This is a genomic window from Micromonospora sp. NPDC005367, from assembly GCF_040606825.1.
In the GTDB taxonomy this organism is placed as follows: domain Bacteria; phylum Actinomycetota; class Actinomycetes; order Mycobacteriales; family Micromonosporaceae; genus Micromonospora.
The window spans coordinates 1-57,671 of sequence record NZ_JBEXFP010000004.1 but is presented as its reverse complement, the minus strand read 5'-3'; the positions used below and the strand labels follow the sequence as shown (position 1 = coordinate 57,671).

Annotated in this window: 34 protein-coding genes and 2 pseudogenes (1 of these 36 running past the window's edge); 18 read left to right on the top strand and 18 right to left on the bottom strand. The window is 68.4% G+C overall.

Annotated elements, in window-relative coordinates; translation table 11 throughout:
- The 6 genes from ABZS42_RS04205 to ABZS42_RS04180 form a co-directional block, all read right to left on the bottom strand.
- On the bottom strand, window positions 1–725 hold the 5' portion of the coding sequence (locus ABZS42_RS04205; protein WP_355142421.1) for a hypothetical protein. Its footprint begins 439 nt before the window's first position; only the first 725 of its 1,164 coding nucleotides appear in the window; its start codon is at window positions 723–725; the stop codon falls past the left edge of the window.
- 120 nt (window positions 726–845) lie between these two features.
- Window positions 846–1,556: an AAC(3) family N-acetyltransferase gene (locus tag ABZS42_RS04200; protein ID WP_355142682.1), complete on the bottom strand. Its 711-nt coding sequence runs from the start codon at window positions 1,554–1,556 to the stop codon at window positions 846–848.
- 83 nt (window positions 1,557–1,639) lie between these two features.
- Window positions 1,640–3,994 (bottom strand): FxsB family cyclophane-forming radical SAM/SPASM peptide maturase, encoded by a 2,355-nt coding sequence (locus ABZS42_RS04195; protein WP_355142419.1) that lies wholly within the window; start codon window positions 3,992–3,994, stop codon window positions 1,640–1,642.
- A 15-nt stretch (window positions 3,995–4,009) separates the two neighbouring features.
- On the bottom strand, window positions 4,010–4,186 hold the full coding sequence (locus tag ABZS42_RS04190) for a hypothetical protein (protein ID WP_355142417.1): 177 nt from the start codon (window positions 4,184–4,186) through the stop codon (window positions 4,010–4,012).
- A 238-nt stretch (window positions 4,187–4,424) separates the two neighbouring features.
- Window positions 4,425–7,847 (bottom strand): tetratricopeptide repeat protein, encoded by a 3,423-nt coding sequence (locus ABZS42_RS04185; protein ID WP_355142415.1) that lies wholly within the window; start codon window positions 7,845–7,847, stop codon window positions 4,425–4,427.
- Window positions 7,848–7,863: 16 nt separating this feature from the next.
- Window positions 7,864–8,160: a CU044_2847 family protein gene (locus ABZS42_RS04180; protein ID WP_355142413.1), complete on the bottom strand. Its 297-nt coding sequence runs from the start codon at window positions 8,158–8,160 to the stop codon at window positions 7,864–7,866.
- Between the two features lie 172 nt (window positions 8,161–8,332).
- Between ABZS42_RS04180 and ABZS42_RS04175 the strand changes: the two genes are divergently transcribed.
- Window positions 8,333–8,938, top strand: coding sequence for a YdeI/OmpD-associated family protein (locus tag ABZS42_RS04175; RefSeq protein WP_355142411.1), 606 nt, complete (start codon window positions 8,333–8,335; stop codon window positions 8,936–8,938).
- Between the two features lie 477 nt (window positions 8,939–9,415).
- Here ABZS42_RS04175 and ABZS42_RS04170 read toward each other — a convergent pair whose 3' ends face one another.
- The 4 genes and pseudogenes from ABZS42_RS04170 to ABZS42_RS04155 all read right to left on the bottom strand — a co-directional run.
- Entirely contained in the window at window positions 9,416–9,784 is a 369-nt protein-coding gene (locus ABZS42_RS04170; protein ID WP_355142409.1) for a hypothetical protein, read from the bottom strand.
- Complete coding sequence (locus tag ABZS42_RS04165; protein ID WP_355142407.1) at window positions 9,781–10,464, bottom strand: MFS transporter; 684 nt, start codon at window positions 10,462–10,464, stop codon at window positions 9,781–9,783. The genes ABZS42_RS04170 and ABZS42_RS04165 overlap by 4 nt, the downstream gene beginning before the upstream one ends.
- A 212-nt stretch (window positions 10,465–10,676) precedes the next feature.
- Window positions 10,677–10,880: a DALR anticodon-binding domain-containing protein gene (locus ABZS42_RS04160; RefSeq protein ID WP_355142405.1), complete on the bottom strand. Its 204-nt coding sequence runs from the start codon at window positions 10,878–10,880 to the stop codon at window positions 10,677–10,679.
- Window positions 10,881–10,971: 91 nt separating this feature from the next.
- A pseudogene (locus tag ABZS42_RS04155) lies at window positions 10,972–11,226 on the bottom strand (arginine--tRNA ligase); the annotation flags it as partial.
- 1,364 nt (window positions 11,227–12,590) lie between these two features.
- Between ABZS42_RS04155 and ABZS42_RS04150 the strand changes: the two are divergent.
- From ABZS42_RS04150 to ABZS42_RS04110, 9 genes are all read left to right on the top strand, one after another.
- Window positions 12,591–12,893: a DUF4193 domain-containing protein gene (locus ABZS42_RS04150; RefSeq protein WP_355142403.1), complete on the top strand. Its 303-nt coding sequence runs from the start codon at window positions 12,591–12,593 to the stop codon at window positions 12,891–12,893.
- Between the two features lie 766 nt (window positions 12,894–13,659).
- The gene (locus ABZS42_RS04145) at window positions 13,660–15,087 is read left to right on the top strand and encodes a DEAD/DEAH box helicase (protein WP_355142401.1); all 1,428 of its coding nucleotides are present in this window, start codon (window positions 13,660–13,662) and stop codon (window positions 15,085–15,087) included.
- A 181-nt stretch (window positions 15,088–15,268) separates the two neighbouring features.
- Complete coding sequence (locus tag ABZS42_RS04140) at window positions 15,269–15,472, top strand: cold-shock protein (RefSeq protein WP_189047677.1); 204 nt, start codon at window positions 15,269–15,271, stop codon at window positions 15,470–15,472.
- Between the two features lie 74 nt (window positions 15,473–15,546).
- Complete coding sequence (locus tag ABZS42_RS04135) at window positions 15,547–16,332, top strand: 50S ribosomal protein L11 methyltransferase (protein ID WP_355142399.1); 786 nt, start codon at window positions 15,547–15,549, stop codon at window positions 16,330–16,332.
- A gap of 183 nt (window positions 16,333–16,515) precedes the next feature.
- On the top strand, window positions 16,516–17,229 hold the full coding sequence (locus tag ABZS42_RS04130) for a transposase family protein (protein ID WP_355142397.1): 714 nt from the start codon (window positions 16,516–16,518) through the stop codon (window positions 17,227–17,229).
- Window positions 17,230–17,879: 650 nt separating this feature from the next.
- Window positions 17,880–20,765, top strand: a complete 2,886-nt coding sequence (locus ABZS42_RS04125) for an AAA family ATPase (protein ID WP_355142395.1) — start codon at window positions 17,880–17,882, stop codon at window positions 20,763–20,765.
- A 374-nt stretch (window positions 20,766–21,139) separates the two neighbouring features.
- Window positions 21,140–24,778 (top strand): S8 family serine peptidase, encoded by a 3,639-nt coding sequence (locus tag ABZS42_RS04120; RefSeq protein ID WP_355142393.1) that lies wholly within the window; start codon window positions 21,140–21,142, stop codon window positions 24,776–24,778.
- 272 nt (window positions 24,779–25,050) lie between these two features.
- Window positions 25,051–25,626 carry a hypothetical protein gene (locus ABZS42_RS04115; protein ID WP_355142391.1) on the top strand — a complete coding sequence of 192 codons (576 nt, stop codon included), beginning with the start codon at window positions 25,051–25,053 and terminating at the stop codon, window positions 25,624–25,626.
- Window positions 25,580–26,080 carry a hypothetical protein gene (locus tag ABZS42_RS04110; RefSeq protein WP_355142389.1) on the top strand — a complete coding sequence of 167 codons (501 nt, stop codon included), beginning with the start codon at window positions 25,580–25,582 and terminating at the stop codon, window positions 26,078–26,080. The genes ABZS42_RS04115 and ABZS42_RS04110 overlap by 47 nt, the downstream gene beginning before the upstream one ends.
- Before the next feature lie 236 nt (window positions 26,081–26,316).
- Here ABZS42_RS04110 and ABZS42_RS04105 read toward each other — a convergent pair whose 3' ends face one another.
- The gene (locus ABZS42_RS04105) at window positions 26,317–27,330 is read right to left on the bottom strand and encodes an NAD(P)-dependent alcohol dehydrogenase (protein ID WP_355142387.1); all 1,014 of its coding nucleotides are present in this window, start codon (window positions 27,328–27,330) and stop codon (window positions 26,317–26,319) included.
- Window positions 27,331–27,589: 259 nt separating this feature from the next.
- Here ABZS42_RS04105 and ABZS42_RS04100 point away from each other — a divergent pair, with 259 nt between their 5' ends.
- Window positions 27,590–27,940 (top strand): helix-turn-helix transcriptional regulator, encoded by a 351-nt coding sequence (locus ABZS42_RS04100; RefSeq protein WP_355142385.1) that lies wholly within the window; start codon window positions 27,590–27,592, stop codon window positions 27,938–27,940.
- Between the two features lie 100 nt (window positions 27,941–28,040).
- Here the strand turns inward: ABZS42_RS04100 and ABZS42_RS04095 are convergent, their stop codons facing one another.
- The 4 genes from ABZS42_RS04095 to ABZS42_RS04080 form a co-directional block, all read right to left on the bottom strand.
- Complete coding sequence (locus tag ABZS42_RS04095; RefSeq protein WP_355142383.1) at window positions 28,041–28,895, bottom strand: NAD(P)H-binding protein; 855 nt, start codon at window positions 28,893–28,895, stop codon at window positions 28,041–28,043.
- Between the two features lie 134 nt (window positions 28,896–29,029).
- A complete protein-coding gene (locus tag ABZS42_RS04090; RefSeq protein WP_355142381.1) occupies window positions 29,030–30,544 on the bottom strand; it encodes a GMC family oxidoreductase N-terminal domain-containing protein in 1,515 nt (504 codons plus the stop codon).
- A gap of 245 nt (window positions 30,545–30,789) precedes the next feature.
- Window positions 30,790–30,954 (bottom strand): hypothetical protein, encoded by a 165-nt coding sequence (locus tag ABZS42_RS04085; protein WP_355142379.1) that lies wholly within the window; start codon window positions 30,952–30,954, stop codon window positions 30,790–30,792.
- Window positions 30,955–31,167: 213 nt separating this feature from the next.
- A complete protein-coding gene (locus ABZS42_RS04080; protein ID WP_355142377.1) occupies window positions 31,168–33,339 on the bottom strand; it encodes a UvrD-helicase domain-containing protein in 2,172 nt (723 codons plus the stop codon).
- Between the two features lie 519 nt (window positions 33,340–33,858).
- Here ABZS42_RS04080 and ABZS42_RS04075 point away from each other — a divergent pair.
- The 5 genes from ABZS42_RS04075 to ABZS42_RS04055 all read left to right on the top strand — a co-directional run bounded on the left by ABZS42_RS04075 (window position 33,859) and on the right by ABZS42_RS04055 (window position 44,718).
- Window positions 33,859–35,706: a glycoside hydrolase family 15 protein gene (locus ABZS42_RS04075; RefSeq protein WP_355142375.1), complete on the top strand. Its 1,848-nt coding sequence runs from the start codon at window positions 33,859–33,861 to the stop codon at window positions 35,704–35,706.
- Window positions 35,707–35,789: 83 nt separating this feature from the next.
- Window positions 35,790–36,497 carry a VOC family protein gene (locus tag ABZS42_RS04070; RefSeq protein WP_355142374.1) on the top strand — a complete coding sequence of 236 codons (708 nt, stop codon included), beginning with the start codon at window positions 35,790–35,792 and terminating at the stop codon, window positions 36,495–36,497.
- A 768-nt stretch (window positions 36,498–37,265) separates the two neighbouring features.
- Complete coding sequence (locus ABZS42_RS04065) at window positions 37,266–39,977, top strand: arabinofuranosidase catalytic domain-containing protein (protein ID WP_355142372.1); 2,712 nt, start codon at window positions 37,266–37,268, stop codon at window positions 39,975–39,977.
- Window positions 39,978–40,138: 161 nt separating this feature from the next.
- Window positions 40,139–42,874 (top strand): beta-L-arabinofuranosidase domain-containing protein, encoded by a 2,736-nt coding sequence (locus tag ABZS42_RS04060; protein WP_355142370.1) that lies wholly within the window; start codon window positions 40,139–40,141, stop codon window positions 42,872–42,874.
- Between the two features lie 281 nt (window positions 42,875–43,155).
- Window positions 43,156–44,718 (top strand): family 43 glycosylhydrolase, encoded by a 1,563-nt coding sequence (locus ABZS42_RS04055; RefSeq protein WP_355142368.1) that lies wholly within the window; start codon window positions 43,156–43,158, stop codon window positions 44,716–44,718.
- A 190-nt stretch (window positions 44,719–44,908) separates the two neighbouring features.
- Here ABZS42_RS04055 and ABZS42_RS04050 read toward each other — a convergent pair whose 3' ends face one another.
- Window positions 44,909–45,898: a LacI family DNA-binding transcriptional regulator gene (locus tag ABZS42_RS04050; protein ID WP_355142366.1), complete on the bottom strand. Its 990-nt coding sequence runs from the start codon at window positions 45,896–45,898 to the stop codon at window positions 44,909–44,911.
- A 627-nt stretch (window positions 45,899–46,525) separates the two neighbouring features.
- On the opposite strand from ABZS42_RS04050, the gene ABZS42_RS04045 reads away from it, so the two are divergent.
- Both ABZS42_RS04045 and ABZS42_RS04040 read left to right on the top strand, forming a co-directional pair.
- Window positions 46,526–49,984, top strand: a complete 3,459-nt coding sequence (locus ABZS42_RS04045; protein WP_355142364.1) for an alpha-glucuronidase family glycosyl hydrolase — start codon at window positions 46,526–46,528, stop codon at window positions 49,982–49,984.
- A 150-nt stretch (window positions 49,985–50,134) separates the two neighbouring features.
- Window positions 50,135–50,330, top strand: a pseudogene (locus tag ABZS42_RS04040) (hypothetical protein).
- Between the two features lie 358 nt (window positions 50,331–50,688).
- Here the strand turns inward: ABZS42_RS04040 and ABZS42_RS04035 are convergent.
- Both ABZS42_RS04035 and ABZS42_RS04030 read right to left on the bottom strand, forming a co-directional pair.
- On the bottom strand, window positions 50,689–53,664 hold the full coding sequence (locus ABZS42_RS04035; protein WP_355142362.1) for an immunoglobulin-like domain-containing protein: 2,976 nt from the start codon (window positions 53,662–53,664) through the stop codon (window positions 50,689–50,691).
- A 648-nt stretch (window positions 53,665–54,312) separates the two neighbouring features.
- Window positions 54,313–57,378 carry a S8 family peptidase gene (locus ABZS42_RS04030; protein ID WP_355142360.1) on the bottom strand — a complete coding sequence of 1,022 codons (3,066 nt, stop codon included), beginning with the start codon at window positions 57,376–57,378 and terminating at the stop codon, window positions 54,313–54,315.
- Between the last annotated feature and the right edge of the window lie 293 nt (window positions 57,379–57,671).

Sequence of the window (57,671 nt, the reverse complement as noted above, 5' to 3'; positions counted from 1 at the left end):
CGCAGCAGCCCTTCGACGGCGGGGTCCGCTGCGGGTCGTTGCCGGTTCGCCGTTCGGTCATCGTCGCTGTCGCCGGGGACGCCGAGCGTGGCGATCACGAAGGCCGGCTTCGCCTTGCGGGGCGGTGTGCCGGGCCAGTGGGCACTCGCCGGAGCCTGCCTGCCCTCCGCCACGTCGATGATCCACTCGCTGAGGAACGCCAGGACCCGGTCGTAGGCATCGCGGTCCGCGTGGCGGCGGCTCAGGGCGACCAGCCCGGTCTCGGCGTACTGCGGCACCTGCGGCAGCGGAGTCAGGGCGGTGTCCAGGGTCGCCCAGGACGCGGCAGCCGGCGGCACCTCCCACAGCACCGGCAGCAGGCGTTGCTGTGGTGGGCGGCCGTGCAGTGTGGACGGTTGGCGGTAGAAGGCGGCCCGTTCGGCGGCGGCTTGCTCGTCAGCGTCGTAACATGCCGACCGCAGCGCCACGAACACGGCGGTGGAGGCGAGTGCGCGGCTGACACGGTCGGGTTCGATCGGCGGGTCCACGCACGGGCGGAACAGCCCGACCGACCAGTCGACCTTCTGCCTCGACCGGCTGCTGACCGCGTGGGACAGGTCGCGGAACACCACCCGCACGTAGTAGTCGGCCTCGATGTGCGGGTCCACGGGCTGCGGATGCGCGTGGCTGAGGAAGAAGTAGAACGTCTCCTGCCCGCCGGTCGGTGAGGGCTGCTCCGGCCTCATTGCGGCCTGCCCCCGATGAAGCCCGACGAGCCGATCCGCACCGCCACGCCCCCAACCGTCCTGTGCGTTGCGCGGCCATCACAATACGTGAAAGCGTGGGTACATACCAGGAGCGGTCGATCACCTGTTACGGGCCATCCAGCCGACGGCGAAGTCGACCGCCCGGCGCATCGGAATGCTGAGGGTGTGCGCACGTCCGACCTTGCCTCGGGTCACCACGACGCCGGGCGAAGTCTCCATCGCCCGCCCGAGGAGCTCGAAGTCGCTGTCGTCCAGGTCGAGACCGGTGAAGTCGCACCGCACACGCTGGTCGCCGTCGCGAAGGAAACACAAGTATTCGCGTGTCCGCCGCCGCGGCAGTCGGTACTCCGCGAGGTGGAAGGCGGTGCAGGCGCCGTAGCCCACGCCCAACAGCAAGATGGTCGCGTCCGCCTCGTACAACGCGCCCAGAGGTGACCGCTCGCCGAGGTGACACTCCAGGTCGTGAACGCGCATCAACTCCGCCGCGCCGTGCCCCAGCGCGGCGAACGAGGCCTGCGGATGTGTGCTGCGCACAGCCTCCGGATCCCGGCGGACGTGCTCGGCGAACACGCCCACACCGAACGACGGCGTCGTGGCCGGGTCGAACCCCTCGATCCGAGCGATGTGACCGGCCACTTCGGCGGGCGTCATTCCTCGGGTCGCCGCCCGGAAGGCGGGGCTGGAGGTGGAGTTGTTCGGAGTCTGTGCGGACACCACGACCGCCGCCCGCCCGATCACCCGGCGCAGCGCCGCCAGCACCGTGGCCACGCCGCCGTCCACCGGACCCACCGCGCGCATCGACGCGTGCACCAGGACGGTACGGCCCGCGGTAACTCCCGCCGCAGCGAACTGTTCGCTCAGTGACGCGACCGTGCCCCTCGCCGTCGTCGCCGTCAACTCGTCAACGCCTCGGCGATGCGACCGACGAACCGTTCACCCGCGGGGGTCAGCGCGCCTGATCCGCGCAGCGCGTCGGCCGCTTCCTCCGTCCACTCCCGGTACTGCCGGTGGCGCTCGTACGCGACGCTGCCGGCACCGTCACGGCGTGCCCGCTGTCGCCAGATGTTCGTGATGGCGAGATGGGCGTACGTGCCCTGCAGCACCCCCTCGATCGGGCGTGGATCGTCGCGCCAGCCGACCTTCACTCGCCCGCTGTGTCCGGGGTCGAACAGGTCGCAGAGGTCGAGCAGGGCGCCCAGCAAACTGTGCTGGAATTCGTGCACGATCATGACCGCGGTCGCGGGGCCGTCCGCACGGGCGAGACCGATCGACGCGAACGCCTGCCGCGCCGTCGAGCTGCGCAAGGTGCCGGTCGGGTCGTCGAGCAGCGGTACCACCGCCCGCAACCCGGCGCCGACGACGGACGCCTGGTGGGGGACGTCGGCCTCGATGGCCGCCCAGGCGCCCGCCAGCGCCTCACCCCACGCGGCGAGCTGCGGTGGGTGCACCCGCTCGGCCGCCTTCCAGTCGTGGCAGTCACGGTAGGGATCGAGATCCTCGAACAGGATCGAGGAGCCGCCGAACGGCAGACGTGTGCTGGCCTGCCAGCGGGCGCCGGTCACGTGCGGCTCGCCCGCGCCCGGCGCGTCCGGGAAGGTGATCCGCGCCCGCTCACCGCCGTGACGGACGGTCCAATTCTGCGGTGTCACGGTCAGCGTCGCGACGCCGGTGGTGGGGGTCGGCAGCACGACCGCGCCGACCGAGGGCAGGTGGATCACGCCGGCCCGCATGGGAACGTCGAGTTCCACGCAGGCACCTGCCCGTACGGCGGCGGCCGCGGCGACGGAGGCGATGTAGGCGCCGGTTCCGCCGTCGACACCGTCGGGTCGTGGCTGCGCCTCGGCCGCCCAGGCGCGGACGTACGGGTGGGCGAGCGTCTCCTCGACCGCGCCGGGTGCCTCCTGGTCCAGCCGGGTCAGCACGTCCCAGCCGGCTCGGGTGGTCGCAGATCCGGGGTCCGCCACCCTCACCAGCAGCGCCCGCGTGATCGCCAGGTGCAAACCGTTGAGGAACCGGAGGTCGTCCTCGTCGGGGCGCCCGGAGCCGATGCGGTCCAGCAGACCGTCGGGCAGGTCCGCGCCTTCACGGTCGACCTCTGTTGGGGTGGGGGCCGATGCGGCTCCCGTCCGCGCGTTCATCGACACGATCAACTCCTTGAGGTCGGCGCAGTACACCGACGGGTTGTCGAAGCCGGTGCCTTCGCGGTATCGGTGCGCGAACAGCCCTCCACCGCACTGGCGTACGACCGGGCAGGCACGGCACGTCGCCGGGAGCCCGTCCAGGCCGGTCTGCCGGCGGGCGACGCCAGGTAGCGCCGACACCTCGTCCACTGCGTGGGTGAACACGCTCATCCCGGTCGCGGGTGCACCCGGGTAGGTGATCTTCAGCGAGTCGACCTGTTCCCAGGTGCCGTCGGTCTCGATGGTGGCGAGGTCCGCCGGGTCGAGGCCGACCCACTCGTTGCAGCTGTGGCCACCCGCCCCGGTGGACAGCAGCGACGTGAACAACCGGATCGGCATCGGTCGACCGTCGGCGGTCCAGCGGTCGTAGACGGCCAGGAGCCACTGGGCGTAGGGCGTGGCCTGGCCGGGCGGTCGTTGCGGCGGGATCGCCCAGGTGGCGTGTGGCAGCAGCAGGTCGACCAGCGGCGGTTCCTCGGCCCGCAACGCCTCGTACACGGCGATCGGGTCGTTGGCGATGTCGACCGTGCAGAGGATGCCCGCGAACTGCCGTCGGTACGTAGGCCGGCGCAGCAACCCGATACCGCGCAGGACCTGCGGATGGCTGCTGCCCCCGTGCGGGAACCGGCGGTGGCGGTCGTTGGCCGGGCGGTCACCATCCAGTGAGACGCCGACGCGAACGTCGTACTCGGCGAAGAGGTCGCAGTACTCCTCGGACAGTCGCACGCCGTTGGACTGCATCCGCAGGTCGAGCCGGCTGACGGGTTCGATCCGTCGCCGCAGTACATGAAGGATCTCCCGCATGCGGCGCGGACCGAGCAGCAGTGGTTCGCCGCCGTGCAACACGACGGTGACCACGGGCAGCCGGTGCGCCGCCGCGTGATCGGCGATCCGTTCGGCGGCCGCCGACGCGGTATCGAGGTCCATGTACCGGGGGCGGTCCCGCCAGCTCTGGTCAGCGTGCTCGTAGATGTAGCAGTGGTCGCACGCGAGATCGCAGCGGCTGTGGACCTTCAGCACGTACTGGCTGATGGGCCAGGTCGCCGGCGGCGATCCGGGGACGGTCACGACGGTCGACGCATGTCAGGCGACGGATCCGAACCGAGCGACCTCAACGGCACCCGTGGCGTTGTCGCGGTGACGCATGACCTTCCTGACGAGGTCCGTCGCCTGGTCGACAGGAATCTCGTGCAATGGTGTGCGCCGCACCTCACCGAGCGACTCGGTCATGGTCGCCCGCTGCTGCTCAAAAGTCTTCACGAGCTCGCTCTTTTCTGCTTTTCTACGACGAATGCCCAGGTCGGTCGGCGACGATCCGGCGCAGGGCACCCCGGTAACCGGGAGCTGGCACTGTGTGGGATGGTGTGGAGGTCACAGCCCGCAGCCACATCGATGGACGGCCGAGACTCCGTACCTCAGGATGACCCCGAGGCATTGACGCCAACACTATCCATTCGGTCGAAAGTTCGCATCACCACACGCGGCTGACCGATAATGGCTACCACTCCTCATCGCGCGGGCTCGACGACCGTAGACGGTCCAGCAGGTTCCGCGCGGATCTGCTGAGCGAGCCGGAGCCCTCGAACGGCTCAAGCGCCTCCCGCGCCTCCGCCGTCGCCCGTTCGCCGCCGACCTGATCGGCGACCCGGCTGTACCACTGCAACGACCTGGCCAACTCCTCGGCGAGCTCCACGCTCCCCTGGTCGCTGACCCACAGGCCGCGACGGAAGTGCACCGCCGCACTGAACAGCGTCTCCGCGTCGACTGCGATCGCACCCGGAGCGGCGTCGAGCGCCGCCACGCCCAGACGTTCGTAGAAAGTCGCCAAGGCACGCGCGAACGACAGGTTGTCGGGCTCACCGGCGATCAGCCGTTCGGCCCGGCTGCGGCCGAGCCGGTAGAACTGCTCCGCCTCCGGGTTTCTCCCACGCCGGAGCGCGAGATCACCCAACCAGAGGTAGAAGAAGAGACCATCACGGGCGAAACTCACATCACGCGGCTCCGCCGCGAGCAGATCCTCGGCAACCGCCAACCCCAGTTGGTAGAGCCGTTCGGCCTCGTCCAGCGGCCCCTCGCGGGCCGCCAGCTCACCGAGCCCACCGTAGGAGACCACCAGGTCGTGGGCGAACAGGGTATTGCGCGGTTGCGACGCATGCAGCCGCTGCCGGATCTCCAAAGCCCGCTCGTAGTGGCGCTGTGCCTCACTGAACCAGCCCGCTTCGAAAGCGAGCTCACCCAGGCGGTGATACGAATTCGACAGGTCGCGAGCGTACGTCGTGTTCTCCGAATCGTCGCGCCACAGGCGCTCGCGGATGCGGTGCCCCTGCTCGTACAGCCGCCGCGCCTCACTGGGTCGTCCCGCCTCCATCGCGAGATCACCCAGCACGTCATAGGAGATCGACAGGTCACGGGCGTACGTAGGGTTCGCCGGGTCCTCCGCGCACAGGCGCACACGGATCCCCAAAACCTCCCGGTACCGGCGCTCCGCCCGCCAACTGTCACCCGCTTCACGGGTGAGTTCGGCAAGAGCGTCCAAAGAGACCGCGTAGTCACGGGCGACTTCGCCGTGGTCGGGGTGCCGGCTCACCAGCCGTTCACGAATCGCCAACCCCTTCTCGTACAGCGCGCGGGCCCGCTCGGCCTGCCCGAGCCGGAACGCCAGTTGGCCCAGCTTGTTGTAGGAGATGGACAGTTCACGCGCGAGGCCGTCGTCGTCCGGGTGCGCCCGCGACAACCGCTTACGAATAGCCAGACCCCGGCCGTAAAGCCGCTCGGCGCGCTCACTCTGACCGGAGTTCCGCGCCAGATCGCCGATCCTGTTGTAGGACACGGACAGCTCGAGCAACTCGGCATCGCCGGCCGGGGCCGCGCGGGCGAGTTCCTCCATCCGCGCCTCGACAGCACCGTCGAGCAGCCGTTGCAAGCCGATCGCCAGATCCAACCTTCCCGGCCGGCCGGTGGTGCCCTCGGCGCGGGTCTCGGCCCGCCCGACCAGTTGCCGGTGCCGATCGAACAACGCGGCCGCGACGCAGCCCACGACTGCTGTGTTGGTGACGACCAGCCGGGCCAACAGGTCCAGGCTCCGTGCCACCTGGGCCCCGTCGTCGAGCCCGAGCACCGCCCCGAGCAACTCCCTGCCGCCGTCGCGTTGACTCTCGAGCACTTCGGCCACCAGCGCCTCTCCCAGCAGATCGGGCCGTACCGGATTGATGTGCAAGGCGCCGGCGTAGAGCTCGGACAGCCAGGCCACCGTCTGGCCGCGCAACGCGGCCCGCGCGTCCCCACGCAGCTCCGGAAGCACCCGCAGCAGCGCATCGGCCTGCTCGTCGGTCTCCGCACCGGCGAGCGTGGCCACGGCCACCGCCGCCCGCCGCGTCCCCTCGGACAGCGCGGCCGGCGCACGGCCATTCCAGTGCCGCGCCTCGTGATCGAGCGCGCGATCCACCGGCGGCCGGTCCGTCACGGTGGGACCACCCGACAGCGCGCGGTCGAACGCCTCGAGCAACACCTCCAGCGGAACCTCGTACCGCTTGCTGGCGAGGTCCGGCACCGGCACCGGCGGCGTCAGTTCCTCGCCCAGCCAGGCACGTCGGAACGCCCGGAAAGCCGCCTCGTAGAGTTCGCGACGCTCAGGCACCGAGATGCGGCGGATGGCAACCGCGTCACCGCTGCTGTTGAGGACCTTCCGCAGCGCCGGCCCCGCCCCCTTGCCGATCTCACGCAGGACGTCGCCGCCGCCCAGTGGATACGCGGCAGCCGTACGCGTCAGGAACACCACCCGCACCGGCGCGAGCGGCGTGGCGTGGGCGCGAAGCTTGTCGAGCAGCGAGCGGAGCGTGTCGACCGCGATCGCCTCGACATAGTCGATGACGATGAGCCGGGGCAGCGGCAGGGCCGCGACGTCCCGCACGGCGGCCGGCAGCGCGGTCAACTCGGTCCACCGCACGACGAGCCAGTCCCGCTGCGACATCACCCGGCACAGTTCGATCGCGTGGCGTGTCTTCCCGGCACCGCCGACGCCGGCGAAACGCCACACCTCCATCGCGGTGGGCTGCTCGCACCAGCGCACCGCCCGCTGCAGGTCCTCGTCGCGCAGCCGGTAGGGCACGACGCGCGAGTCAGCCAGCAGCATCTCCGCCGGCAACGAGCCGTGCGCCCGCTGAAACCCGTCCCAGTCCGGCCACAGTTCCTCGGGAACAGTGACCGGAACCACCGCGTGCCAGGTGCTGCGGTCGGCCAGCACCGCTTCGGTCCCCTGCCGGACCAGGCTGCGCCCGTGATGGATCAACTCATCGGGGACGCCCGGCATCTCGCCGAGCAGCGCGGAGATCGGCGCCGCCCAGCCGCCCAGGTCGCTGGAGCGGTCCCGCGTCCCGGTCATCACACCCACCACGGCACGACGGGTCGGGCACACCAACGGCGCACCGGACAGGCCCGGAGCCGCCTGGCCGAGCTTGAGCCGGAGGAACCCGTCACCGTCGACGCCTTCGAAGGTGAACCGGGCCGGCGCGCCGTACGACGGCCCGCGCAGCTCGCGAGGCGGAAAGCCGTAGGCGTGACAGTCGTCGCCGAGGGGCTCGCCGTTCGCCGCCCACACGCAGGGATGACGACTCACCCACGGCTCGCTGTCGTGCAGTCGCAGCAGCGCCAGGTCCGGAAAGGGCCACAGCGCAGTGCCGTCCGGCACATCGGAGGACGCCACCACATCGGCACGCACCGCGACCTCGCCCACATCGCCGGCCGCAGGTGTCACGACCACCTTGTGGAAGTCCCCCCGGGCACGGTCGAACAGGACGTGGGCGGCGGTGACCACCCAACCGGGCGCGATGAAGAAGCCGCTACCGAGCAGGCCGCCGGCGAGGGCGTCCACGCGCACCACGTGCCGACGCAGTTGCAGGGAACTGACGGCCGCGCCGCTCATCGGGGGTCCGCTCCGATCACGAACCGTCTCTCCACACCAGGGTGATCTTGAAGGTCGCGGATCCGTCTCCCGACACGATCAGGCCGGTGAGCGGCCCCGCCTTGGCGGTCAGCGACAGCCCGAACTCCACGGTCGCCTCCGCCGGCTTGACCTGCTGCCAGACCTGTGTCAGCTCAACAGCGACCGCCTGCACCGTCTCGCGCACCCCGTCGAAGGAGAGCAAAGCCCCCGCGCCGACGGTCTCCGGGCCACCTTCCTCCGTCACTTCCACGAAGAACTCCACGTCACCGGCCTGCACCGGCTCCACGCGCATCTTCCGAGGGTGATCCGGCTGCATGACGTCCCCCGATCGACGAAATCGGCTCACGTTGGGTGGTCGCATGCGCAAAGGTGTCACAGGCAGGCAAGAGTCCGGATCAGACGCTCACGCCACCCGGGCCGAGGGTCTGACACCAGTCCCCGGGCAGCAGTACTAGCCTGCCGTCATGGCGAACGCCGAACTGGACGAGTTGATCGTCGCGGACGCCGACGCGCTGCGCGCGTGGTTGTCAGCCAACCACGCCACGTCGCCCGGCGTCTGGCTCGCCCTCAGCAGGAAAGGTGGCACAGCCACCACGCTGACCTGGCAGCAGGCGGTCGACGAGGCCCTGTGCTTCGGCTGGATCGACGGGCAGGCCCGGAAACGGGATCAGGAAACCTCCTGGATCCGGTTCACCCCGCGCAGGCCCCGCAGCTCCTGGTCACAACGCAACGTCGCCCACGTGGCCCGGCTGGAGGCGGAAGGGCGAATGCTACCCCCGGGCCGCGCAGCGACAGAAGCCGCGAAAGCCGACGGGCGGTGGGCGGCGGCCTACGCACCGCCGTCGGAAGCCGAGGTACCGGCCGACCTGCTCGCGGCCATCGCCGCCGACCCCGCCGCCCAGGCCATGTTCGACGTACTCACCAAGACAAACCGGTTCGCCCTCATCTACCGCCTCAATGCGGTGAAGCGCGCGCAGACCCGGGAGCGGAAGATCGGCGAGTTCGTCGCCATGCTGGCCCGCCACGAGACGATCCACCCGCAGAAGGCCAGGCCGTCGAACCCGCAGTAATGAGCAGAGCGGCTCCGGGCGCGTCGCTCTCGCCGGCAGCGGACCGCGCACTCCCCCATGCAAAGATCCGCGCCGCAGTGAGCGGCCGACCGCCACGCTCAAGACCCGGAAAGTCCTGGCCAAGCTGCGCTGATCCCCACCCGAGCCACCTCGGGTGAGCGGTTCCCCAGCCCCGCCCCTTGTCCGTCAAACAGCCCATCCGTTGCACCCGTACGTCCTTGATGTCGCGGTAGCGGATGCGCTTCGGGCTCCCCGTCTGGAAGTGGTAGCGACGCAGCGTGACGCGCTCCGCGTCGAGCACGACCCTGCCGTCGTCGTACAGGGCTGCAGGAACCATCCCTCGACGGAAAGCGCTAGCGGACCGGGCGTCAATCCGCCAACCACGGTGATCATGTACGCGATCCTCGTACCGCCCTGCGTCCAGCCCATCCGCCGATGCAGGTCGAGAACGGCTCACTGACGGAGCGTTCGCGTGGGTCATCGAATCGCCTGGCTGACCCGGGGTCCGACGAATCGCCGGAGGGGCAAGGCGATGAGCAGTGCGACCGTAACCATGAGGCCGCTGACCCACACCGGGCCGAGGTGGCCGGCATTGAGCCCGACGGTCGCGGCTGCCGCGACGGGGCCGCCGGCGGCACCGATGTTGAGCGCCGCGGTCGCGTACGACCCGCCCATGGTGGGCGCCCCGGCCGCCTCGTAGAGCACCCTGGCGATCAGGGTGCTGCCCAACGCGAAGGAAAGGGTGCCCTGCACGAACACGAGGAGCAGGAGCGCCGCCGGTTGGGCAGCCAGGATCGCCAGCGCGACCCAGCCGAGCAACAGCAACGGGCCACCAACTGCGATCACGATGCCGGGACGCCGATCGGAGAGCCGTCCTGCGAGCGTGACGCCGACGAAGGAGCCGGCACCAAAGAGCACCAGCACGACCGAGACCCACAGATCGCCCAGGCGGCGGTGTCGGTCACGATCGGTGCCAGGAAGGTGAACGTGGCAAAGGTGGCGGCGTTGACCAGGGCACCGAGCAGCATGACCAGGACCAGTCCGGGCATAGCGAGCTGGGCGATCTCGTCCCGGAGAGACGAGTCGACCGGAGTGTCCTGGGGGGTCTTGCCGACTCGCGCAGGGATGCCCTTCACGACGCCGAAGGCAGCGGGAAGGCAGAGTAGCGCGATCGCCCAGAACGTTGCCCGCCAGCTGAGCACCGTGCCGAGTACCGCACCGCCGGGAACTCCGACGATGGTGGCTACCGTCATACCCGAGAGCAGCACCGCCAGCGCGCGCCCTTTCTGGTCAGGTGCGACCAGCGTCGCCGCCGTACTCAGTGCCACAGCCAGGAAGCCCGCGTTGGCTCCGGCGGCGACCACCCGGGTGACCAGCAGAACCGCGAAGCTCGTCGTGACGGCACCCACGACGTGAGCCATGGCGAAAACCAGCACGAAGCCCAGCAGACCGGCCCGGGCAGGCCACCGGCGCGCAAGCGCCGCCATCACCGCGGCCAGCGCCCAAGGGTGCGCGCAAACGCCCATGCAGCGGAGGCTGCTGGGAAGCGGACTACGAACTCAGCGGTTCAGGGGGCTGACGGCGGGACCGAAAGCCCCCACCTTGGATGCCTCAGGGCTCGACATGGCGCAAACCCTACTCACACCCCACCGGTCATGACGCGAGTGGTCCGCGCCCCGCAACGATCAGGTAGCGGCCGCACTCCTGGCCGCAGTCGAACCGGTGATCACGTACCGGATCACATCCGTTCCGGGGTGCGGATGCCGAGCAGGTAGAGGCCTTGCCGGAGCACCCGGGCGGTCAGGTCGCAGAGCACCAGCCGGCTCTCCCGGATCGGTCCGTCAGCGCGCAGCACAGGACACCGCTCGTAGAACGTGCTGAACGTCGCGCCCAGTCGGTACAGGTACCCGGCGAGGTGGTGGAACTCAAGGTTCACCGCCACCTCGTCGACCACCCTGCCGAAGCCGATCAGCTCGAAGGCGAGCGCCCGCGGGCTGGTGGCCAGCGCGGAGCACCAGCCCGGCCAGGGTCTCGTCGGCGACGGTCAGGTTGAGGAAGCCCGGCCCGGAGATCTCCACCACGCTGCACAGGTCGGCCAGTTCGGCGTACCGCAGCACCTCGGCGGCGATGGCGCGCGGCGGCCGGCCGAGCCGCCGGGCCAGTGCCAGCGCCGCGTCGGACTGGAAATCAGCCCGCTGTGAGCGCCGCACAACCGGGTCCACCGGCTCGTCCGCCACTTTCGCGAACGCCGGTGCCAGCCGGTCGGTAAGGAGTTTCTCCAGATCCATGGGTACGCCGATCTCGCTCGGATCCGCAGCGCGGATCACCGGATGAGGCTGCGGGCGGACCGAGGACGATCGACGATGACCGGCGGCTCGATCCGCCGGTCGCAGAGAAGTTCGCTCAGCGCAGGCGGTCGTCGGACCGCCGACGTCGCAGCGCGCCGAACAGGACGTCGTGGGACGCCGCCGGGAACACGCGCGGGCTGATCATGCCGGCAGCCTAACGGGGCGGGCCGGCGGCGGCGCAACAGATTTTCCCGAGCGGATGAAGGCCCGTCTCAGGTTGTGCACGTGGCTCGCCACTCGGCCAGCAGCTTCACCACGTCTGGGTGCCGATCTTCTGGTGTCGGCCGGGTGGCGTGGTTCGCGAGCCGCTTTTGGGCCGGGGAGCCTCGCCAGCCTTGTGGGGAGTTGAGCAGGTGCACCATGGTGCGACCGAGCGTGTACACCATGGTCCGCTGGTCGATGACCGCACCTCGGACGAACTCTTCCGGGGCCATGTAGCGGCGGGATCCGGGCAGGCGGTCGGCGTCGAGGGTGAAGGGACCGCCTCGGCCGAATTCCGGGATCGTGTCCGTTCGTTGCCGGTGCTGACGTCGACGTGCCCGAGGAGGCCGTGGGCCGCGGTGACGGCCGGACGCGGGATCCCGGCGGCGGCCGAGGCGACGCGCAACATGAGAAATGTGCCACTGCGTCCCGCTCCCGGGTCGGCACCGTGGATCACGCTGCCCTGGTCGACCTGCCGATTCCCGGGTCTCGCTGCACCCCGAGGTGGGCTCCGCGTCGGAGCTCCTCGTCCTGGCCCTGGTGCGGCCTTCATAGTTGAATACGCCTCCTCGGCTAGGATCGCGGCGTCACGCAGTTCGCCGAACTTCCGGCGGGGTTCTGCGTCCGCCTGTTGGCAACGGTCCGCAGGAAGCCCCACGAATCCAGGGAGATTCCGATGCCGGAACCTGAGCCCGTTCAAGATGCCCACGCTGAGGAAGCCGATCCGCCAACCACGACCGAGACTGAGACCGACGAGCCCGCCGCTTACGCAAATCGGGCTGCCCGCCGCGGGAAGGGCAAGGTCGCCTCGCCGCAACCGCACGGAAAGGGTCAGCGTCTCAGCGGCCGGGGTTCGGTCCAGGGCCCACGCCAGTGGGGCAACCGCCGAAGCGGCTGATCCGTCGTCGGCACCCAGTTCCAGGGGTCCGAGGCGATGGCAGCGCGCAGCACACGCCCCCGTACCTCGGCCGTCTCACGCTGCCTTCGGCGCCCCTCACATCCAGAAGTGAGCGCTACCGTTGCACCGCTCACTTGAGCGCCACGACATGGGCCGCGGTTTACCGTCGCGACGCCCATCGACCAGAGCCGGAAAGGCCATCACCATGAGCAAACCCATTGATTACGACGCACCGCGCCGACCTGCGGTCGACGTTGAAGACGACAGTCTGGAGGAACTCAAGGCGCGAAGCTCGGCACCGCAGTCGGCAACAGTCGACCTCGACGAGGCCGACGCTGCCGAGAACTTCGAGCTGCCCGGCGCGGACCTGTCCGGCGAAGAGCTGACGGTGACGGTCGTGCCGATGCAGGCGGACGAGTTCCGATGCACGCGCTGCTACCTGGTGCACCACCGCAGCCAGCTCGCCGCAGAGCCAGACGGCCGGAAGATCTGCCGGGAGTGCTCCTGACATCCACCGCCACGCCGAGGTTTCCCGGCGCTCCGCACGACCACCCAGCCATCCGGCGGCGAGGATCTCCGCACCCGCCCGGCTCGGGCACAGGGCGCGGCCTCAGCCGACCTGCGACGCCGCCGCTCTGCGCCGCGACCTCCCGGCGCCGGCCACCGACGCGGACATGGTCCACCGCCAGCGCCCGATCGTTGTGCGGTCGTGGAAGGTGCTGACCCACCCAATCGGGAGCCGGTAGCGCAACGCGTCGAACCGGAACGCCCGGTGACCCTCACCGACCGGGCTGCGGCGCTTCGTGACGCCTAACGCGTCGACGGCTTCCGGTCGGCGTCACCCTCGACACGGAACGGGGTGCGCAGGCGGGTCATCGCGGCCGAACTCACATCGGCGACCGGTATGTGGTCCAAAGTCGCATTCGCTCCCGGCGCTTCACGGAACAAATTCGAGTCATACACGGTTTCATCAGTCAAGAGCTGCTCCAGGTTTTCGCGCCAACGCGCGTCCCACCCGCTCGCACGTGCAAGCCGGGTGCCGAAAATGAGCGGGCCGGCTCCGGCCACCCGCCGGGGCGTCGGATCCGTTTCGCGGGCCCGTGCAAACCCTAACTCAAAAGAGCCGTCGTGTACGGCACGGCCGAGGTGCGGGTAGATTGATCAACGAGTCCGTCGGTTTCCGACCACGGCCTGCACCTGATGTCGACCACCACGCGCCGCGACCAATCGGTCAGCACCGTGCAGGGCGACCCCTTCCACGTTCGGAGACTCCCATGGCGGCACGCCGCCCCAGCAAGACACCCCTTGAAACACCCACCTCCTTCGCCGACCTCGGCGTGCCCGGTCGCCTGGTCGCCGCGCTCGAGCAGGCGGGCATCACCACGCCGTTCCCGATCCAGGCCGCCACCCTCCCGGACTCACTCGCCGGACGCGACGTGCTGGGCCGGGGCAGGACCGGATCGGGCAAGACGTACGCCTTCGCGCTCCCGGTGCTCGCCCGGCTCTCGGCCGCCGCGTCTCCGCGGCTGCCCGGCCGCCCGCGCGCGCTCATCCTGGCGCCCACCCGCGAGCTGGCGACCCAGATCGAAGCGACGATCGCACCGCTGGCCACCGCGCTGTCACTACGAACCCTGACCATCTTCGGTGGGGTGAGCGCCCGGCCGCAGGTCGGCGCACTGCGGGCCGGGGTCGACATCCTCATCGCCTGTCCCGGCCGGCTCGCCGACCACGTGTCGAGCGGACACGCGATCCTCGACGCCGTCGAGGTCACCGTGCTCGACGAGGCGGACCACATGGCCGACCTGGGCTTCCTGCCGGTCGTACGGCGGTTGCTCGACAAGACACCGCCCCGCTCGCAGCGGCTGCTGTTCTCGGCGACGCTCGACGCGGGCGTCGACGTCCTCGTGCGGCGGTATCTCTCCAATCCGGTCACCCACAGCGTCGACTCGGCGAAATCCCCGGTCGCCGCGATGACCCACCACGTGCTGCGGGTGCGCCACGACGACCGGCTTCCCGTCCTGATCGATTTGACGGCCGCCCCGGGACGCACCCTCGTATTCACCCGCACGAAGCGGGGCGCCAAGAAACTGACCAGCCAACTGGTCGCCTCGGGCGTACCCGCCGTGGAGTTGCACGGCAACCTCGCGCAGAACGCCCGTACCCGCAATCTGGCGGCGTTCTCGGCCGGCGACGCCCGCGCGCTTGTCGCGACCGACATCGCCGCGCGCGGTATCCACATCGACGACGTGACTCTCGTGATCCACGCCGACCCGCCCGCCGAGCACAAGGCGTACCTGCACCGCTCGGGGCGGACCGCACGTGCCGGAGCGAGCGGCACCGTCGTCACCCTGATGACCGATGACCAGGTCACCGACGTACGGAACCTCACCCGCCAGGCGGGCATCAACCCGACGATCACCGCGCTCAGGCCCGGCGACTCGCTGCTCACCGAACTCGCCCCGGGCGAGCGTCGCTTCGTGACGCCTCCTACAGCGACGACAGCGCCATCTCATGGGCGAGGCCACAGCGCAACGCGGCGCACTAATCCCCGCACCGCGGCAGGCGGATCGACCGCCGGCGCAACGCGCGGAAGGGCTTCGGAGAGCCGTCGGGCGGGTGCCGCGGAAACCACGTCCACGCCACGGGGCGCGGCGGCATTCTCTGCCGGCACACGGGTCGGTGGCCGACGCGGTCAGCGCTGACCGCGAAGACACCGCGCGCCCGTGCTAACCTCAGCGGGTTGCAACCTTCGGTTTGTCGCATACTTTGCCAGCGCCTGGTGGGTATCTAACCCGCCAGGCGCTTTTGGTTCTGCCGGTTCTTCCGAACCAGCGGCGGCGGCAACAGGACCGCGGGTGCTCCATTCACTACTGAGGAGAAGACATGGCATTCGGCACAGTCAAGTGGTTCAACGCGGACAAGGGCTTCGGTTTCATCTCGCAGGACGGCGGCGGCGCCGACGTCTTCGCGCACTTCTCGGCCATCTCGTCGAGCGGGTTCCGCAGTCTGGAAGAGAACCAGCGGGTCGAGTTCGACGTCGAGCAGGGCCAGAAGGGCCTTCAGGCCGCCAACATCCGGCTGGTCTGATGTTGGCTCCGCCGAGCCGTGGCGACGCGGTCTCGGCCGTCGCCACGGCGGTGGCTGAGACCACGGGACGGCGAATGCCGGCTCGTACCGGCCTTGCGGTCCCTCCCGGCCTCGAACCGCTGCTGTCGCAGGCGTTGTCCAGCCCCGAGAGCGCGGCGGCGTCCGGGAGCATCGACCGGCTCCGGCTGGCCCCGGTGCCGCTGGTGCCGGAGGTACGACTGGTCATGGCCGAGGACGCGATCCTCATCTGGGCACGGCTCGAAGCCGCGGCGGGGCGCGTCCTCCCACCACCGTTCTGGGCGTCGGCCTGGGCCGGCGGGCAAGGTCTCGCGCGTTACATCCTCGATCACCCTGACACCGTGGCCGGTTGCCGTGTCCTCGACGTCGCATCCGGCTCCGGGCTGGTCGCCATCGCCGCGGCGATCGCCGGTGCGGCCGACGTCACCGCGAACGACATCGATCCCTACTCGATCGCGGCGATCAACGCCAACGCTCACGCCAACGACGTCGAGCTGACCCTGTCCTCGACCGACCTGCTCGACAGCAACGTCGACGGCGTGGATGTGGTGTTGGCCGGTGACGCGCTCTACCACCCGTCGGTGGCGGCTCGAATGCTGCCGTTCCTCGCCCGCGTCGCGACGGAGGGCACTCGGGTCCTCGTCGGCGATCCGGACCGGGGCCACCTGGCCCATGACTGGATGGAGCGGCTGGCGACGTACGAGGTGCCGGTCAGCGGCGCTCCGGAAGACGCACAGCTCCAACTGACGAGCGTGCTCGAGCCGCGACGCGACAAGATGGACAACCGGCAGGGCCGGGCCACCCGCGGCTTCGGGCAGTTGATTCATCCAGCACGTCGTTAGTGTTGCGCCCATCATGGCCCGCCTCGACCAGGCACGACACCCAGGGCCCGGCAAAGTCGTGAGGCACGTCCGGCTTGAGGTGGTTGGTGTAGACGCGCCCTGGGTGCGGGTAGCGGGGCGGGCACGGCCTTTCCAGAAGATCATCAAGGTTCTCTAGGCCTGTTGATCTATCTGAAGTGAGCCATGCCCGCGCTGCCATCATCGCTGATCTCATCGTTGTCGACCGCACCGCCCGGGTCATCTGCCGTGGCCTCGGCTGCCGGCCTGCTCGCCGCGTTGGGTTCCCTGCCCGATCCGCGTGCCCGACGTGGGGTCCGACATCCTCTGGTAACCGTGGTCGCGGCGACGGTGTGCGCGGTCGTCGCCGGTCACCACTCGTACGCGGCGATCGGTGAGTGGGTCGCTGATCTACCTGCTGACACCGCTGCTGTGCTCGGGATCGACCCTGGCCGGCGGCCGTCAGAGACCATGATCCGCAGGCTGTTACAGGCCCTGGACGCCGACCGGTTGGCCATGGTGATCGGAGCCTGGCTCGCCACACAGCTACCCGCCCCGCCAGCGGAAACATGCGGGACGATCGCCGTGGACGGCAAGACGCCACGCGGCTCCCGGACCGGCGACACTGTCGCCCGGCACGTCCTCGCCGTCGCCGACCAGGCCCCTGGTGTGGTGCTGGCCAGCACCGATGTCGACGGAAGACCAAACGAGATGACCCGTTTCGCGCCCCTGCTCGACCAGCTCGGCGACCTTGGCGAGGTCGGGCGCGCAGTCCCCGGCGCAGACCGCAGCACCTGCCGCGGCCACTGCCGCCGCGAGATCCGTACCCCGAAAATCCTGTCCGTCTCCACCGGGATCGACCTCCCGAACGCCGCCCAAGCCATCCAGATCCGACGCTGACTCGACCAGCCGAACGCTTCACGACCGAGACCGTCTACGCAATCACCGACCTGCTCGTTCACCAAGCCAAACCGGCGCAACTCGGCGCGTGGATCCGCTGTCACTGGTCAATCGAGAACACAGTCCACCGGATACGAGACGTCACCTGCAACGAAGACCGATCCCATATCCGCGACGGCACCGGACCTCAGGTCATGGCCACCCTACGCAACGCCGCCATCGGCGCACTACGCCTGACCTGGGGGTTACCAACATCGCCGCCGCCAATCGCCACCACGCCTGCGACAGCAATCGGCCACTCGCCCTACTCGGCATCACCTGAGGACTTTGACGGGGAACTGCCCTCGAGCCGCGGTCATGAACACCGCGACCAACTCCGAGGTCAGCCACAAGAGACTGCTATCTGGGTGAGAAAGATGATCTAGCAGGACTGGGAAAGATCAGCTGGCGGCGTCAGGTTCTGCAAGAATTGACCTTGTAGTTGTGGTGAGCATGCCGGGCGGCTAAGGCGATCGGGTCCGCGAACGGGCCTGGCGGAGGTAAGCATGGTGACTCGGGCCAGACGACAAGGGGGCGCTCGGGAACGCGCCAACCCGACGCCGCAGGCCGAGTCCGGGCGCCAGCATCGATCCGACTCTAGGTCCGCGTTCGTGGGCCGTGACGACGCCCTGTCCGCCGTCGTCGACGCCCTGCAGCACCCGTCGCTGGTGTTTGTCGAGGGTGAGGCCGGGATCGGCAAGACTCGTCTGGTCCGCGAGTCGCTGGCAGCCGTGACGGATCGCCGCGTCTTGGTGGCGGCGTGTGCGCCGTGGCGGGACCCGTTTCCGCTTGGACCGGTGGTGGTCGGGCTGCGCCGGTTGTGGCTGCAGGTCGGTGCGGTGGAGGTGAGCCCGCTGGGTGGGGCGTTGCGGCCGCTGTTCCCCGAATGGGTCGACCACCTCCCGCCGGCGCCGGAGCCGTTGGAGGATCCGAAGGAGACCCGGCACCGGCTGTTGTGCGCTCTGACAGAGCTGGTGGAGCGTCTCGAGGTCGACGTGCTTGTCGTCGAGGACGCGCACTGGGCCGACTCGGCCACGTTGGAGTGGCTGTTGATGCTGGCCGCCACCGACCGGGGATCGGATGCTTCGGCGATCGTGGTGACCTACCGGCCCACGGATGTCCCGGAAGGCTCCCTGCTCTTGCGGTTGACCGCGCGCACCCCAGCCGGCATGGACCATTCGCGGGTAGCGTTGGAGCCGCTTAGCGTGTCCGCGACGCGGGAGCTGGTCGCTTCGATAGTCCACACCGGCGAGGTTTCGGAGTCGTTCGCCGAGTTCCTGCACGAGCGCACCGACGGGGTGCCACTGGCGGTCGAGGAGTGTCTGCGGCTGTTACGCGACCGAAAGGACATCGTGCGCACCGGCGGACAGTGGTCGCGGCGAACGCTAGCAAACCTGAAGGTGCCGCCGACGGTGCGGGACTCCGTCCTTGAGCGGGTGGAACGCCTGCACCCGGATACGCGCTCGGTGTTGCAGGCGGCAGCGGTGCTGAATGCTCCGTCGGACGACCGGCTGATCACGGCGGTAGCCGGTTTGGATGAGCACGCCGGGCCGCTCGCCGTGACAGCCGCGTTGGCTTCGGGGCTCCTGCAGGAGACGGCACCGGGACGGTTGGTGTTCCGGCATGTGCTGGATGAGCAGGCGGTGGCGGAGTCGATCCAGCCATCGGACGGACGTCGGTTGCATGCCAGGGCTGCTCACGAGTTGCGGCAGGTAATGCCGACCAACGTCGTCCGGCTGTCCCGCCACTATCGCGAGGCCGGCGACACTCCCCAGTGGTGCCACTACGCCGAAGCCGCCGCCGACCTGGCATGGGAGTCCGGCGACGATCGCACCACGGTCGCGACTCTCCTCGAGCTGCTCACAACCGTGGACCATCCCCCGGACCGGCGAGCCCGATTGGCGCGCAGCCTTGGCGAGTCGGTCGTCTTGGGCACCAGCCTGATCTGGAACCGGACGCGTGAGGTGCAGTATGCACTGCGTGATGTCGTTGCCAGTGAAGGTCTGACACGGGCTGACCGGGGCGAGTGTCGGTTGCTGCTCGGATGGCTGCTTCTGCGGCTGGAGGATGTCGAGGCCGGTTACGAGGAGATCGAGGCCGCGCTGCCCGACCTGGCTGGTCGACCGGCGATGGCTGCTTGGGCGATGTTGTGCCTGTCGGCGCCGTGGACAAGAGCGTGGCCAGCTTCCTGGCATCGGCAATGGCTGGAACGCGCCGCGGCGCTGTTGCCGGGAGTCGAGCCGGAGGAGCGCCAGCCGTTGTTTCTGCGCTACGCACACGCCTTGTTGTTCCTAGGTGACGAGCACGGCTGGCGGGTCGCTGATCAGGTGGCTGTGACCGACCTGCCAGCACAGGAACGGCAGGTGGTCGCGATTCACGCATTCAATGTCGCCCAGTTCGCGGCCTGGTGGGGCCGCTACGGCGAGGCACGCCAGCGGCTCAGCGTGGCGACCGACCTGGCCGCTGGCGTGCCGCGGCTTGTGGACGTGGCTCGGGTCGCTTCTGCCCATCTTGACTGGTACATCGGTGCCTGGGACGGCCTCGCCGAGACCGTCGGCGAGCTGGCGATGGCAGACGAGGTGCATCGCGGCACCCAATTGGAAGCCCGTCTCATCCAAGGGTTGTTGGAGCTGGCCCAGGGAGCACGCGGATCGGCGGAACGGCATCTGCACGAGCTGCAGGCTGAGCTAAATCGGCAGGGCCGCGTGGAGCCGTGCCTGTTCCCCTCTGCCGCGCTGGGTCGTGCGAGTCTGGCCGATGGGGACGCGGAGCAGGCGCTGCGGGTGACTGAGTGCGACATCACCACCATTACAGAAAAGGGCATCTGGTGGTGCGCGACCGAGGTTGTACCGGTGCGGCTTGCGGCGCTGCTGGCTGCGGGAAGAGTTCCCGACGCCGAGCGACTGGCGGATCAGTTCGCTGCCGGGTTGGGCGACCAGAATGCTCCTGCCTCCCGGACCGCACTGTGCGTGTGTCGGGCCGTCCTGGCCGAGGCACGCGGGGAAGCGGCCGAAGCGGCCCGGCGGTTTGCCGAGGCGGCCGAGGCGTGGGCGGCGCTTCCGCGTCCGTATGACGAGCTTTTGGCGCTCGAATGCCGGGGGCGGTGTCTGCTCGTCGTTGGCCTTGAGGACGAGGCTCTGGATCTGCTGTCTGGTGTCGAGCAACGCTTCCGGGATCTGGGAGCGAAGTGGGACGCCGATCGGGTCGCCCAGCTCCTTCGCCATCACGGGGTTGAGGTCGCTCGGGTCTGGCGAGGTGGCCGGCGCGGTTACGGCGATCAACTGTCGCCCCGCGAACTCGAGGTCGTCGAACTCGTCGCCCGCGGGCTGAGCAACCCCCAGGCCGCTGAGGCGCTGTTCTTGTCACCAAAGACCGTCGAGCGTCATGTTCGTGCCGCGATGCGGAAGCTTAGCGTGTCGTCGCGCACGGCCTTGGCCATGACGGCCAAGGACGCCGGGCTGCTCAGCTCAGAATCTGGAGCAGTCGCTGATCGGTAGGGCGCACCACCCGACCTCGACGTTTAATGAGTGAGTCGCCTACTCGCATCAGTGGGTGCCACGGCGGATCGTTAACAAACGTGGACAGCAAGGCGAACGCTCCGACGCCACCGCGGACCCACTTCGAACAGACCGTGTCTGACGATCGTGGACCATCGCCGCGGGAATCGCAGCGTCTTGATCCCTTCGACCCGGCCCAGCCAGACCCCGATGACGAGCTGCCGCCGGACGAGGATCTCGAACCCTTGTAGGCCCGTGTCCAGCTCCGGCGATACCGAAGGCCGCCCGTACCCGAAATGAGGAGACCCACCATGCTCCGACAGACAGTTCCCCGAAACGGCGGCCGATCCCGCCGCGGGCGAATCCTGGCTCTGTTGACAGCCCCGCTCCTGGCCCTGCCGCTTCTCGTCAGCCCGCCAGGCTCGGCCGGAGCGGCCGCGCCAGCGGCCACCGAATCTCGCCGGCCGGTCAGGCAAGCGACGTTGTTGGACCCGACCTCGTCGGCGCACATGGGCGGCAAGGGTGTCGAGGTCACGCTCATCACTGGCGACACGGTCGTCTGGGAGAAGAGCGGCGCCGATCCAGTCGTCGACATCAAGTCGATCGCGCCCCGCGAGGACGGCCACAAGGTGCAGTTCTTCACGCAAGGGACAGTGAACGACTTCTACGTCTACCCCAGCGATGTCGTGGCGTCCCCCGGTTCGGGTGTTCTGGATCGAGAGTTGTTCAACATCCCGGCTCTGATCCGTGATGGTCTGAGCGACCGCTCCAGCGACACCTTGCCCGTGATCGTGACCTTCAACGAACGGTCGACCAGGTCGCTAAAAGTCAAGGCCGAGTACGCCCAGCTGGCCAAGGACGCGGACTCCCTGCCCGCGACCACACACCCAGTACCAGTACGAACGCTGCACGGTGCCGGTGTGCAAGTCGACCGAGACAAAGCGAACCGCTTCTGGGAAGCCCTCGACGACGAGGGTGTCGAGCAGGTCATGCTCGACCAGCCCGTGCAGACCGATCTGGACGAAAGCGTGTCGCAGATCGGCGCACCGGAGGTCTGGAACGCCGGATACACCGGCGAAGGTGTCACGGTCGCAGTCCTCGACACCGGCATCGACACAGGCCACCCGGATCTGGCCGGAAAGGTGACCGCCGAGAAGAACTTCACTGACTCCGACTCGGCCACCGACCGGTTCGGCCACGGCACCCACGTTGCCTCCACCATCGCCGGTGCTGGCAGCCAGTACAGAGGTGTTGCCCCAGACGCGGACCTCATGAATGGAAAGGTACTCGGAGACAACGGTAGCGGCTTACAATCGTGGATTATCGCCGGCATGGAGTGGGCCGCCAGCAATGAGGCCGACGTGGTGAATCTGTCACTCGGCGTCTGTTGTGGTTCCGACGGCACCGATCCCATGGCGCAGGCAGTCAACCAACTGACCGCGCAGTACAACACTCTGTTCGTGATCGCCGCCGGCAACAGCGGCGAGTTGGGGCTTGGCACCCCCGGCACTGCGGACGCGGCGCTCACCGTGGGAGCGGTCGACAAGGCCGATCAACTCGCCGAGTTCTCCTCCCGAGGGCCACGGCTCAACGACTTCGCCGTCAAACCCAACCTGACGGCTCCGGGCGTCGGCATCATCGCTGCCCGAGCAGCCGGCACCACCTTGGGCAGCCCCGTCAATGACCTCTACACAGCGGTTAGTGGCACCTCGATGGCGACACCCCACGTCGCCGGCGCCGCCGCCCTCCTGTCCCAGGCGCGGCCCGGCCTCGACGCGGGCGCCCTCAAGGACGCACTGGCTTCCACCTCCGTCGCCGGCGACTTCAGCTGGCGGGAACAGGGCACCGGCCGAGTCGATGTGGTCCGCGCTGTTGAACAAGGCGTGTACGCGTCAGCCGCCCTCGACTTCGGTAGCCTCGATGAGGTCGGAACTCCGATCTCGCGGGAGTTGACTTACACCAACCACACCGACTCCCCGGTGACCCTAAGCCTGAACTCCGAGCTCGAGGACGGACACGGCGACCCGATCGCTGACCTGACCCTGTCGACTGACACGGTTACCGTGCCCGCCAACGGCCGAGCCACCGTTGCGGCAAGCGTCGACCCGGCCGACTACGACGTGCTCGGCGGGTTCGGCGGCACGATCACCGCCGCCGGTTCGGACATCCGACTGAGCACTGCGGTCGGCTTCGGCCAGGCCAATGCGCAGGACGTCACGATCAAGGTGCTCGACTCTGCCGGCAACCCGTACGACCCCGACGCAGTGGTGCTCATTCAAGACACTTACGACTCCGAGAACCCACTCGGGCAGCCCGTCTACTTCCTTCCCACCGAGAACGGGATAGCCACCGCCAAGGTCCCCGCCGGTAGCTACACGCTAATGACCAACGTGGCCGAGGCCGATTCTGCGACTGGGGACGTTGTCCGCTATAGCCTCATCATGACGCCTGATGTCGCCATCGAGGAGGACGCAGCCTTCGCGTTGGACGCCGCGACAACAGTGCCCGTGGAACAGCCGACCGTCCCACGCGACGTTGCGGTGCGCAGCCACGTTGGCAACCTGAAGCGCGAAACCCCGGCCATCGCCGGTGGGGGGTTCAACTGGACCTGGCAGGATTTCACAGCCTCGCAGAATCCGCTGACTGTCTCCGTCTCCCCATCCCCGCCCCCACAGCTGGGCATCGTCACACTGTCCGACTATTGGCTGCTCGCCCAACCCAAGCCACTCAAGGCAATGTCCGCCTTCCCGGGCGTCTACAGCGACGCACCGGCATATAGCTACCACCTCGCGTTCGGCTACCCCAACGGCATCCCGGACCGGATGGAACACACCGTGAAGCGGCGCGACCTGGTCGAGGTACCCACCCGTTACCACGCAGAAGACCCGGCTGCGGTCGTCAAGCTCAGCGAGCTCGCCGTTCCGTCTCATTTTGACCAGTACCTCTACCCCTTCCCCCACCTAGCCATCCGGCCCGGCGAGGTCGCCCAGTACTATCTCGCCGACGGACGGTGGTTCTGGCTACGTGACGTTCAGATGTTCACGCACCCCGAGCAACCGAACGATGCGTCCATCACGATGAACTCGACAGATCGATTCTTGGACCTCCAGGCCGGCGCCCGCCGCGCAGCGGAGGACTGGTTCGAAGCGCCCCTGCATGTCGGCACTGTCGAGACTCGTGACGAGTTCCTGGACTATTACCAGGGCAACCCGTTTTACGAGAGCCGGTCTGCCACGTTGGCACGCGGTGGACCGGACGGCAACGAGTTCGTCCCCGCCAACGAGCTCGTGGACAACGCTTCCGGCCACTCCACAAGTAACAGCCGTGGCGGTGTCTGGGCTGGGGACGCATGGGCAACGTGGCGGATGTGGAACGCCGTAACCGGCGCCGAACTCGAGCCGGACGACAAGTACGGCGCCTCGCAGCCGGTCTTTCACCTCTCCGCCGAGCCCGCCATATACCGGCTCCGGCAGGTCGAGAACTACCCCGACTTCGCTAGCGGGTTGTTCGACACCAGGCCGAGGGCAACCACCGAGTGGACGTTCGACTCACGCCCGTCGAAAGCCCAGGTTCCCGCCGGGTACGACTGCTCACGGCTCGGCGGCGGCAACCCGCTTCTCGATCCGTTCGTCGATCCTGATGCCGATCTGACCTGCCAGTTCCAGCCGCTGATCCAGTTGCGCTACGAGCTCGGGCTGGACCTGCGCAACAAAGCTAACGCAGGACGGATGCACCGGTTCAACATCGAGGCCGGCGCACACTCGGGCGCGATCGACCGGGCCCCGGTGACTGATCTGACCGTCGAGTACTCCACCGACGGCGGCCAAACCTGGCGCGATGGCCGAGTCGTCGGCAAGCCCGAGACCCGAGACAGCTACCAGAGATTCGAAGTGACCCTGAAGCACCCACCGCTCCAACGCACCAACGGATCAGTCTGGCTACGAGTCACCGCTGAAGACGCGAACGGCGGCACCGTGGAACAGACCATCGAACGCGCCTACCTCCTCAAATAGCACCCCTCGAAGTCGGGTGGCCGGCCCGCGGATCCTTTCCCGCCTCCACGGCCGGCCATCCGTCTTCTCCAGATCCCGCTCACAGGCTCGTCCGTCGCAACCGAGTCGAATCCGCCCGTCGCCTGTACGGTGCCAGAACTAGCGCACACGGTGTGAGCTGCGGCGTCGCTCACTGCCGCCCGATCACAGGTGATCTCACAGGCACGGCCGGAAAACGTCGCTGGATTCACATTGTCTTCGAGCGGCGGTATCGCTGCGCTAGCTTGAGTGCAATGTCGACTCGTGGCGTGCATCTCGTCGGTAGCGTTCCGCTTGGCGATGCGGAAGAAGTCTTCCGTGCCGCTACCGCCGAGTTCGGAAGTCACCTCCGGCGTATCCCCGACGGCGAGACCGGTGTCCGGGCCACATGGCTGGCCTGGCAGGGGCAGGTGTTCGAGAATACTCCCGGCTTGATCAGCGACGAGGTGGAGCAGGCCAGGTACACCCAGATCTCCGTCCCGAAGTACCGGCTGAGAGACGAGGTCGACCTGGCTGACCTGCACTTCGGGGCGCTCGGTTACGCGGACGCCGCGCTTGCCTCCTGGGCTGTCTTTCAGCGCCTGCAGGCCGCCGGTGTGCTGCCTGACATCCGTTTCCAGGTCAGCCTCCCGACACCGTTGGCTCCGGTCCGGTTCCACGTCCGTTCGAATGCCCAGGCGGTTGCAATCGAGCCGGCATACGAAACCGCCCTGCTCCGCGAACTGAAACTGATAACGGACGCCATTCCGCACGACCGGCTCTCCATCCCAGTGGGACACCGCGGTGGAGTTCGGCATGATGGAGGGCGTCTTCCCCAGCTGGATCGCTGATCTGGAGCAAGGCATCTTCGACAGGCTCATCCGCCTGGGCAACGCGGTTCCTGCCGACGTCGAGGTCGGCTACCACCTCTGTTACGGCAGCGGCAAGAACCGCCATTTCATCGAGCCGCAGGACGCGGGGCGGCTCGTCACTGTCGCGAACACGCTGACCGACAAACTCGCCCGCCCGATCACTTGGATCCACCTGCCCGTGCCGATCGACCGGACGGATCCGGCCTACTTCGCGCCACTGCGTGGCTTGCGGCTGTCCGCCGACACGGAGCTCTACTTGGGGCTCATCCACCTGACCGACGGCGTCGAAGGGGCGCGGCGGCGTATTGGCGCCGCGCGAGCCGCCGTCGACACGTTCGGTGTGGCGACGGAATGCGGTTTCGGTCGGCGCGCACCGGAGACCATACCGGCGCTGCTCGCCCTGCACGCGGCCGTCGCCCGGCTCACGAGCTGAGGCGGGTCGACACTGAGGGCCGGGTGACGGTCCGCGCTTCCAGGCGCGCGTTCAGCGTGCAGCGGACCCGTCACCAGCCCGGCGGTGGCGTCGTCGGGTGCGCCCGGCCGGGCTGGGCTGGCCGCCACCGGTGTGAAACCGAAGCGGTGAGGCCGGCCCAGCCGCGGACGCGGTGCGCGGACGCCAGGTAGCGCAGGTTGCGATGGGGATCGGTTCGCTTCCCGAGGTGCCCCGACTTACGCGACCTTGATGACGATCTTCCCGAAGGCGCCCTCGTCGAGGCGGGCGTAGGCCGCGCGAGCGTCGTCCAGCGCGAATACGGAGTCGATGACGGGCCGGATCTCGTGCTCGTTGATGAACGTGACCAGGCGCTCGAACGCCCGGACGTGGCCGACGGCGATTCCCTGCACGCGTGCCTGGCGCCAGATGACGCTCATCAGGTCGACTGCGGACACTTGACCCGCGAGGAATCCGACGACCGCGACCATGCCGGAGCCCTTTACGGCTCGTACCGAATCGGTGAGTCCGTCACCTCCGGCGACATCGATGACCATGTCGACCCCTTCGCCGCCGGTGAGCTCGAGTGCGGCGGTGGCCCAGTCCGGTGTGGTGCGGTAGTTGATGGTGTCGGTCGCGCCCAGGTCGCGGATGCGGGCGAGTTTGTCGTCGCTGCTGGAGGTGGCGATGACTCGGGCGCCGAGTGCCGACGCGATCTGCGTCGCGAAGATGGAGACCCCGCCGGTGCCCTGAACGAGCACGGTGTCGCCCGCGCCGATGTTGCCGTATTCGCGCATCGCGAACCAGGGGGTGAGGGCGGCGATCGGGAGGGTGGCGGCTTCCTCGTCCGACAGGTGGGCCGGCGTTGCGATGGCGCCGGCCGCGCTGATCACGGCGTACTCGGCGAGGCCGCCGTTCAGCGGCCCGCCGGTCTGGCGGTCGGTGTACGTCTCACGCCACGGGCCGTCGAGCCAGTCCATATAGAAGTGTGAGGTCACGCGGTCGCCGACGGCGAACGTCGTGACTCCCTCACCCAGTGCCGTAACGGATCCGGCGAAGTCCGCGACCGGGATGAGCCCCTTGGGCATCTTGTCGGGGGCGTAGATGCCGTCGACGATCGCCTTGTCTCGGTAGTTGAGCGAGGCGGCCGCCACCTTGACCAGGATCTCGCCCGGGCCGGGGAAAGGGACGGGGACGTCGTCGTAGAGGTGAAGGTTCTCGGTGCCGAAGTCGTCGAGTTTCCAAGCGCGCATAGCCGTTCCTTTGGTCTCGTTCGTCGATGTCATGCCGGTCGGCGGGTGCCGGCTCCTGAACGACAAGCGTATCTCGATACGAGTCAAACTTCATGCACATCAAACTTAATGGAAGTCACTGTTCGAACCGGAACCCCGGGGCGCACGGGCCGAGGTGGCCGCCTCCGGCATCACCCGCGGCCTGGCCGGCCTCACAGCGGCACAACTTCGATGGGCGTCGTATTATCGGGGAGTCCGTCACACCCAACGAGGAGTCGCCGTGCCCCGTCCCCGTGCCGCCGGCCGGACCATCGCGCATCCCAACCTGTCAGCGGTCTCCCTGCAACAGGTCCTGGACGCCCTCGTGGACCCGGTCCGGCGTGCCGTGGTGACCCAACTGGGCCGGGCGGGCGAGGAGATCAGCTGCGGCTCGTTCGACGTACCCGTGTCGGTCTCGACGTTGACGCACCATTTCAACGTGCTGCGTGAGGCCGGTGTGATCCGGCAGTACTACGTGGGGACGACCAAGATGAATGCGCTGCGCAGCGAGGAGATGCAGGAGCGGTTCCCCGGCCTGCTGTCGGCCGTCCTGGCCGCCTCCGGCTCGGACGCGCAGCCAACCGAGGCGTGAGCCGGCCGAGCACCGGGCCCTCGCTCTTTACGGCAGTCGGCCGGAAGACGGTCGTCCGACAAGACCCCGGCTCAGCGGAACGCGGGTGGCGGTCGGTACCCTAGCCGATCCAGCGGCCCTCGGCGGCGGTCCGGGCGACGTACTCCTCGAACGCCGTGGGTGGCCGGCCGAGGACCCGTTCCACCCCGTCGGTCAACGCCGCCGAACCGTCCAGGCCGTCGCGGACGGCCACCCGGAGTGCCTGGTTCCTCTGCGCCAGGTGAGGTGGCATGCCCGCGTCGAGCAACCGCTGGAGGTACGCCTCGGGCGTGAGGTCGACGTAGCGGATCGTGCGCCCGGTGGCCTTGCCGATGAGGTCCACCGCCTCCGCGAAACCGATCGCCCGGGGACCGGTCAGTTCGTAGATCTGGCCGTTGTGGCCGTCCCCGGTCAGCGCCGCCACCGCGACTTCCGAGATGTCCTCCGCGTCGACGAAGGACGCCAGCCCGTCGCCGCAGGGCAGGTGAAGCGCCCCGTCGAGAACGCTTCGCAACCAGATGCCTTCGCCGAAGTTCTGCGCGAACCAGGTCGGCCGTAGGAAGGTCCACTCGGCGACCGACCTGCGCACAGCCGCCTCCACGACCTTGAAGGGGTGATCGTCGTCTGCCACCCGCAGGCCGATGCCCGACAACATCACCATCCGTCGCACGCCAGCGGCCGCCGCCGCGGAGACGAACCCCTGGATGCTCGACAGGCCGTTCGGAGTGAGCACCGGGTTGGGTGCCACGAGGTAGACGGCGGTGACGCCGTCGAGCGCGGGTGCCCAGGTCGCCGGGTCGAGGAGGTCGAAGTGAACATCGCCGTCGGCGCGGGCTGCCGACCGAACCGGCCGGCCGGCGTCTCTCAGCCGCCGGACGATGCCGCGGCCGGTCTTGCCGGTACCACCCACGACGAGGATCTCGCCAGGTCCGTTCATCACGTAAACAACCCCTCTGTCGGTCCGTCCGGCGCGTACGTCAAGAGCGCCCCGACCTTCCGGCGGCCTCGGATGTGGGGCCGCCGGAAGGTCGAGACATCAGGTGGCGGATCCGGGTGCTTCCGGCCCGGTCGCTACCGGTCGATGAGCGCCGACGCGCGCTCGGCGATCGCCAGGACGGTCGCGTTCGGGTTCGCGCCGACGATTTCTGGCATCACCGAGGCGTCCACCACCCGAAGTGCGTCCACGCCGTGCACCCGCAGGTCGGCGTCGACGACGGCCATCGGGTCGGTGCCGATCCGGCACGTACCCGACGCGTGGAAGTAAGGCCCGGTGACCTGCCGGACGTACGCCTCGAGCTCGGCCTCGTCCTGCACCGCCGCGCCGGGCAGCGCCTCCTGGACCCGCCAACCGGCGAGCGCCTGCGCCTCGCCGACCTCGCGTGCCATACGCAGCGCGGTGACCATCCGGGCCAGGTCGCGTTCGTCGCCGAGGAAGTTCGGGTCGATCCGCGGGGCGGTGGTGGGCTCGCTGCCGGCCAGGCGGACGCTGCCGCGGCTGTACGGCAGCATGAGGCTGAACCCGATCGTGTAACCGTTCGCGGGGCCGGCCAGCCCCGGCGGGTGGTAGGCGATGTCGAGGAAGAGCAGCTGGATGTCCGGAGCCGGGAGATCGGGCCGGCTGCGGACCATCGCCACGAGGTCGCTGTGCTGGTTGACGGTGGGCGGGACGGGCTTGGTCGCCGCGTAGGTGATTCCGGCCAGCGGGTGGTCCTGCAGGTTGGCGCCCACGCCGGGCAGGTCGGCCACCACGTCGATCCCGAACTCGCGCAGGTGCTCGGCCGGACCGATCCCGGAGAGCATGAGCAGGTGCGGCGAGCCGACGGCGCCGGCGCCGGCGCTGAGGATGACCTCCCGATCGGCCGTCGCCGAGCGCAGCTGCCCGTCGACGGAGTACTCGACGCCGGTGCAGCGGCCCGCGGACAGGGTCAGCCGGCGGACCATCACGTCGGGGATCACGGTCAGGTTCGGCCGACCGAGAACCGGGCGGAGGTACCCGTCGGCGGCGGACTGCCGTACGCCGTCAACGATGTTCGTGTCCAGCCATGCCACGCCCTCCTGCTCCTTGCCGCTGAGGTCGGCGGAGAGGTGGTGCCCGGCCTCGAGGGCGGCGTCGAGATAGGCGACGGCCAACGGGTGCCCGTCGGTGGCCGGGGAGACCACCATCGGCCCTTCGGTGCCCCGATAGCCGGAGTCGCGCCCCGGCGCCCGCTCTGAGCGTTTGAAGAACGGAAGCAGATCGTCGTAGCCCCAGCCGTCCGCCCCGTTTCGAGCCCACGCGTCGTAGCCGCTGGCGTGCCCCCGCATGAAGGCCATGGCGTTGATGCTGCTGCTGCCGCCGAAGACCTTTCCCCGTGGGTAGGGATGAACGACACCGTCGTTGCCGTTCTGCGGCACGGTGGCGAATCCCCAGTCGGCAGTGCTGCCGATCAGAGCCGGCCAGGCCGGTGGTACGGCCACCAATTCCGGTCCCTCGGCGGCGCCGGCCTCGATGAGAAGCACCCGGTTCTGCGAATTCTCCGACAGCCGTGCGGCGAGCACGGAGCCGGCACTTCCGGCTCCGACGATCACGTAGTCAAATGACTGCATCTACTTCAAGTCTCACTTTCAAGGGCTTACAGCTCGTCGCCGCGTCAGGAGGAGCGTTGTGGACCGTCGCCGAACGCCGTACGGCCAGCCGGCATCGTGTGGTTTGAGCGGGCGTGGCACCCGTCGTCCGGCGAGAACTGCCCGCCGTGACCTTCCCGCTGGGGTGGGCTTCCGAGCACGAGCCGCGTCGCCCTGTCGGCCGGCTGCTACCGCTGCCCATGCGGCAAGCCGACGACGTCAGTTCGTCATTCGGTGATGATCGGGGTGGGCCGCCGGGTCATGCGGGTTTCCGGGAAACGGTTGCCGCAAGGCGCGTCGGCGGATCGGGTGGACGGGCGGATGGCGCCGCCGTCGGCGTGCACCACCTGACCATTGATCCGGCGGATCGCTGCCCGCTGCGCCGTGCTCATGTCGAGCCTCCGTTGACCCGCGTTCGTTCGGTTGTCGGCTCGAGTCTGCCCCGCATCGGCATTGCATCCAACGAATCATTTTGATTGGCAGCATCTCTTCTGTTGATCCAGCGAATCATCTGGACAACCGGAAGCGCTCCGTGAACTGATCTAGATCTCGCTGCTTGAGCGGATTCGCCTACGCCGCCCCATCCCCCATGGGTGTGGCGACTGCTACGTGAGCACCAGCTGTCCGAGTTCCTGCGTGCATCGGGTGAGCGCGACGTAGAGGCCGTTCCAGCCGCGCGGTTCAGCGGCGATGCCCCGGGGGTCGATGAGCAGCGTGGCATCCCATTCCAGTCCCTTGGACTGGGTCGCGGTGAGCACCGGCACATCGCCCGGCACATGCCGGAGTTCGGCGATGCGGTCGGCGGGGGCGATGACGCCGACGGTACCGCCGTACCACCGTTGCTGCAGTTGTCGCACAGCCTGGGCGGCGGCGCCGGCAAGCTCGGCGGGCGCGATCGTGAGCACCCAAGGGGCGATTCCGGAGGAACGTACCGCCCGTGGCGGCGCGTTGTGGCTGCCGGCTTTCTTCAGGACGGGTCCGGTGAGGTCCATGACCTCAACCGGGGTCCGGTAGCAGATGGTCAGTTCCGCAGCGGTCCAGCGGTCTCCGAAAGCAGCCTGCACCGCCTGCGCCCAGCTGGTGTGCCGGTGTGCTGCCTCGGCCTGATCGATGTCGCCGACCGCGGTGATGGAGCGACTGGGACAACGCCGTAGGACCATCTGCCACTGCATCTCGGACAGCTCCTGTGCCTCGTCGACGACGACGTGTCCGTACGCCCAGTCGCGCTGCCGACGCGCGTGGTCGGCGACGAAATCGCCCGGTGGTTGCGGGGCTTCGACCTCGCCCAGCAGGTCGGCGACCGCGTCGAGCAGGGGGATGTCGCTCGATGCCCACGGTGCGGGCTCGGCCGAGACGGCGGTGATCTCCTCCGTGGACAACTGCGGAGCGAACCGGCCCAGCTGGGTGCGGTCGGTCAGGAGATCACGCAGCAGGGCCTCGGCGTCGAGGGTGGGCCACCATGCCTCGATGAACCGGGCGATGGCGGCGTTCTCCGCGATACGGCCACGAAGATCCTCTACTTCTTCCTCGGAGAGCAGTCCGTCGACGTCACTGCCGGTGGGCCGGCCGCCGAAGTGGTGGTCCTGCTGCATGCTCTTGTCGACACGGGCGAGGATGTCCTCGAAGCCCTCCTCCATCTCGTTCATCAGCGCCTCGCGCTGCTCGACGACGACTTCGGCAAGGATGTGGTGCAGCTGCTCGGCGAACGCCTGGCGGGCCCGGTGGTGCGGGCGGCCCTGCACCGCCGAGGCGAGCGCCTGTGCCACCGTCGCGGCTGGGATGACGTAGAACTCGCCCTCCCAGCGCAGCTTCAACTCACGGGGCCGGGGCAGCAGCGACGTGATGTAGTTCTCGAGCGCGGGTTGCCAGAGGGCACGACCCTTGATTTCGGCGAGAAGCCGGCTCTCGTCGCGGCCCACGCGGATTCCGGGCAGCAGGGTGTCGCAGGTCGCCGAGACGACGGCCGTCTCACCGAGCGCGGGCAGCACCTGGGCGATGTACTGGAGGAACCGCGGCGAGGGGCCGAGGACCAGGACCGCTTGCTCGGCCATCTTCGGGTGGGCGAACAGCAGGTAGGCGACGCGGTGCAGGGCGACCACGGTCTTGCCGGTGCCGGGACCACCCTGAACGATCAGCGGGCCGCTCGCCTCCGCCCGGATGATGTCGTCCTGTTCGCGTTGCAGCGTGGAGATCGCCGTCGACATGCGTCCGGTGCGCCGCTGGTCCAAGGCGGCCAGCAGAGCGCCCTCACCGACGAGTTCCGCCGTCATGGTCCCGTCCAGTGGCTCGTCGTCCACGCCGACAACGACCGGTCCCGCCGTGCGTATGTGACGACGCCGTGCCTGACCTTGTGGGTCGACAGCCGTCGCGGTGTAGAAAGGCCGAGCTGCGGGAGCGCGCCAGTCCATCAGGAGCGGCTCACCGTCCTCGCCATCGTCGCGCAGACCGACCCGGCCGATGTGTCGCACGAGGCCGTCAAGGCCGTCGAGGCGGCCGAAGACCAGCCCGTCCCCTGCTCGCCGTAGCTCCTCGTACTGCTGGCGGAGCATGCGCCGCCGCGCGCGTTCCAAGGCGTCCAGGGCAGCTGACGAAAGCTCGGCCTGCAGGTGGTCGGCGAGCCGGTCGCGCCGGGCCATGGCCGAGTCGAGAAACTCCTGCTCCTCGGCGACCGCGGAGCGACGGGCGACGCCCTCGGCGGTGGAGGCCGGCGGTTCGCCGTTTGTTGCTGTTTTGCCGACGCCAACGGTGCCGTTGTCCAGAGCAGAGTTCCGGCGCATCCGCAAATCCTTTTATTGGTGCTTTTCCTCGGCCCGGCCGGCCGCAGGTATTCGGCGGCAAGCATAGGGCCGGTTTCTCTCCGTCGGGCGGCAAACCTGCCGGCGGAGATGGGAGTCTCAACAGCTTGCAGTCCGTGGACCGTTTGTGGCCTCGCCCAATCTTGATTCGCCTATTGACAGTTCGGTCCTTGTCTGGCCTGGATGCAGACGGTGGCGCTGCTCGCGGGCGACACTCGATCATCGGGCGAATGTCGGCCAGGCCGGGACCACTGATGGTTCGACCAAGCGATCTCGTACCCGTGACGGAGCCGCAAGCGGCGTGCGGAGCGCAACCAGGTTGCGGCGCCTACCAGGTCGAACACCGTGACGCCCACCAACGCGTCCACAACCTCACCATCGAGGCCGACCGCGGGCACATCATCGAGCGCGCGGGAGGGTGGCTGACCACGAATCGCGCCGAACTCGACAATTCGTCGCCTAGGTTACTGCGCAGAAGACTGTCGAGACCGGGGGGGCGACGTGGAGAGCTATCCGGCGATCGAAGATCACGGGCTCATCGGCGACCTGCAGACTGCCGCGCTGGTGACGTGCGACGGAACGGTCGACTGGTTCTGCGCGCCGCGCTTCGACTCGCCGAGCATCTTCGCCGCGCTGCTGGACCGCGAGCGGGGCGGCTACTTCCGCGTCGCCCCGCACGACGTCCGGTACGTCACCAAACAGCTCTACCTGCCCGGCACGCCGATCCTGATCACCCGGTTCATCAGCGCGGACGGCGTCGCCGAGGTGGTGGACTTCATGCCGGTCACCGGCGAGCGCGCCACCGACTCGCACCGCCTCGTCCGCATGGTCAACATGGTGCGGGGCAGCATGCGCTTCCGGGTGGAGTGCCGACCCCGGTTCGACTACGCCCGGGAGAGCCACGAACTGGAGCGCCACCCCAACGGTTACCTGTTCCGCAGCCCGTCGGCGACACTCACCTTCAATCCGGTCGACCCTGTGCAGCAGCTGTGGGCCCAGACCGGGGAGGTCCGCCTCGAGGACGGCGACCTGATCGCGTACGGCACCCTCAACGAGGGTGACACCGGTGGGGTGATCCTGGAGACGGGCAGCACCGAACCCCGGTTCTTCCCGTCGGACGAGGTCCAGGGCATGCTCGAGTGGACCCGGGACTACTGGCGACGCTGGGTCGAACGCTCCCGCTACACTGGCCGGTGGCGGGAGATGGTCGAGCGCTCGGCCATCACGCTGAAGCTCATGACGTACGCGCCGACCGGCGCGATGATCGCCGCGCCCACCGCCGCGCTGCCCGAGCTGGTCGGCGGCACCCGCAACTGGGACTACCGCTACACCTGGGTACGCGACACGTCGTTCTCCGTGCACGCGCTGCTCGGCCTCGGCTTCACCGAGGAGGTCAGCCGGTACATGAACTGGCTGGACGAGCGGATCCGCGAGGCGGGTGACCACCAGATCCCTCTGCGGATCATGTATCGGGTGGATGGCTCCTCGGACCTGCACGAGGAGGTGCTCGACCATCTGGAGGGGTACCGGGGGTCGAGCCCGGTGCGGATCGGCAACGGCGCTGCCGACCAGCTCCAGCTCGACATCCACGGCGAGGCCCTGTATGCCATGCATCTCGCCGACGAGCAGGGCATCCGCGTCTCGCACCAGGTGTGGAAGAGCACCGTCCGGCTCGTCGACTGGCTCTGCGAACACTGGGACCAGGCCGACGCCGGCATCTGGGAGAGCCGCCACCACCCCCGCAACTACACCTTCGGCCGGGTGATGTCCTGGGTCGCGATGGACCGGGCCGTCCGCCTCGCCAACCGCACCGGTCGCCCCGGCGACATCAAATGCTGGACCGAACAACGCAACCGGATCTACAACCAGGTCATGGCCCGCGGATACCACCGGGAACGCGGCAGCTTCGTGCAGGCGTACGACGAGAACATGCTGGATGCAGCGCTGCTCGCCATGCCGTCGGTGGGCTTCGTGACGCCGAGCGACCCTCTCTGGCAGTCCACGCTCGACGCCATCGAGCACGAACTGGTCTCCGACAGCCTGGTCCACCGGTACGACCCGATCAACTCCCCCGACGGCCTGCCCGGTCACGAGGGCACCTTCAACATGTGCACGTTCTGGTACGTCGAGGCGCTGGCCCGCGCCGGCCGCCTGGACGACGCGCGGCTCACCTTGGAGAAGATGTTCACCTTCAGCAACCACCTCGGCCTGTACGCCGAGGAGATCGCCGCGACCGGTGAGCAGATCGGCAACTACCCGCAGGCGTTCAGCCACCTCTCCCTGATCAACTCAGCGCTGACACTGAACGATCTGCTCGACAGCGAGGCCGACGCCCGGCGCCGCCAGTAGCGCGCCTCAACCGCCCCGGTCTGCAACAGCGAGACAGGCGTAATCACCTTGCCGCCCAGCCGGCCGCTGCCTACCGTGCGGTCATGAACGCTCGACAGCTGACGGTCACCTTCGATGCGCAGGACGGGGCCCGCCTGGCGCGGTTCTGGGCCGAAATGCTCGGCCGGGAGGTCATCGAGGACACCGGTGGCGCGTTCCTGCCTGGCGGGGACACCCAGCTCGGCCTCCGGTTCGCCCCGAACGTCGCGCAGCAGGAGGGGCCGAACCGCAGCATGCACCTGCACCTGACCAGCCCCCGCCCGGACGACCAGGAACGCACGGTGGCGACGGCGTTGAGGCTCGGTGCCAACCATCTCGACGTAGGACAGCGTCCCGAGGAGGGACACATCGTCCTGGCCGATCCCGAGGGCAACGCGTTCTGCGTGATCGAATCGGGTAACAACTTCCTCGCCGGGTGCGGCCCGCTCGGGGAACTCGCCTGCGACGGCAACCGCGAGGTCGGCCTCTTCTGGAGCGAGGCGCTGGGCTGGCCGCTGGTGTGGGACCAGGATGAGGAGACGGCGATCCAGTCACCGCACGGCGGCACGAAGGTCGCCTGGGGAGGCCCGCCCGTGTCCCCGAAGAAGGTGCGGAACCGGCAGCGCCTCGAACTCACCCCGGCCGGTGGTGACCAGCAGGCTGAGGTCGACAGGCTGGTCTCCCTCGGAGCCACTCGCCTCGATCTCGGTGCGGACGGCATAGTCGTGCTCGCCGATCCCGACGGCAACGAGTTCTGGGTGAGAGGAAGCTGACCGCACCACTGGCGTGGGCGACCGTACGCCACGGGGCGAGCCGGTGACCATTCCGGCATGGGTCCGCTCCGCACGCTGGTGACAGGCGCCGGCGACGCGCATCGGACAACGACCCGAGCCCACCCGGCACCGCGGTTTCCCTCGTCGCGCCCGGCACCACGATCGGGTGCTCCCCTGGTCCCCCGTCCCGGGCGTGCCGTCGGCGAGCCGGCAGCACAGGAACACGATGCGCTCGGACCGGCGACCGGCAGATCGCGCACGCCTCGCCCGGCGGTTCGGACAGTGCGACGTCCGTGGGGCTCCCCCACCGTCGATCACCGCCTTCCCAACCCCGAGCACGATCGGGTGCGCCCCGCGGGGGCCCGACGCTCCGATGGGAGCGTGACCATAGCATCGGGTGGTGACGTCGATTGACACCAATGTGCCGACGATGTTTCAATGAATTGACCGTCGAGTGTTAACGCTAACATTGTCGTCACAACCCGCTAATCATGTCGAACACCTGCCCACCGAGGGGCTGCTTCGCCATGCCCGCATAGGCGAGCGCCAGCACCACCACACCTCGTAGTTAGCGGTAACAGTATTACCGCGGATTGGCGCAGAACAGCGCGCTTCCCACCCGATGTGCGATTCCGCCAGCAGTAACAGAAATCTCCATCACTGTGACCGCCCATCGGACGGTCCGAAGAACACCGCCACCGGCGTCGCCAGCGGGCACCGAAAACACCCGCCCCACCTTCAGGACTCGCGAAGAGGAGCTGTTGCGACATGGTCAGAGCACCCAACCGTCCCGCACGTACGCGAACCTTCGCCGCTCGTACCGCCGTGGCGCTCGCCCTGGTCGGCGCGACGCTGACGATGGCGCCGGCGGCGCAGGCCACGAAGCCGGCCGCGCCGCCCAGGGCGGAGGGACCCTGTGACATCTACGCCGCGGGGGGCACCCCCTGCGTCGCCGCGCACAGCTCGACCCGCGCCCTGTACTCGTCCTACGACGGCCCGCTCTACCAGGTCCGGCGTACCTCCGACAACGCCGTCAAGGACATCGGCGTGGTCGCCCCCGTCGCGCTGCCCTTCGCCGACGCCGGCGGGTACGCGGACGCCGCCGCCCAGGACGGATTCTGCGAGAACACGCTCTGCCTGATCACCGTCATCTACGACCAGTCCGGCAACGGCAACCACCTCTACCAGGCACCGCCGGGCACCTTCCGCGGGCCCGATGTCGGCGGCTACAACACTCTCTCGATCGCCGACACGGCGCCGATCACGATCGGCGGGCACAAGGCGTACGGCGTCTACATCATCCCGGGCATGGGTTACCGCAACAACGACGCCTCGCACCTCGCGAAGGAGGACGAGCCGGAGGGGATCTACACGGTCTTCGACGGCACCCACTACGACAGCGGCTGCTGCTACAACTACGGCAACACCTCGACCAACAGCCGCGCGGTGGGCACCGGCACCATGGAGACCGTCTATTTCGGCACCGCCACCGCCTGGGGCCGCGGCACCGGCCCCGGCCCGTGGATCATGTCCGACATGGAAGCCGGCCTGTTCTCCGGATACAACGCCCGGCAGAACGACGCCACCCCGACCATCGACTCCTGGCGCTTCGTGACGGGCGTGGTCAACGGCGGTGGCGGCAACCAGTGGGACCTGCGCGGCGGCAACGCGCAGCAGGGCCCGCTGACGACCTACTACAGCGGGATCCGCCCCGGCTCCCTCACCAACAGCAACTACTTCCCAATGCACCGGCGGGGCGCCATCCAGCTCGGCAACGGCGGCGACAACGGCAACGGTTCCGCCGGCACCTTCTACGAGGGTGTGATGACGACCGGGTACCCGACCGACGCCACCATCGACGCCGTCCAGGCCAACGTCGTGGCCGCGAAGTACGACGTGCAGCGGCTCAGCCTGTCGCGGGCCACCACGTTCACCCCGGGCTCGGCGCAGGAGGTCACCCAGACGTTCACGAACACCACGGGCGCCAGGGCAGTGGGCGTCAAGCTGAGCCTCTCCACGCCGGCCGGGTGGACCGCCGTGGTCAAGGGCACCGACGACACCTCAGCGACCTTCAGCCCGGTCGCGCCCGGCGCGAGCGTCAGCGCGACCTTCACCGTCACCGCGACGGGGACCAGCGCCGGCTACCTGACCGGCCGCGCCCAGTGGACGAACCCGACCCGCGGCGGCCGGCAGTCGACGGTCACCAACCAGGCGGTGCGCAGCGCCCTCCCGGTCCGGATCAACGAGGTCCGCTTCCGCACCAGCAGCAACGCGACCGACCAGTTCGTCGAGCTCTACAACGCCTCCGCCGACGAGGTCGACCTCTCCAACTGGACCCTGACCAACAACCCGAGCGGCTCGGCCGCCGTCACGCTGGCCACGGTCCCGGCCGGGACGAAGCTGGCGAGCGGTGACTACTACCTGCTCGGCCTCTCCGGCTCGGGGCTGGTGGCTCCCGCCGGCGCCGGCGCGACCAGCGTCAACGTCCGGAGCACCACCGGCCTCGCCGTCGGCCAGCAGATCCAGGTCGGCACCGGCTCCACCCGGGAGACCCGTACGGTCGTCGGCGTCGGCTCGGCCGCCACCGCCGCGACCACCCTGTTCGTGCCGGTGACCCACGGCCCGATCACGATCCCCGCCGGATCCACCACCATCCCGGTCACCAGCGCGGCCGGATTCACCGTCGGCCAGCAGATCGGCATCGACGCGGGCGCCGGCTACGAGCAGGCGACCGTCACCTCGGTCGGCAAGGCGGCCACCCAGACGACCCTGTCGGCGCCGGCGGCTGCGGGCGCGACCAACCTCAAGGTCGCGGCCAACGCCAACCTGACCGTCGGTGACACCCTGACGGTGGACGCCGGGGAGTACAAGGAGACCGTCACGGTCACGGCGATCGGCACCACCGGCGCCAACGGCACCGGCGTGGACCTGACCGCGCCGCTGCGGTTCGCCCACCGGTCCGCCGTCGACCTGGCCGGGCCCGGTACGGGCGTCAGCTTCTGGCCGCCGACCGCCCGGCCGCACCGCAGTGGTGTGTCGGTGCAGGCGCTCGGCGCCGGCATCACTCTCGACCAGCCCCTCGCCAACGACCACCCGACCGGCGCACCCGTGGTCGATCCGCAGATCACCACGGCCGGCTACCAGGGGTCGCCGACACCCGACCAGTGGTTCGGCGGCAGCCTCTCGGCCAGCGCGGGTTCGATCGCGCTGCACGACGCCACCGGCTCGGTGGTCGTCGACGCCATCGTCTACGGCTCTCAGCAGAGCAGCTCGAGCGGTAACGGCACCATCACCAGCCCCGAGCTCGCCGTGCTCGAGGCTGACCAGGCCGGCGGCGGCTGCATCGCGGTGGTGGCCGGCGCGGCCGCCAACCCAGGTCGCAGCAACGCCCGCTGGCCCGACGGCAGCGACACCGACAGCCTCTGCCGTGACTTCGTCACGACCACGGTCCCCACGCCCGGCGCGGCGAACACCAGATAACGCCGCAAGCGCCGGCAGCTTCCGGTGTCCGCCCGGGACGGCGGGCACCGGAAGTCTCAGGCCCGTGCGGTGCCGCACCGCGTGCGTACGCCCGGCGACCGGTCCCGCCCGACCGATGGGCCGGTCGCCACCCGCCCTCTCCCCCACCCCCAGGAGGCATCGTGTCATCTGGATCGCTCAGTCGACGGCGGCTGCTGCAAGCCGCCGGTATCGCCGCCGCCTCGGCCACCGGAACCTTCGCCCTGGGCACTGCGGCGATCGCGGCCGTACGACCGGCCCGGCCGGACATCGGGGCCGGCGCCGTCCCGTTCGACCTCACCCAGGTACAGCTGACCCCGGGTCGCTGGCTCGACAACCAGACCCGCACCGTGAACTACCTGCGCTTCGTCGACGTCGACCGGCTGCTCTACAACTTCCGTGCCAATCACGGCCTGCCCACCGGCGGCGCCGCGCCGAACGGTGGCTGGGACAGCCCGACGTTCCCGTTCCGCACCCACATGCAGGGGCACCTCCTGACCGCCTGGGCCCAGGCGTGGGCGGTGCTCGGCGACACCACCTGCCGGGACAAGGCCGACCAGATGGTCGCCGAGCTGGCAAAGTGCCAGGCCAACAACGCCGCCGTCGGATTCAACCCGGGATATCTGTCCGGCTTCCCGGAGTCGGACTTCGCCGCCCTGGAGGCACGGACGCTGCGCAACGGCAACGTGCCGTACTACTGCATCCACAAGACCCTGGTGGGTCTGCTCGACGTCTGGGTGCACCTGGAAAGCGCGCAGGCCCGCGACGTGCTCCTGGCGCTGGCCGGCTGGGTCGACGAACGCACCGGCCGACTCACCGCCACCCAGATGCAGGCCATGTTGGGCACCGAGTTCGGCGGCATGAGCGCCGTCCTGGCCGACCTCTACCAGCAGACCGGCGACGACCGCTGGCTCGCCGTCGCCCAGCGCTTCGACCACGCCGCCGTTCTGAACCCGCTCGCCGCCAACCAGGACCAGCTCAACGGGCTGCACGCCAACACCCAGGTGCCGAAGTGGATCGGCGCAGCCCGGGAGTTCAAGGCCACCGGAATCACCCGCTACCGCGACATCGCCGGCAACGCCTGGGACATCACGCTCGGCGCCCACACGTACGCCATCGGGGGCAACAGCCAGGCCGAGCATTTCCGGGCCCCGAACGCCATCGCCGGATACCTGCGACAGGACACCTGCGAGGCATGCAACACCTACAACATGCTCAAGCTGACGCGGGAACTGTGGCTGCTGGACCCGGACCGGGTCGCCTACTTCGACTACTACGAGCGGGCCCTGCTCAACCATCTCATCGGTCAGCAGAACCCGGCCGACGAGCACGGGCACATCACGTACTTCACGCCGCTGAACCCCGGTGGCCGCCGGGGTGTGGGACCGGCCTGGGGCGGTGGCACCTGGAGCACCGACTACGACTCCTTCTGGTGCTGCCAGGGCACCGGCATCGAGACCAACACCAAGCTGGCCGACTCCATCTACTTCCACAGCGGCAGCACCCTGACGGTGAACCTGTTCATGCCGTCGCGGCTGGTCTGGTCGCAGCGCGGCATCGTGGTGGAACAGCGCACCTCCTATCCCGTCAGCGACACCACCACCCTCACCGTCCGCGGCAACGTCAGGAAGTCGTGGACGATGCGCATCCGGATCCCGGCCTGGACCAGTGGGGCCAGCATCCAGGTCAACGGTGCGACGCAGGACATCGCCACCGCGCCCGGGACGTACGCCAGCCTCACCCGGTCCTGGTCGCCGGGGGACGTCGTCACGGTCCGCCTGCCGATGCGGGTCGTGTTGGAGGCCACCAACGACAACGCCGACATCGCCGCGATCACGTACGGCCCGGTGGTCCTCTCGGGCAACTACGGTGACGCGACCCTGAGTGGCCTGCCGTCGCTCGACCCCGCCTCGATCACCCGCGCCGGCTCCAGCGCGCTCGCCTTCACCGCCACCGCGAACGGGAGCACCGTCGACCTCGGGCCGTTCTACGACGCCCACGGGCACAACTACACCGTCTACTGGGCCACCGGTCCGGGTGGGGAGAGCCCGCCGAGCTTCCGCCTGGTCAACGCGGCCACCGGCCTGGTCCTGGGCATCCGGGACATGTCACTGGCCGACGGCGGGCTGGCGCTGCAGTGGGGTGACACCGGGACCGCCGACCACGACTGGCAGCTCGTGGTCGACGGAAACGCCCTCCGGCTGCGCAACGTCAACAGCGGCAAGGTCCTCGGCGTGGAGAACATGTCCACCGCCGACAACGCCCGTGTCCTGCAGTGGAGTGACAACGGCACCGCCGACCACCTGTGGACCGTGGTCGACGTCGGCGACGGGTCCCACAAGTTGCGCAACGTGCACACCGGCAAGCTGCTCGCCATTCTCGACGGGTCGACGGCCTGGGGCGCGCAGGCGGTGCAGGACAACGACAACGGCACGCCAGACAACCAGTGGCGGTTCGTGCCCAACGGTGTCTGCCGCATCCAGAACCGGGCCAGTGGGCTGGTGCTCGGCGTGACGGACATGTCGACCGCCGACGGCGCGCCGGTCATCCAGCGGGGTGACACGGGAACCGCCGACCACCGCTGGACCGCCGTCGTCGACACCGGCGGCTACCTGCGGCTGCGCAACGCGCACAGCGGGAAGGTCCTCGCGGTCGACGGGGACGCCGGCAGTGCCGGGGCCTCCGTCGTGCAGTGGGCCGACAACGGCGCGGGCGACCACCGGTGGCGGCTGCGCTACGGCACCGACGGTTACTTCCGGATCCAGTGCGCGGTCGGCGGCCGGGTCCTCGGCGTCACGGAGGCGTCCACGGCCACCGGAGCGCAGGTCGTGCTCGAGGACGACAAGGGCGCCGACGACCACCTCTGGCGCTTCGTCTGATCTGGCCGACACAAGGGCGCACCAAGTGTCGGCGGCAAGGAAGTTGTCCCTGTTCGGAGTTCCGGCAACCCAGGAAGGTTAGGAGCCCAATGGCTATCGAGAGAACCGCCGGAGTGAGTCGACGAGGCGCAGCGGCCATCGGCCTCGCTCTCGCGGTAGGAGTAGGGATAGGCCAACTGACACCGATCGGACCGGCTGCGGCGGAGAAGCCCGCGCCGCCGGCAGCGCCGGGTGGCGGACCCCAGACCCCGTCCGCCAAGGTGCCGCTGGCCGGTGTCGACATGTCACAGACGTACACGAACCCGGTCAATCTGCCGGGGATGGCGGTCCGCAACATCGTGGGGACGATGCCGCCGACCGATGCGAATGTCGCGAACACATCGCAGATTCCGGCCAGCTTGAACCAGGAGACGTGGACGGCGGCGTCCGGGCGGACTCTCGCGAGCCGATCCACCGCCGGATTCAGCAGGATCTCGGAGAACTCGGCCCGCACCGGGGCCGACTGGTCCGCGCTGAACGTCGACGGGACCATCTACCTCTACGCGTCCGGCGCCATGCAGAACGCGCCGAACAACAACCGCACCGTCTGGTCGACCACCGACTACCTCACCTGGACGCCCCACCAGATGAACCTGGGCCTGGTCGCACCGACCGTGGTGCAGGTCGGCGACAAGTTCTACATGGCCGGCAACAACACGCCGGTCTATCAGGCGGACTCACCCACCGGGCCCTGGACCAGCATGGGGAGTTTCCTGCGCCCGAACGGCCAGACCCTGAGCGTCGGCGACGTGCAGTTCTTCCTCGACACGGACGGTCGGCTGTACCTGACGTACAACATCGGCTCGCCGATCATGGGTGCCGAACTCGACCCGAACAATCCTCGGCAGCTGATCAGCGACTCGGTCGTGATGTGGACGTTCGACCCGCGCCAGGAGTGGCAGCACATCGGTGACAACAAGGCGACCTACACGCACGGGTACGTGGAGGGTTCGCAGCTGTTCAAGGTGGGCGACACGTACTACCTCTCGGTCGCGTCCGGCGGCACCGAGTTCACCACGTACTCGACCGGGGTCATGTCGTCGGACAAGCCGCTCTCAGGGTTCAAGGAAACGCAGCAGAACCCGATCGGCTACGGCGACAACCACCCCAGTGCGGTGTATCCGAACGCCGGGCACGGCAGTTTCGTACTCGACAAGTTCGGCAATCTGGTGTTCTTCTACACCTACGTCATCGCGTACGAGGAGTTCTTCGAGCGGCGACTGGGAATGGACGTCTGCAACGTAATTCCCGCCGGCCCAAAGAAGGGCACGATCGATTGCGAGTTGTCCAACACGCCGCAACTGGCCCCCGGGAAGAAGATCTCGGGCCGGGACGACGTCGGGCTCTACAACGTGGCGACCAACAGCCAGGCGTACTGGACGAGCAGCTACGCCCCGGGGCGCAATCCGTACTACGGCGGGGACCGATCCCTGTCCACCTGGTGGGAGCCGGCCGACAACGACACCGCACCGACGTACATCAGGGGTTTCGGGACGGTCTTCCACATCTCCGCCGTCCAGATCCAGTGGAAGGAGCTCGGGCGGAACTTCACGAAGGACAACGCCGTGCAGTACACGCTGGAGTACAAGGACATCGCCACGAACACGTGGCAGCCGCTGGTCGACAGGAGCACGAACACCACCGCGTACACGGCTGACTACGTCACCTTCGACCGGGTGCTGACGAACGCGGTCAGGCTGAAGATCCTGGGCACCACCGAGAACGTGAAGGTCGGGGTGCACGAGCTCAACGTGTTCGGGGAGAACTACAACCTGGCCGTCTCGAAGGGCATGATCAACCCATAGCCTGAAGGTGGTGCGCCCGATGTAGCCTGGCTTGCTGGCTGGGAGCGGGTTGCTGAGCTACCCGGTAAGGAGCGGGCGAGATCAACCGACCTCGCCCGCTCCTTGCTGTGGCTCATCTCAGCACGCCTCGGGGTGCGTGTGGCAAACCGCAGTGGGACGGTTGTGCGACCTCTCGGCGGTGTTGCGGGCTTCAGGTCCGGGCTGCGGGTCCGGTCGAGCCGCGCACGATGAGCTGAGTGGGAAGCAGCCTGCGGGAGCTGGCCCGGCCTTCCCGATCGTTGAGAAGTTGGACCAGTAGCTCGACGGCCGACCTGCCACACTGCTCCTTGGGCATGTCTACGCTGGTCAGCGGCGGGTTCACCAGGCCTGCGGTGGGGATGTTGTCGAACCCGACGACGCTGATGTCGGCGGGCACGTTCACGCCGCGGGCGTTGAACCCGCTGAGGAGCCCGAGGCCGATCATGTCGTTGAACGCGATCACGGCGGTGACCGAGGCGGCGAGGATCTGGTCGGCGACTGCGATGCCACCTTCGAGGGTGGGTATCACGTTGCCGGCTTCGACGACCTCGAGGTCCATTGCCGTCGCCACACTCCTGATGCTGCGGAGACGCTCTCGGTTGACCCACGAGCTGCGGGGGCCGGCGACGTACGCCACCCGCCGGTGGCCAAGCGCGGCGAGGTGGGCGATCGCCTGACGGATGCCGTCGGCGCTGTCGAAACTCACCGATGGCAGGTGGCCCACGCGGCGGTTGACGAAGACGACTGGGGTGTCGCCACTGACGGACCGCAGGTCCTCGTCGCTGGCGCGCGGGCAGCACAACAGGAAGCCGTCCACCTGCTTTGTCATCGTGCGGATGAGCTCGAGCTCGGCGGCCGGGTCCTCGTCGGTGTCGGCGAGGAGCACCGCGAGATCGAACTCCCGCGCCCGGCGCTGGACGGCCTTGACGACCCCGGGGAAGAACGGGTTGGCAATGTCGGGCAGCACCAAGCCGATATTGCCGGTGCGGCCGGTGCTGAGGCTGCGGGCGACCCGGTTGGGCCGGTAGCCCAGCTGCGCGGCGGCCTGGTGCACGCGCTCCCGGGTGGCGGGGCGCACCTGGTCCGGCGCGGCCAGCGCGCGACACACCGACGACTGCGACACCCCGGCCAGCCGGGCGACATCCTTGATCGTCGCCGCCATGTGGCTCTCCCTCGCGCTTATCCATCCAGCATGGCACAGCCAGCCAGGGACACTGCCCAGACCGCAGGTGCTGGAACCGATTCCAGTGTCTGTCAGTAGCCGTTGTCAAGCCGAGAACCCTACCACGATGCCTGTTGATGAGTTCACTACTCTGTGCTCAAGGTATTGACAAACGTGATGGTGTCGGGCCACTGTTGGAATCGGTTCCAGAAGGTTTCACCCCACCCACTCCACCCCCGCCCAACCAGTCCAGCCATGAGCTGCCCGAGATCGCCACGAGTTCGATTGCCAACGTTCCGGGTCACTCCCCGTCGCGGCTTAACCACGCGCGACATCCCCGGACGGCGCAGTCCGATCGCTCCGATCGCATCGAACCCCCAGGCGGCCGGACCATCCACTCTGTCCTCACGGTGGGCGTACAGCGCATTCCGCCGTTCGCACGGCGCCGGTTGGCGGCATGGGGCTCCACGGCCCCGACCGATCAGTTCGGTGGGTCCGCCGTCGACGGGGCCCACGGTGCTCGACAAAGCGGGTGACCAGTGATCGAGGGGAGGCGATAGCCGATGGCGATGAAGCGTTCGCGCTAGCACCGATCGGAGTCTTCGCCACTCGAAAGAGGGAATGCAAATGAACGTACTTTCGAAGTCCAAACTGAGGCGGAAGCTTCTCGCGCTGTTCATAGCTTCCACCACGGTCGCCGCCAGCCTGGTGGTTTCCTCGCCATCACCCGCCTCCGCCACGTCCTTGGACGACAACTACAGCGGTTCGCAGATGTGGCTGCACTACGTGCCTGTCAGCAACCCGGGCCTGCTGCGTCAGTACCGGCGTGTTGCCTCGACCGTCATCGTGGAGAACGTTGACGAGAACAAGGTGTACCGGCACACGGCGGATCTGAGTATGGAACCGGGCTCCACCGAGAAGCTGGTGGAGAGCAGCCTGGAAGCGGCGCGGGATGAACTGGAGAGGGGTCTCGGCACGTTGCTGGACCAGCCGGTAACGGTGCGGGCCACCTCGGGCGGCGACATCCCTGACGGCTCGGTCATCGTGGGAACCCCGGACAGCTCGTCGGCGGTGGCGCAGTTCGTTCCCGCCGGCGACCTTGCCTCGGTCGGCGACGAGGGATACGTCGTCCGTTCGGTGTTGAAGGGACGCAGCAACGTTACCGTCATCGCCGGCAACACCGAGCTCGGCGCCCTTTACGGAACCTTCGCCTTCCTGCGGCTCATCCAGACACAGCGGCCCGTCCAGAACCTCAACATCTCCGAGTCCCCGAAGATCAAGCGCCGGGTCCTGAACAACTGGGACACCGAACGCCTCTATGCTGGTAACAACGCGACCGGGACCGGCGGGTTGAACGGTGAGAACGGCCAGATCTTCGACTTCGCCGCCACTGGCACCAGCGCCGGGCGTAACCTGCCCGTCATCCTTGACCGCTACATCGTGGCGGCGCGGGCGATGGCGTCGGTCGGCGTCAACGGCATCACGATCAACAACGTCAACGCCGATAACGTGTACCTGACGACCAGGAACATTGCTCAGGAGGCGGCGCTGGCCGATGCCCTGCGCCCGTACGGCATCAAGCTGGCCGTGTCGATCAGGTATACAGCGCCCACCGACAGCCGGTTCGCGCCGGACACGCTGACCAACAGCCAGTTGGATCCCTACAGCCCCGCGTTCCGGGGATGGTGGACCCGCAAGGCACAGCAAATCCAGGCGTCCATTCCGGACTTCATGGGCTTCACGGTAAAAGCCAACTCCGAGGGTCAGCCGGGACCCCAGGACTTCGGCTACGACCACGGGGACGGCGCCAACGGCATCGCGGCGGCGGTGGCGCCGCTGGGCATGACGATCTTCTGGCGTACGTTCGTGTACAACGCCGAGGTGGACAACGACCGGTTGAAGCGGGCCTACTTGGAGTTCGGCTACATCGACGACGAGCCTCAGCCTGACGGAACGACGGGACGCATCGCGGACAACGTGTTCCTGCAGACCAAGAACGGCCCGCTGGACTTCCAGGCCCGGGAGCCGTTCCACCCGATGTTCGGCCGGATGGAAAACACCAACCAGGCCATCGAACTGCAGATCACCCAGGAGTACACCGGCCAGAACAAGATGCTCACCTACCTCGCGCCGATGTGGGAGGAGGTGCTGAAGTCCGACACCTACGCCACCGACAAGGACGGAAAACTGCTGAAGAACCGTCTGGTGGGCAACATCGTGGACGGCACGGCCCAGCACCATCCAGACACCGCGATTGTGGGGGTGGCCAACCTCGGCAACGCCGAGAACCTGACCGGTCACCACTTCTCCCAGGCCAACCTGTTCGCGTTCGGACGGCAGGCCTGGGACTGGACCCTCAAGTCTCAGGACATCGCCAAGGACTGGACCCGGATGACCTGGAGCAACGACGGCCACGTCGTCTCCACCATCGTCAAAATGATGATGGGCTCCCGGGAAGCCCTGGTGAGCTACCAGACCCCACTGGGTATTGGACACCAGTTCACCGGCAACCACTACGGCCCCAACCCGGCGGAGTGGACCACCCGGGACGACTGGAGCCCGGTCTACTACAACAAGGCCGACAGTGCCGGCCTGGGCTTCGACCGCTCCCCCACCGGTAGCAATCTCGCTGCCCAGTACTTCCCCACGCTGGAAAGGCAGTACGGCAACATCGACACGGTCCCGGAGAACCTCATGATGTGGTTCCACCACGTGCCGTGGGACCACACGATGAAGAGCGGCCGGAGCTTCTGGGACGAGCTGGTCTACCGCTACCAGATGGGCGTGCAGTACGTGACTTGGATGCGCGAGGCCTGGGACTCACTGCAGCCCTATATCGACGCTCTACGCTTTAGTGAGGTGCGGGCCAAGCTGGCAACCCACGAGGTGGACGCGGGTACGTGGCGCGACACCAGCGTCAACTACTGGAAGGAGTTCAGCGGCAGGGACATCCCCGTGGACGGTGGTCCGCTTTCGGCGAAGATCGCGGTAAACGGCAAGGAAATCGGCGGGTTCAACCTGTCCGCCGCCTCCTACACGATCCCCGTGTCCGCTGGCGCGTCGCCGACCATCACCGCCGTGAAGACGGCCGACCCCGCCGCCCGCTACGAGATCGTCTCTCAGGCGGACAGCGTCCCCGGTCAGGCCATCGTCAAGGTCACGAAGGAAGACTTCTTCGGTCCCATTGTAAAGAACTACGTCTTCAACTTCGTACACGACACGACGCTGAAGATCCTCAAGGTCAACGGCAAGGACTTGGCTTCCTTCAGGCCGGACGTCCTCAGCTACACCGCGCTGCAGGCGGCGGGCGTGGAATCCGTCGCTAAGGTGGACGCCGTCGCCAACGATCCCGCCGCCACCGTCACCATCGACCAAGCGACCACCTCCACCGGGCAGGCGAAGATCACCGTCACCAGCAATGGCGCGTCGTCGGCCTACACGGTCAACCTCAGAACCGCCATCACCGGTAGCGACGAATTCGAATCATCGCAACTGGGCTCCCAGTGGCACTGGGTACGGCCAGACGACAGCAAGTGGCGCCTTGCCGACGGATCGCTGGTCATCACCTCCCAACAAGGCGATTTGCAAGGCAACACCAACACGGCGAAGAACATCGCGTTGCAGGACGTGAGCGGCGACTGGACCACCGACTCGAAGGTCGTCTTCTCGCGACCGCTGGCCAACAACAACGAACAGGGCGGCATCATCGCCTACGCCAACGACAACAACTACGTGAAGCTGGCCTGGGAGATGAGCAACGCGACGGCGGCCACCAACAAGCTTCGCGTCGTGCTCCTCCGCGAACAAAACGGCACGGCGGCTACGGTGCAGATCACCGGAGCCGACGCGCAGCAGATCATCGGCGCAGACGGCGCCATTTGGTTCCGGCTCACGAAGGCGGGGAACACGTATAAGACGTACTATTCAACCAACGGGAGTGTATTCAGATACATTGGATCGACGACGCTGAACGTCGAACCGACGGAGGCCGGGCTAGTGGCCTTCAACCGGGGCGGGACCTCCACCGATCTCAACGTCGCCTACGACTACTTCCGCATCGCGAGCCAGGGCGAACAGGTTCCGTAGCCCTCCGCTGGCGTCCGAGTACCCGCTGGACGAATGCGACGGCGGACTCGGTGACATCGGCCGGCTTGTGACGGCCAGGAGGTGAGTGGGTCGGCGTGCGTCAGCACGTCGACCCGCTCGCCGTCATCGAGCAATACGTACGGTCGGAGGGTGGACGTGCTGCTGCGCGGCGGGCCCGGTGACGGCCAGGTGGTGCCCGGCAGCGGGGAAACCATCGTGTGGCAGGCCTGCCTGTACGAGATCTACCCGAGTACGGCCACCGCGATGGCCACGATCTGCGGGTATACCGCCATCGCGCCGACTGCGGCGAGCCGTACGGCCGGGGTCCGAAGATCGCTGCGAGTGACCAGCCACGTCGGGCCTGTTCGCTCGGCAAGTAATCGGACGTATGCACGATCACTGCGTGGAGGAGGCGACCCGAAGGTGGTGGAACGGAAATTGCTGATGCCTCGCGCGCCGCGACGTGTGGCTCGTCCGCCACACGCGCTGGAAGGTCATCGCCCGCGCCGGGGACACCGAGACGGGGGCGGTGCTGCGGTGGGAGTTCAAGACGGAACGGGAACTGGTCTGCCTGGCCGTGGCGGTTGAGCTATCCAGTAGGGAGCGGGCGAGATCAACCGATCTCGCCCGCTCCCTTTTGTGGCTCATCTCAGCACGCCTCGGGGTGCCCACAATCCGCGTGCAAGAGGTGGACGACCTGTGGATCAAGATCCTTTCTTTGCTGGCTGCCGCACCGTCAACGTCTGGTAATTGGCGGCGTAGGGCTGGTAGGTCGGGTTGCCGGAGTAGGCAACGTGGACCCTGTACTGCCCGGGCCGCAGATCGGCAGTCTGCAGTGTGACGATGGCCTCGCCGTCCACCAGTGGTGCGACCTGCACGGTGCCGCCGAAGGTGACGGTGACCTCGCCGGTCGGGGTCGGAGCCTGCTGCTTCTGCCCGCCGGTCGGCCGAACGGTCACGTTCAGGCTGAACGTGTCGCCGCGGACCACCGATGCGGGCGCGGCCTTCGCCTGGACCTTGACGGCGGCCGGTCCGGAGGGCACCTCGACCGACGCCGCACCTCCCGACGCCTTCAGGTAGTCGAAGCCGAGGTACTCGGCCTTGACCGTCCGGGCGCCCGCAGGCAGACCCGTCGGCAGGGTGACCGTGGCCGCGCCGTCGTCCAGGTAGGCGAGCGTCGACCACGAGCCGACACTGAACCGCACCTGACCGCCGGTCTCGAACCCGTCGGCCGCCTTGACCGTGGCGGTGGCCGTGGTCGTCGGGGCGCCGCTCGCGTACGGCTCGACAGCCACCTCGGTGCTGGTCGTGACGTCGCTGTTCGGGATCTCGCGGATGTCGTTCCACTCGCGGAGGGTCAGCGGGATCACGGTGCCGTGGCGCGGACGGACGACGCCCGCGTTGGTCATCGTGATCGCCTTGGCGTTCCAGGTGGGAGCCTCGATGTTCTCGTGGCAGGCGGCCTGGTAGCCACCGCCGTTCGTGTACCGGTCACCCCAGAGGTAGAACTGGCCCGGGCAGGAGGTGTCACCAGGGTTGGCCTTGAAGATGACCGGCCCCTCGTACCCCTGGTTGGCGGCCCAGGTCGTGCGCCCCAGAGCCGGCGCGACCAGCGTCCAGTGGTCGATGTCGCTGTCCAGGAAGTCGGTGTGCTTCTCCGAGAAGATGTCCGAGCCCTGGTTGCCGGCCTCGTTCTTCGTCACGCGGTAGTAGTAGTCACCGACCCGGATCGCGGTCGTGTCGATCCGCGACCTGGGGGCCGGGTTCTGCCAGACCTTGGGCTCGGAGAACGTCTGGAAGTCGCGCGTCGTGGTGTACCACATCTGCGCGTTGCCCTGACCGGTACGGTTCACGGGGTCGTTCCAGAGCGACTGCGCCCAGAACACGGCGTAGGCGCCGATCTCGTCGACCCACAGCGACTCGGGCGCGAAGGCGTTGCCCGCGTTGTCGGGCGCGACCTTCACGTGCCGCTGAGGAGTCCAGTGCACAAGGTCGTGCGACTCGAACACCTCGATGTACTGGGTGTCGTTGATGGCGTATCCACCCTGGTCGTACCAGTTCAGGTCGGTCGCGATCATGTAGTAGGTGTCGCCGTCGGGTGAGCGGACGATGTGCGGGTCGCGAAGGCCCTGGTCGCCCAACTGGGAGATGAGCGACGGCCGGCCTCCGGTCAGACCGGTCCAGTCCAGAGCGGTGTTTCCGTTGGACGTCGCGAACATGATCTGCTCACCGTCGGCGATCCCCTCGCCCTTGAAGTACCCCATGAAGTACCGCTCGTACTCCTCGGAACGGGGCATGGCGGTGATGGTGACCGGGAACGACTTCGTCTGCGAGGCGGAGCCCTTGGTGATGGTCGCCGTCAGGGTGGCGGCAACGTCCGGACGGCCGAAGGCCGGGCGGGTCACCTCACCCGTCGGGGTGACGAGCTCGGTGGTGGACTTCCAGGTGATCTTGGAGCCGAACTCTCCGTCGGCGTGGAGGTTGAGGTTTCCGCGCACGTCTTCGGTGTCGTACAGGGCCAGGTCGAACCGGTCACGGTCCACCGCCTGCGCGTCGTCGAACTCGGCCTTCACCACGACTGGGATCTCCCGCGTGGTGACCTCGTCGGCACCCTTGCGGACGGTCGCCGTGAGCGTGGCCGTCGCGTCCGGTTGCCCCTGGGCGGGGCGGGTGATCCTGCCGGTCACCGCAACCTTGCGGGCGCTGGTGACGGCCGGCGGGGTGTACACCGCGACGACCGACGGGTCCGAACTCGTCCACGTGATGGCCGAGCCCGCCACGGGGCCCACCTTCGGCAGCGTGATGTCACGTACGATCGCGCTGGTCAGGCCGAGATCGATGGCGTCGGCGTCGGCGTGGACGCCGGTGGAGACGGTCCTTTCCGCCAGGGCGAGTGTCTCGTCGAGGCTCACTGCCCGGTCGTAGACCCGGAAGTCCCGGATCGTTCCGCGGAACGAGTAGTTGCCCGACGTCTGCGAGCGCGCGAGGAAGTTGCAGTTGGTCCCCGCCGCGTTCACCGAGGGCGGCGTGGTCAGGTTCGTCGACGTCGCGTGCGGCACGCCGTCGAGGTAGAGCCTGCCGGTCCAGCTCGTACCAATCGCATTCAGTGACTGGGTGTAGGTGACGTGCGTCCACGCCCCCTCGGTCATGCGGACCCGGTTCTGTTGGAGGTTCGCCGAGCCCACCGCAACGCGGAATCGCTGGGTGTTCGACGCGAAGATGGAGCCTTGGGCGCCGGTGTCGGCGTCGCACGAGCCGGACTTCGCGCCGAAGCTGAACATCTGGTGCTCGCCGACGTTCGCCGGGTCGATCCACACGTCGTAGTCGACGGTGAGGTTCGACATGCCGGCGGTGATGTCCTTCGGCAGGGCCACGTACGCACCGTCGAGGGCGCTCTCGTAGGAGTCGGGGTTGAACCTGATTCCCTCCCCGGTCAAGGTCGCCTTCTCCGGATTCACGAGCGTGGCGTTCGCGGCCGAGCCCGCGCTGCCCGAGTTGACCAGCGTCGTCCCGCTGGTCTCGTCGAGGGCGAAGTGGTGCACCAGCCCCTCGTCGAGCCCCGCTGCGGCGGCGTGCGAGGGCGTCGGCGCGAACGAGATCGAGAGCAGCGCACCGAGCGCCAGGCCCGCGACACCTCCACCCTTCGGACTCAGCCTGCGCCGCGACCTTTTCTGTTGCATTCTCAATTGATTCTCCTTAATCGGCCTATTTCCGGTTTCTCTTAAGTGGATGGACGTTGTTAACGCTAACAATCGGCGTGCTGCCAGGTCAACGAGACGATTCATCGCGGTCCGAGGTCTGGAGTTGCGCCGCCGGTTGGGATCCTCGCGCTTCACACCCATCGGGCGGCTACGAGCAGGCATGGGCGTAGTCACGCAATCTTCAGCGCCCGCTACGCCACAACGACCAGGAAACACAAATCTCGCCCGGCGACGGACAAATGCTCATCGACCAGCAGAGATCCGTAAGCCCCTCGACGGCTACTTGTTCGGATTGGCGCAGGAGCTCACCAGGCCGGCCCCGCAGCCCCAGGTTGACGGCGGCACCCGAGTTGATCTCCCTAAAGTGATGCCGATGCCGTCGCGGATGAGAGCCATACGAAGAGGGCCAGGAACACCTGGCTGCCGCGAGCCGGCCCTGTGCGGCAGCCGGCACCGACGAGGTGCGGGGCGGCGCGGGGCAGGGCGGGGCGGAAAGACGTGACCGAGACCCGTCCGACCGGCACGTCTCCCGATCGGACAACGCCTGCCCCAGGTACGGCGGGGCGGGTCGGCTGGTGCCTGGGCACCTCGCCGACCCGCCCCGCCGTCGGTAGGCAGACGTACAGATTACGAGCGCACTGCGATCGGCAGCGTCTTGAGCGGGCCGTCGCCGTTGCCCAGCACCAGCGCGCCGATGTAGAGGCGGCCCGGGGTGAGCCCGGACCAGCGCAGCGTCAGATCCGCCTTGGCACCCGCTTGCACGGCACGGTTCTTGGGAGCGACGGTCAACTTGTCGTCCGCGCTACCGGGCGCACCGGGCAGCAGAGTGGTGATGGTGTAGGTGTTGTCCTCCTGGCCGACCGGCATGTTGAGGGTGTAGAGCTGCTCGATGACGAGCGTGTAGTCACCGGCGCCGGGCAGCACCGCGCTGGCGCCGGTCTGCCCGCCGTAGACGACGGTCACCACCTTGCCGGTGCTGTCGTAGACGTCGATCATGAAGTCCGCGCATTGCGGCAACGGATCGGCACCCCAGTCGATTTCGGTGCAGCCCGGGTTCGCCCCGGTCACCAGGATCTGCGGGTTGACCGTGCCGGCCGGTACGTGCACCGTGCCGCGGTAGAGCGACGCGGGCAGCGGTACCGGCAGGTTGTCCGGCGAGCGGGAGTCCCAGAGCGGCACGTCGCCGTGCAGGGTGGTCGTGGTGCTGGTTCCCGCGGTCAGGCCGATGGGCTGCGCGGCCAGAACGCCTCGGTAGCCGACCTGCGCGGTCATCGAGAAGCTGCCGGAGGTACCGGTGCCGGTGATCGCGTCCGGGGCGATCAGTCCGGTGTTGTTTACGACCAGCGGGATCCTGACGTGGTGCTGGAACTGGTCGCGCCAGGTCAACGAGCCGTCGGCCCAGGTGTCGAACGCACCGGCCTTGTTGGTGATCTCCACTCTGAAGCTCACGGTCCGGCCTGGCCGCACATGGAGCTTCGCCGGGGTGACCTTGACCGAGTAACCGGGGGGTGCCTGCACGTGCGAGGTGTAGGTGCCGGCCCGGTCACTGACGTTGGTGACGGTGCGGGTCACGGTCTGCGTACCGACCATGTTGCCCATCGCGATCGACGGGTAGTTGAGCTGGTTCGTCGCGATCGCGCCGGTCGTCGCACAGTCGTCGGCGGGCACCGAGTAGCCCTTCGCGGCCAGCCCGCACAGGTACTTCCGCCAGTCCTGTTCGGTGGAGTCGTAGACCAGACCCGGATCGAACGCGTCGCCCGGGTGGACCTCGCCGGCACCGTAGTTGAACGGCGTGGCGTCCACGTCACCCAGCTTGATCGGGTTGCCCTTGTCCGTGGTGTCCACCGCGGTCGTCATGAGCGCCGATCGGATCGCCGACGGCGACCAACTCGGGTGCTGGGCCCGAAGCAGGGCGGCGATGCCCGCGACGTGCGGAGCAGCCATCGACGTGCCCGATTCGAGTGCGAAGTTCTGCCCGCCGATCGCCGGGGAGAACGCCGCCGCGACGTTCACGCCGGGGGCGCTGATGTCCGGCTTGAGCAGGTCGCCGTCGTTGATGTTCGACGGTCCCGCCGAGGAGAAACCGGCGGTCTCCGGCGCTTCGACCGAGGTCACGAAGCCCGCCGAGAGCGTCGCCGTCGCACCGCCCGCGGCAATGTAGTCGGCGATCGGGCCCGCAGCGGTGTCGGTGATGTGCACCGTGGGCACCGCGTGGAGGTCGGCGTCCAGGGAGTTCACGCCGTCGTTGTACAGCACCATCGCGATGCCGCCGGCCTCCGCCACGGCGGCACTCTTCGCGACCCGGTCGGTGACCCCGCGCTTGCAGAACACGATCGCGCCCTTGACCTTCGAAGGGTCGAGAGTGCCGGCCTGGCACAGTTCTGCCCCCTGGCCGGCGCCGGGATCCACCGCGCTGGCCTTGGCCGAGACCAGCGGGGCCGGTCCGACGCCGGCCGCGCCCACACCCACGCCCGTGACGGTCCTGCCGTTGCCGAGGGTCAGCGTCCGGCTGTACTGACGATCGGTGGTGCTGGCCGCCACGGTGGTCACCCACGGCGTGGAGTTGTCGATCGTGCCGGCCTCAGGACCGGCGTTCCCCCCTGCCGCGGTGACGAAGACGCCGGCCGCGGCGGCGTTGAAGAACGCCTCCTCGATCGCGGTGAAGTTCTCCGAGTCGTCGCCGACGGAGTAGTTGATGACGTCCACGCCGTCGGCGACCGCGTCGTCGATGGCGTGGACGATGTCGACGCCGCTGCCGCTCGCCGAGCCGGCGCCGTTGTCGTAGAGCGCCTTGTAGATCGCCAAGCGGGCGGCCGGCGCCACCCCGGAGATCGCGCCCATCGGCTGGCCACCGATCGTGGCCGGCACCCCGTGGTCGCCCGCCGCGGTGCTTGCGGTGTGGGTACCGTGCCCGTTGCGGTCACGCGGCGAGGAGTACTCATCGGGGAAGAGGTCGGCGAGACCGCTGTACCAGCGTGCCCCGATCACCTTGTTGTTGCAGGTGACCGGCGCCTCGATACCGACGTCGCAGGTGCCCTTCCACTTCGCGTCGATGGTCGCCTGGTCCGGGCGCGGGGTGGGCAGCGCAGCGAAACTGGCGCTCTCCGGCCAGAAGCCACTGTCGATGACGCCGATGATGACGCCCTCACCGGCACTGCTGGTCCCACCGAACTGCTGTTGCCACACGCCCTGGTGGCCGGTCAGTCCGAGGTAGTCCGACGTGCCCGCGGTGTTGGCGTGCACCTGCACGTCCTCATAGACGGCTCGTACGCCGCGGGTGGCGCGTAGCCGGGCGACCTGCGTACGGGTCAATTCGGCGGCGAAACCGTTGAAGGCGGTGTCGAAGGCGACGTCGGCCTTGCCGGCCGGGACCTGCGCACCGGTCAGCACGGTCTCGCGCTTCTGGCGCAGGTACTCCTTGTACGCCTTGGCACTGCCGGACTTCCGGTCGAGCTTGAGCTTGCCCCCGGGCGTCGCCTTGGTCGCCGCCAGGCCCGCTACGCCGCCGGCGTAGGTGGCCAACGGCGCCTCCGCGAGCTGAACGAGGTAGCGGGCGGTCGGTCCGCTATTGGTCGTGATGCCCGCTGCTGCGGCAGCCCCCGGCGCGCTCGCCAGGCCCGTCGCGGTCAGTGCGACGGTGGCCAGGATGCCGATGAGGCGGCGTCTGGCCCGACCGGGCGCGTATGGGTTCACTTGTGGCACGTAGTTGCCCTCCACATTCGATTCCGACTGCCACGGTGGTGACGGTCGCCGAAATCTAAGATCAACAACGCGCGGTTGAGAAGTGCCCGTTACGCGACTGTCACCTTGGAAGCACCTCGCGACACCTGGTCTCGGCGCGCGTCCGCTGCGGTGCCGGGCCGTGCGCGCCGGATTTCGAGCTGGTTGTCGCGCTGTGGAACAGCCTGATCTCCGACACGGCCTGATCGCACGGGACCTCGCTATCGGACCGTCCCTGCCATAGTGGGCGCATGCGCTTGATCAAA

What these genes read in the sequence shown, in the direction of transcription:
- ABZS42_RS04185 (WP_355142415.1), bottom strand. Translation starts at nt 7,847, where the DNA reads ATGAGCGGCGCGGCCGTCAGTTCCCTGCAACTGCGTCGGCACGTGGTG.
- ABZS42_RS04180 (WP_355142413.1), bottom strand. Translation starts at nt 8,160, where the DNA reads ATGCGCGTGGAGCCGGTGCAGGCCGGTGACGTGGAGTTCTTCGTGGAA.
- ABZS42_RS04175 (WP_355142411.1), top strand. Translation starts at nt 8,333, where the DNA reads ATGGCGAACGCCGAACTGGACGAGTTGATCGTCGCGGACGCCGACGCG.
- ABZS42_RS04165 (WP_355142407.1), bottom strand. Translation starts at nt 10,464, where the DNA reads ATGGGCGTTTGCGCGCACCCTTGGGCGCTGGCCGCGGTGATGGCGGCG.
- ABZS42_RS04150 (WP_355142403.1), top strand. Translation starts at nt 12,591, where the DNA reads ATGAGCAAACCCATTGATTACGACGCACCGCGCCGACCTGCGGTCGAC.
- ABZS42_RS04145 (WP_355142401.1), top strand. Translation starts at nt 13,660, where the DNA reads ATGGCGGCACGCCGCCCCAGCAAGACACCCCTTGAAACACCCACCTCC.
- ABZS42_RS04140 (WP_189047677.1), top strand. Translation starts at nt 15,269, where the DNA reads ATGGCATTCGGCACAGTCAAGTGGTTCAACGCGGACAAGGGCTTCGGT.
- ABZS42_RS04135 (WP_355142399.1), top strand. Translation starts at nt 15,547, where the DNA reads ATGCCGGCTCGTACCGGCCTTGCGGTCCCTCCCGGCCTCGAACCGCTG.
- ABZS42_RS04130 (WP_355142397.1), top strand. Translation starts at nt 16,516, where the DNA reads ATGCCCGCGCTGCCATCATCGCTGATCTCATCGTTGTCGACCGCACCG.
- ABZS42_RS04115 (WP_355142391.1), top strand. Translation starts at nt 25,051, where the DNA reads ATGTCGACTCGTGGCGTGCATCTCGTCGGTAGCGTTCCGCTTGGCGAT.
- ABZS42_RS04105 (WP_355142387.1), bottom strand. Translation starts at nt 27,330, where the DNA reads ATGCGCGCTTGGAAACTCGACGACTTCGGCACCGAGAACCTTCACCTC.
- ABZS42_RS04095 (WP_355142383.1), bottom strand. Translation starts at nt 28,895, where the DNA reads ATGAACGGACCTGGCGAGATCCTCGTCGTGGGTGGTACCGGCAAGACC.
- ABZS42_RS04090 (WP_355142381.1), bottom strand. Translation starts at nt 30,544, where the DNA reads ATGCAGTCATTTGACTACGTGATCGTCGGAGCCGGAAGTGCCGGCTCC.
- ABZS42_RS04085 (WP_355142379.1), bottom strand. Translation starts at nt 30,954, where the DNA reads ATGAGCACGGCGCAGCGGGCAGCGATCCGCCGGATCAATGGTCAGGTG.
- ABZS42_RS04080 (WP_355142377.1), bottom strand. Translation starts at nt 33,339, where the DNA reads ATGCGCCGGAACTCTGCTCTGGACAACGGCACCGTTGGCGTCGGCAAA.
- ABZS42_RS04070 (WP_355142374.1), top strand. Translation starts at nt 35,790, where the DNA reads ATGAACGCTCGACAGCTGACGGTCACCTTCGATGCGCAGGACGGGGCC.
- ABZS42_RS04065 (WP_355142372.1), top strand. Translation starts at nt 37,266, where the DNA reads ATGGTCAGAGCACCCAACCGTCCCGCACGTACGCGAACCTTCGCCGCT.
- ABZS42_RS04055 (WP_355142368.1), top strand. Translation starts at nt 43,156, where the DNA reads ATGTCACAGACGTACACGAACCCGGTCAATCTGCCGGGGATGGCGGTC.
- ABZS42_RS04050 (WP_355142366.1), bottom strand. Translation starts at nt 45,898, where the DNA reads ATGGCGGCGACGATCAAGGATGTCGCCCGGCTGGCCGGGGTGTCGCAG.
- ABZS42_RS04045 (WP_355142364.1), top strand. Translation starts at nt 46,526, where the DNA reads ATGAACGTACTTTCGAAGTCCAAACTGAGGCGGAAGCTTCTCGCGCTG.
- ABZS42_RS04035 (WP_355142362.1), bottom strand. Translation starts at nt 53,664, where the DNA reads ATGCAACAGAAAAGGTCGCGGCGCAGGCTGAGTCCGAAGGGTGGAGGT.